The sequence below is a fragment of the Microbacterium sp. Y356 genome, from assembly GCF_059445355.1.
This window is the reverse complement of record NZ_JCAIUE010000003.1, coordinates 1-57,420: the sequence shown is the minus strand read 5'-3', so window position 1 is coordinate 57,420 and position 57,420 is coordinate 1. Positions and strand designations below refer to the sequence as shown.

The 57,420-nt window shown below is 63.5% G+C and carries 51 protein-coding genes, 1 tRNA gene and 2 pseudogenes (1 of these 54 only partly in view); 18 read left to right on the top strand and 36 right to left on the bottom strand.

From position 1 onward, the window contains the following. Window positions 1–373, top strand: the 3' portion of a protein-coding gene (locus AC1C2Q_RS15875; RefSeq protein ID WP_495450910.1) for a nitroreductase/quinone reductase family protein. 56 nt of this gene lie to the left of the window's left edge; only the last 373 of its 429 coding nucleotides appear in the window; the start codon falls outside the window, past its left edge; its stop codon occupies window positions 371–373. Beyond that, window positions 370–1,137, top strand: coding sequence for an SDR family NAD(P)-dependent oxidoreductase (locus tag AC1C2Q_RS15870; protein ID WP_495450907.1), 768 nt, complete (start codon window positions 370–372; stop codon window positions 1,135–1,137). The genes AC1C2Q_RS15875 and AC1C2Q_RS15870 overlap by 4 nt, the downstream gene beginning before the upstream one ends. A gap of 236 nt (window positions 1,138–1,373) precedes the next feature. Here the strand turns inward: AC1C2Q_RS15870 and AC1C2Q_RS15865 are convergent, their stop codons facing one another. After that, entirely contained in the window at window positions 1,374–1,835 is a 462-nt protein-coding gene (locus AC1C2Q_RS15865; RefSeq protein ID WP_495450905.1) for a sigma-70 family RNA polymerase sigma factor family protein, read from the bottom strand. 555 nt (window positions 1,836–2,390) lie between these two features. Between AC1C2Q_RS15865 and AC1C2Q_RS15860 the strand changes: the two genes are divergently transcribed. Further along, complete coding sequence (locus AC1C2Q_RS15860; RefSeq protein ID WP_495450903.1) at window positions 2,391–3,539, top strand: DUF2515 family protein; 1,149 nt, start codon at window positions 2,391–2,393, stop codon at window positions 3,537–3,539. 315 nt (window positions 3,540–3,854) lie between these two features. On the opposite strand, the gene AC1C2Q_RS15855 is transcribed toward AC1C2Q_RS15860, so the two are convergent. After that, window positions 3,855–4,715: an NAD-dependent epimerase/dehydratase family protein gene (locus AC1C2Q_RS15855; protein ID WP_495450901.1), complete on the bottom strand. Its 861-nt coding sequence runs from the start codon at window positions 4,713–4,715 to the stop codon at window positions 3,855–3,857. A 93-nt stretch (window positions 4,716–4,808) separates the two neighbouring features. Beyond that, window positions 4,809–5,003 (bottom strand): hypothetical protein, encoded by a 195-nt coding sequence (locus AC1C2Q_RS15850; protein WP_495450899.1) that lies wholly within the window; start codon window positions 5,001–5,003, stop codon window positions 4,809–4,811. A 197-nt stretch (window positions 5,004–5,200) separates the two neighbouring features. On the opposite strand from AC1C2Q_RS15850, the gene sigJ reads away from it, so the two are divergent. Together sigJ and AC1C2Q_RS15840 are read left to right on the top strand one after the other, a co-directional pair. Then, entirely contained in the window at window positions 5,201–6,103 is a 903-nt protein-coding gene (sigJ, locus tag AC1C2Q_RS15845) for an RNA polymerase sigma factor SigJ (RefSeq protein WP_495450897.1), read from the top strand. 71 nt (window positions 6,104–6,174) lie between these two features. After that, window positions 6,175–7,287, top strand: a complete 1,113-nt coding sequence (locus AC1C2Q_RS15840) for a lipocalin-like domain-containing protein (RefSeq protein WP_495450895.1) — start codon at window positions 6,175–6,177, stop codon at window positions 7,285–7,287. Window positions 7,288–7,470: 183 nt separating this feature from the next. Here AC1C2Q_RS15840 and qcrB read toward each other — a convergent pair whose 3' ends face one another. Both qcrB and AC1C2Q_RS15830 read right to left on the bottom strand, forming a co-directional pair. Next, complete coding sequence (qcrB, locus tag AC1C2Q_RS15835) at window positions 7,471–9,141, bottom strand: cytochrome bc1 complex cytochrome b subunit (protein WP_495450894.1); 1,671 nt, start codon at window positions 9,139–9,141, stop codon at window positions 7,471–7,473. After that, window positions 9,131–10,531 carry an NAD(P)/FAD-dependent oxidoreductase gene (locus tag AC1C2Q_RS15830; RefSeq protein WP_495450892.1) on the bottom strand — a complete coding sequence of 467 codons (1,401 nt, stop codon included), beginning with the start codon at window positions 10,529–10,531 and terminating at the stop codon, window positions 9,131–9,133. Before AC1C2Q_RS15830 ends, qcrB begins: the two co-directional genes overlap by 11 nt. A gap of 512 nt (window positions 10,532–11,043) precedes the next feature. On the opposite strand from AC1C2Q_RS15830, the gene AC1C2Q_RS15825 reads away from it, so the two are divergent. From AC1C2Q_RS15825 to AC1C2Q_RS15805, 5 genes are all read left to right on the top strand, one after another. Continuing rightward, window positions 11,044–12,138, top strand: a complete 1,095-nt coding sequence (locus AC1C2Q_RS15825) for a thiamine pyrophosphate-dependent enzyme (RefSeq protein WP_495450891.1) — start codon at window positions 11,044–11,046, stop codon at window positions 12,136–12,138. Then, complete coding sequence (locus AC1C2Q_RS15820) at window positions 12,135–13,127, top strand: alpha-ketoacid dehydrogenase subunit beta (RefSeq protein ID WP_495450890.1); 993 nt, start codon at window positions 12,135–12,137, stop codon at window positions 13,125–13,127. Before AC1C2Q_RS15825 ends, AC1C2Q_RS15820 begins: the two co-directional genes overlap by 4 nt. A gap of 10 nt (window positions 13,128–13,137) precedes the next feature. After that, window positions 13,138–14,412: a dihydrolipoamide acetyltransferase family protein gene (locus tag AC1C2Q_RS15815; protein ID WP_495450889.1), complete on the top strand. Its 1,275-nt coding sequence runs from the start codon at window positions 13,138–13,140 to the stop codon at window positions 14,410–14,412. Window positions 14,413–14,476: 64 nt separating this feature from the next. Beyond that, window positions 14,477–15,043, top strand: a complete 567-nt coding sequence (locus AC1C2Q_RS15810; RefSeq protein WP_495450888.1) for an NADPH-dependent FMN reductase — start codon at window positions 14,477–14,479, stop codon at window positions 15,041–15,043. A gap of 99 nt (window positions 15,044–15,142) precedes the next feature. Continuing rightward, on the top strand, window positions 15,143–15,514 hold the full coding sequence (locus tag AC1C2Q_RS15805; RefSeq protein WP_495450887.1) for a tyrosine-type recombinase/integrase: 372 nt from the start codon (window positions 15,143–15,145) through the stop codon (window positions 15,512–15,514). A gap of 224 nt (window positions 15,515–15,738) precedes the next feature. Here AC1C2Q_RS15805 and AC1C2Q_RS15800 read toward each other — a convergent pair whose 3' ends face one another. The 3 genes from AC1C2Q_RS15800 to AC1C2Q_RS15790 all read right to left on the bottom strand — a co-directional run bounded on the left by AC1C2Q_RS15800 (window position 15,739) and on the right by AC1C2Q_RS15790 (window position 19,254). Next, window positions 15,739–16,986, bottom strand: coding sequence for a hypothetical protein (locus AC1C2Q_RS15800; RefSeq protein ID WP_495450886.1), 1,248 nt, complete (start codon window positions 16,984–16,986; stop codon window positions 15,739–15,741). 501 nt (window positions 16,987–17,487) lie between these two features. Beyond that, the gene (locus tag AC1C2Q_RS15795) at window positions 17,488–17,808 is read right to left on the bottom strand and encodes a hypothetical protein (RefSeq protein ID WP_495450885.1); all 321 of its coding nucleotides are present in this window, start codon (window positions 17,806–17,808) and stop codon (window positions 17,488–17,490) included. A 192-nt stretch (window positions 17,809–18,000) separates the two neighbouring features. After that, on the bottom strand, window positions 18,001–19,254 hold the full coding sequence (locus tag AC1C2Q_RS15790) for a PIN domain-containing protein (protein ID WP_495450884.1): 1,254 nt from the start codon (window positions 19,252–19,254) through the stop codon (window positions 18,001–18,003). Between AC1C2Q_RS15790 and AC1C2Q_RS15785 the strand changes: the two genes are divergently transcribed. Further along, complete coding sequence (locus AC1C2Q_RS15785; RefSeq protein ID WP_495450883.1) at window positions 19,238–19,672, top strand: tyrosine-type recombinase/integrase; 435 nt, start codon at window positions 19,238–19,240, stop codon at window positions 19,670–19,672. The two genes, AC1C2Q_RS15790 and AC1C2Q_RS15785, sit on opposite strands and share 17 nt — an antisense overlap. A 74-nt stretch (window positions 19,673–19,746) precedes the next feature. Here the strand turns inward: AC1C2Q_RS15785 and AC1C2Q_RS15780 are convergent, their stop codons facing one another. Beyond that, window positions 19,747–20,181: a hypothetical protein gene (locus AC1C2Q_RS15780; protein ID WP_495450882.1), complete on the bottom strand. Its 435-nt coding sequence runs from the start codon at window positions 20,179–20,181 to the stop codon at window positions 19,747–19,749. A gap of 674 nt (window positions 20,182–20,855) precedes the next feature. On the opposite strand from AC1C2Q_RS15780, the gene AC1C2Q_RS15775 reads away from it, so the two are divergent. Genes AC1C2Q_RS15775 through AC1C2Q_RS15765 form a run of 3 tightly spaced genes read left to right on the top strand, consistent with a single transcriptional unit; the run spans window position 20,856 to window position 22,966 of the window. Further along, on the top strand, window positions 20,856–21,377 hold the full coding sequence (locus AC1C2Q_RS15775) for a KwaA family protein (RefSeq protein WP_495450881.1): 522 nt from the start codon (window positions 20,856–20,858) through the stop codon (window positions 21,375–21,377). Then, the gene (locus tag AC1C2Q_RS15770) at window positions 21,374–22,321 is read left to right on the top strand and encodes a hypothetical protein (RefSeq protein WP_495450880.1); all 948 of its coding nucleotides are present in this window, start codon (window positions 21,374–21,376) and stop codon (window positions 22,319–22,321) included. The genes AC1C2Q_RS15775 and AC1C2Q_RS15770 overlap by 4 nt, the downstream gene beginning before the upstream one ends. A 51-nt stretch (window positions 22,322–22,372) precedes the next feature. Next, complete coding sequence (locus AC1C2Q_RS15765; protein WP_495450879.1) at window positions 22,373–22,966, top strand: hypothetical protein; 594 nt, start codon at window positions 22,373–22,375, stop codon at window positions 22,964–22,966. A gap of 431 nt (window positions 22,967–23,397) precedes the next feature. Here the strand turns inward: AC1C2Q_RS15765 and AC1C2Q_RS15760 are convergent, their stop codons facing one another. The 9 genes and pseudogenes from AC1C2Q_RS15760 to AC1C2Q_RS15720 all read right to left on the bottom strand — a co-directional run bounded on the left by AC1C2Q_RS15760 (window position 23,398) and on the right by AC1C2Q_RS15720 (window position 37,065). Next, window positions 23,398–25,485, bottom strand: coding sequence for a KAP family NTPase (locus AC1C2Q_RS15760; RefSeq protein WP_495450878.1), 2,088 nt, complete (start codon window positions 25,483–25,485; stop codon window positions 23,398–23,400). A gap of 72 nt (window positions 25,486–25,557) precedes the next feature. Next, on the bottom strand, window positions 25,558–27,654 hold the full coding sequence (locus tag AC1C2Q_RS15755; protein WP_495450877.1) for an AIPR family protein: 2,097 nt from the start codon (window positions 27,652–27,654) through the stop codon (window positions 25,558–25,560). Then, a complete protein-coding gene (locus AC1C2Q_RS15750; RefSeq protein ID WP_495450875.1) occupies window positions 27,651–28,631 on the bottom strand; it encodes a PD-(D/E)XK motif protein in 981 nt (326 codons plus the stop codon). The genes AC1C2Q_RS15755 and AC1C2Q_RS15750 overlap by 4 nt, the downstream gene beginning before the upstream one ends. Further along, complete coding sequence (locus AC1C2Q_RS15745) at window positions 28,631–31,441, bottom strand: Z1 domain-containing protein (RefSeq protein ID WP_495450874.1); 2,811 nt, start codon at window positions 31,439–31,441, stop codon at window positions 28,631–28,633. Before AC1C2Q_RS15745 ends, AC1C2Q_RS15750 begins: the two co-directional genes overlap by 1 nt. Continuing rightward, window positions 31,428–32,885 (bottom strand): ATP-binding protein, encoded by a 1,458-nt coding sequence (locus AC1C2Q_RS15740; RefSeq protein WP_495450873.1) that lies wholly within the window; start codon window positions 32,883–32,885, stop codon window positions 31,428–31,430. The genes AC1C2Q_RS15745 and AC1C2Q_RS15740 overlap by 14 nt, the downstream gene beginning before the upstream one ends. A gap of 25 nt (window positions 32,886–32,910) precedes the next feature. Next, window positions 32,911–34,080, bottom strand: coding sequence for a DNA (cytosine-5-)-methyltransferase (gene dcm, locus AC1C2Q_RS15735; RefSeq protein WP_495450872.1), 1,170 nt, complete (start codon window positions 34,078–34,080; stop codon window positions 32,911–32,913). Beyond that, on the bottom strand, window positions 34,077–34,616 hold the full coding sequence (locus tag AC1C2Q_RS15730) for a hypothetical protein (protein ID WP_495450871.1): 540 nt from the start codon (window positions 34,614–34,616) through the stop codon (window positions 34,077–34,079). The genes dcm and AC1C2Q_RS15730 overlap by 4 nt, the downstream gene beginning before the upstream one ends. A gap of 183 nt (window positions 34,617–34,799) precedes the next feature. Continuing rightward, a pseudogene (locus AC1C2Q_RS15725) lies at window positions 34,800–36,823 on the bottom strand (ATP-dependent DNA helicase); the annotation flags it as partial. A 168-nt stretch (window positions 36,824–36,991) separates the two neighbouring features. After that, a tRNA-Pro gene (locus tag AC1C2Q_RS15720) sits at window positions 36,992–37,065 on the bottom strand. Window positions 37,066–37,261: 196 nt separating this feature from the next. Here AC1C2Q_RS15720 and AC1C2Q_RS15715 point away from each other — a divergent pair. From AC1C2Q_RS15715 to AC1C2Q_RS15705, 3 genes are read left to right on the top strand one after another with little or no spacing between them, the layout of a single operon-like run. Beyond that, complete coding sequence (locus AC1C2Q_RS15715; protein ID WP_495450870.1) at window positions 37,262–37,846, top strand: GNAT family N-acetyltransferase; 585 nt, start codon at window positions 37,262–37,264, stop codon at window positions 37,844–37,846. A 23-nt stretch (window positions 37,847–37,869) separates the two neighbouring features. Beyond that, a complete protein-coding gene (locus tag AC1C2Q_RS15710; protein ID WP_495450869.1) occupies window positions 37,870–38,541 on the top strand; it encodes a lysoplasmalogenase family protein in 672 nt (223 codons plus the stop codon). Further along, window positions 38,538–38,906, top strand: coding sequence for an RNA-binding S4 domain-containing protein (locus AC1C2Q_RS15705; protein ID WP_439285441.1), 369 nt, complete (start codon window positions 38,538–38,540; stop codon window positions 38,904–38,906). The genes AC1C2Q_RS15710 and AC1C2Q_RS15705 overlap by 4 nt, the downstream gene beginning before the upstream one ends. Window positions 38,907–38,912: 6 nt before the next feature. On the opposite strand, the pseudogene AC1C2Q_RS15700 reads toward AC1C2Q_RS15705, so the two are convergent. Continuing rightward, window positions 38,913–39,404: pseudogene (locus tag AC1C2Q_RS15700) on the bottom strand (NUDIX domain-containing protein); the annotation flags it as partial. 80 nt (window positions 39,405–39,484) lie between these two features. Here AC1C2Q_RS15700 and AC1C2Q_RS15695 point away from each other — a divergent pair. Continuing rightward, a complete protein-coding gene (locus tag AC1C2Q_RS15695) occupies window positions 39,485–40,042 on the top strand; it encodes a nucleosidase (protein WP_495450868.1) in 558 nt (185 codons plus the stop codon). On the opposite strand, the gene AC1C2Q_RS15690 is transcribed toward AC1C2Q_RS15695, so the two are convergent. From AC1C2Q_RS15690 to AC1C2Q_RS15610, 17 genes are all read right to left on the bottom strand, one after another. Next, window positions 40,039–41,112 (bottom strand): Glu/Leu/Phe/Val dehydrogenase family protein, encoded by a 1,074-nt coding sequence (locus AC1C2Q_RS15690; RefSeq protein WP_495450867.1) that lies wholly within the window; start codon window positions 41,110–41,112, stop codon window positions 40,039–40,041. The genes AC1C2Q_RS15695 and AC1C2Q_RS15690 overlap by 4 nt on opposite strands. Window positions 41,113–41,220: 108 nt before the next feature. Further along, window positions 41,221–42,744 carry a ribosome biogenesis GTPase Der gene (gene der / locus AC1C2Q_RS15685; RefSeq protein WP_495432208.1) on the bottom strand — a complete coding sequence of 508 codons (1,524 nt, stop codon included), beginning with the start codon at window positions 42,742–42,744 and terminating at the stop codon, window positions 41,221–41,223. After that, window positions 42,734–43,435 (bottom strand): (d)CMP kinase, encoded by a 702-nt coding sequence (gene cmk / locus AC1C2Q_RS15680; protein ID WP_495450866.1) that lies wholly within the window; start codon window positions 43,433–43,435, stop codon window positions 42,734–42,736. Before cmk ends, der begins: the two co-directional genes overlap by 11 nt. Further along, on the bottom strand, window positions 43,428–44,552 hold the full coding sequence (locus tag AC1C2Q_RS15675) for a prephenate dehydrogenase (protein WP_495450865.1): 1,125 nt from the start codon (window positions 44,550–44,552) through the stop codon (window positions 43,428–43,430). The genes cmk and AC1C2Q_RS15675 overlap by 8 nt, the downstream gene beginning before the upstream one ends. Next, on the bottom strand, window positions 44,549–45,388 hold the full coding sequence (locus tag AC1C2Q_RS15670) for a pseudouridine synthase (RefSeq protein ID WP_495450864.1): 840 nt from the start codon (window positions 45,386–45,388) through the stop codon (window positions 44,549–44,551). Before AC1C2Q_RS15670 ends, AC1C2Q_RS15675 begins: the two co-directional genes overlap by 4 nt. Next, window positions 45,385–45,954 (bottom strand): SMC-Scp complex subunit ScpB, encoded by a 570-nt coding sequence (scpB, locus tag AC1C2Q_RS15665; protein WP_495432213.1) that lies wholly within the window; start codon window positions 45,952–45,954, stop codon window positions 45,385–45,387. The genes AC1C2Q_RS15670 and scpB overlap by 4 nt, the downstream gene beginning before the upstream one ends. Further along, a complete protein-coding gene (locus AC1C2Q_RS15660) occupies window positions 45,944–46,780 on the bottom strand; it encodes a segregation and condensation protein A (protein WP_495450863.1) in 837 nt (278 codons plus the stop codon). Before AC1C2Q_RS15660 ends, scpB begins: the two co-directional genes overlap by 11 nt. After that, on the bottom strand, window positions 46,764–47,597 hold the full coding sequence (locus AC1C2Q_RS15655) for a ParA family protein (protein WP_495451118.1): 834 nt from the start codon (window positions 47,595–47,597) through the stop codon (window positions 46,764–46,766). Before AC1C2Q_RS15655 ends, AC1C2Q_RS15660 begins: the two co-directional genes overlap by 17 nt. 240 nt (window positions 47,598–47,837) lie before the next feature. Beyond that, complete coding sequence (gene xerD / locus AC1C2Q_RS15650; RefSeq protein WP_495432214.1) at window positions 47,838–48,740, bottom strand: site-specific tyrosine recombinase XerD; 903 nt, start codon at window positions 48,738–48,740, stop codon at window positions 47,838–47,840. 2 nt (window positions 48,741–48,742) lie between these two features. After that, window positions 48,743–49,312, bottom strand: coding sequence for an NUDIX domain-containing protein (locus tag AC1C2Q_RS15645; protein ID WP_495450862.1), 570 nt, complete (start codon window positions 49,310–49,312; stop codon window positions 48,743–48,745). After that, window positions 49,305–51,002, bottom strand: a complete 1,698-nt coding sequence (gene pyrG / locus AC1C2Q_RS15640; RefSeq protein WP_495450861.1) for a CTP synthase — start codon at window positions 51,000–51,002, stop codon at window positions 49,305–49,307. The genes AC1C2Q_RS15645 and pyrG overlap by 8 nt, the downstream gene beginning before the upstream one ends. A gap of 26 nt (window positions 51,003–51,028) precedes the next feature. Beyond that, complete coding sequence (gene recN, locus AC1C2Q_RS15635) at window positions 51,029–52,711, bottom strand: DNA repair protein RecN (RefSeq protein WP_495450860.1); 1,683 nt, start codon at window positions 52,709–52,711, stop codon at window positions 51,029–51,031. After that, window positions 52,708–53,631 (bottom strand): NAD kinase, encoded by a 924-nt coding sequence (locus tag AC1C2Q_RS15630; RefSeq protein ID WP_495432217.1) that lies wholly within the window; start codon window positions 53,629–53,631, stop codon window positions 52,708–52,710. Before AC1C2Q_RS15630 ends, recN begins: the two co-directional genes overlap by 4 nt. Continuing rightward, window positions 53,628–54,425 carry a TlyA family RNA methyltransferase gene (locus AC1C2Q_RS15625; protein WP_495450858.1) on the bottom strand — a complete coding sequence of 266 codons (798 nt, stop codon included), beginning with the start codon at window positions 54,423–54,425 and terminating at the stop codon, window positions 53,628–53,630. Before AC1C2Q_RS15625 ends, AC1C2Q_RS15630 begins: the two co-directional genes overlap by 4 nt. Beyond that, complete coding sequence (locus AC1C2Q_RS15620) at window positions 54,422–54,604, bottom strand: hypothetical protein (RefSeq protein WP_495432220.1); 183 nt, start codon at window positions 54,602–54,604, stop codon at window positions 54,422–54,424. The genes AC1C2Q_RS15625 and AC1C2Q_RS15620 overlap by 4 nt, the downstream gene beginning before the upstream one ends. 45 nt (window positions 54,605–54,649) lie before the next feature. Next, window positions 54,650–55,681, bottom strand: coding sequence for an HAD-IIA family hydrolase (locus AC1C2Q_RS15615; RefSeq protein WP_495450857.1), 1,032 nt, complete (start codon window positions 55,679–55,681; stop codon window positions 54,650–54,652). Beyond that, window positions 55,682–57,307: a primosomal protein gene (locus AC1C2Q_RS15610; RefSeq protein ID WP_495450856.1), complete on the bottom strand. Its 1,626-nt coding sequence runs from the start codon at window positions 57,305–57,307 to the stop codon at window positions 55,682–55,684. Window positions 57,308–57,420: the final 113 nt, after the last annotated feature.

The following is a 57,420-nucleotide window of genomic DNA, read 5'->3' as shown; positions in this document are numbered from 1 at the left end:
GGAGCGCACGATCGACATCACCACCACCGGCGCGCGCACTGGCAGGCCGCGTCGCATCGAGGTGTGGTTCTACCGGGTCGACGGGCGCATCTACCTGTCCACCTCGCCGGCTCGCCGCAGCTGGTACGCGAACATCGTCGCGAACCCCGACTTCGTGTTCCATCTCAAGAACGGGGTGCGGGCGGATCTGCAGGCAGTGGGCACCCCGGTGCTCGATCACGCTCAGCGGGAGGCCGTGTTCTCGTCGATCATCGGCGACCTCAATCAGCAGTGGAACCCGGCCGGCATCCGGCAGCCAGTCGAACCCCTCGACGAATGGATGCACGGAAGTCCGCTCATCAGTGTGGACTTCCCGGAAGGGGACACCGAATGACTGAGAACACCCCTCGAATTGCCGTCGTCACCGGGGCCAACCGAGGCCTGGGCCGAGCGACAGCCCGCGCCCTCGCCCAACGGGGCTTCGCAGTCGTGCTCACTTACCGAGGTGGCGCGGATCAGGCCGAGCGCGCCGTTGAAGAGATCCGAACCGCGGGAGGTGATGCACTGGGCGCGCGACTCGATCTCGCGGATGTCGCCTCCTTCGCCGAATTCACAGTCGCGCTCCGGCGCGACATCCACGAGCGGTGGGGTCGTTCCGGCATCGACGTGCTGGTGAACAATGCCGGGATTGGCCTGTTCGGCCGGCTCGAAGACGCCACCGTCGAGGAGTTCGACGCCCTCATCGGCACGAACCTGCGCGGCACGTTCTTCCTCATCCAGGCACTGGCACCCCACATCGGCGACGGCGGTCGCATCATCAACGTATCCACCTCGCTCACTCGCCACGTCAGCCCCGGAACCTCGCTCTACGCAGCGTCAAAGACGGCAGTGGAGGCCATCACCCGCAGCCTTGCCGTGGAGCTCGGGCCCCGCGGTATCCGCATCAACAGCATCGCCCCCGGCCCGACGGCCACCGACTTCAACGGCGGCGCCATGCGCGACGACCCCGAGCTACGCAGCAGCCTGGCCGCCCACACCGCGCTCGGCCGCGTCGGCCAGCCCGACGAGATCGCCGATGCCATCGCAGCCCTCGCGTCGAGCGAGCTGCGCTGGGTGACGGCTGAACGCATCGAGGTCTCGGGCGGCAGCCTGCTCTAGAACCCTGCGAGCAGACCACCGGGTGTCCCCCGTGCTCGCAGTCGACGACCGTCTGTCTCCCGAGGCCGACCCGGAAACACCGGCACTCGACGGGCTGACCGCACTGCGCTGGCTCGTCGAGATCGCACCGCGGCGTATGCCTGCTCGATCGCGACAGCCGGTTCGCCGGGGACGAGACGTGCCAGACGGCGGGGCAGCGGGTTGCGTGGGAGAACAGTGGGCTGGCCTGACACGCATCAATCAGCGAGCCAGTACGCTTTCCCGTGGTGGACGTGGTCCGGGTGTAGTCGTACCCATACGAGGCTGACTAGACGTCCGGTGAAGTCCACGGTGATCATCGCCGTGACCTCATCACCGCTCCTCATGACCAGTCCCGCCTGACCGTCAATTGACCGCTCAGCGACGTTGACGCCGGGGCTACCTCTGAGTCCATGAAGGAGAACCGGCGCGGCATCTCGGGCACCGCGCGCCACAACGGTCTTCTCGTGGCCGCCGCGGGTTGAGGTCACGGCCACTGCGACGTCCGGATGGAGCGTTGCAACGAGGGCGGGGAGATCCTGCTCCTGTGCGATGGTACGGAGCCTGCGAACCGCCACATAGTGAGTCGGTCTGGCCACCCATTCCCACAGGGCGTCGCGCAGCGACGTCGTATGTTCGCTGTGCCTTCGGACGACCGTGCTGGACGTGAGGTCTCTCATGTTTGTCTCCTCCTGACTGCCCTGACCTAGTCGGCACCGGCCGTCGGCCAGATCCAACCCTGTTGCCAGTTAAGACCTGACAGCAGGCAGAATTGTGACCTTCCAGTCATGGCGTTGCCGCTCTGTGAGTGGACGTGCGTCACTTGACAGGTGCCCTGGCCGGACTTGGATGTCAGCCGGTGTGGTCATCCTCAAAGTGGTGGACGGCCTCATCTCCGAGATCCGCACAGTCGTGAATCCGCACACGCTCTCGCTGTGAAATTGATCAACACGGCCGGGATGAGGCTGACAGCCTCACAATCAAGGCCGGACTGCGGTCATAGGTGATGAGGGGGTTCACCCTCATCACCTGCGGGAGACACACATGAAGAATTCGGGTAGAGCGCGGCACGAAACGTGCGGCGGCCGCAGTATGGTCCGAGGAATCAGACGATGACCGGGACCAGCTCGTCTCAATCGGTGAGGGTACGCCGCTCGTCCCGCCTGCGCCGGTCCGAGCCGCCGAGGGTGCCCAAACAGGCGCGCAGCCTCAACCCCACGGGCACCATACCTACGATGAATGTTCGATCGTTGACGGAAGGAGAGTTCGTCAGCGATCGCCTCCTTCTGGCACTTGACCAGATCCAGCAGCAGGGTCCTCCTCGCACGATCGCCGGCTGGAAGGCCTTGGCCGAAGGGCTCTTGGTCGACGAATGCTGTGCTTTCCATCGCAACCGGCAAATCTCGTCGTACTACGCATGGGCCTACATGGCTCTGCCCAGTTCCTTTAAGTGGGCCGGGATGGCGGCGATCGCGTCGCACCACATCCGCGTCGCCCTCCTTCCACTACACATCGAGAACGCCTCCAGGGACACCCCTGGTCACATGCGCAGACTGAAGAGATGTCGAGTGCTCACGGCAGACGTGAACACGCTCCGGGCGACGAACAATGACATTTTCAACGATCTATTCTGGGTCCACCTCGCGTACGTCACCTCGAAAGACGGGATCGGACTACTCCGCGCCCTTCTGCAAAACGAGCGCCACTATGCGCCGATACTGGCCGGATTCGAAGCACTCGACGAGGGCCGCCGGGTACTGGAGGACGCGACGGCGTCGCGCACGGCCCGAGGGAGAGCACGGGATCTTATATGGAAAGGCACTCTTCTCCTTCTCGAGCACGAGCAGCGCTTCGTCGTGCAGCCCAACTACGATCGTCTCTCCGCCAGGTACGCCCGGGTCGTCTCGATCGGGTCGGCAACGACGTTCGATTCGCGCGCACCGCGCCGGGCGATCGAATTCTTCACATCGTTCTTTATCTACACCCTCCTCCGCAAGAATCCGCGTGGCCTCGACGGACGGATGTGTCCGCTCGTCACCAATTTCGATGACCGGTGGCGTTGGCTCGAGTCGAGCGTCGTGCCCCGGTTCCAACGCGTCGATACCGATCCGCGCGTGATCGGGGCCATCCTGCGACGCATCCTCGACCACGACCGCCACCCCGTTCCTTCCCCATGTGGCACCTCGATCAAGCGATCGTCAACTGACTCACGTCCAACGGAGCCATCATCGAAACCGGCACAGGTTGCTACCGCCTCGCCCACACTCTCACCCTCGCCCTCGCCCGCTGAAGGACGAGTTGACCTGCGCGGGTCGGAGACTATCGACTCCGACCTATCAACGTCGGGCGAGGGACTACCGCCCTTTGCCCTGCAAGGGGTCTAGCTGCACACCGGCCCGTTGACGTTCGGGGAGGCGAGAGGCGATCAGTCCACCTAGATGGACACTGGCGGCACTTGTCTCCCACCGGCCTGTCATCCGGCCGGAGACCGCCCACGAGTGTCGTTCATGAGCTGTGGATGAGGGCGCGAATGCCGCGCGCCGTCGCCAACGCTAGACGGGCCCACATGCCTGCCGCGGTATATTCAGTGTCACAAAACCCCTGATTAAGGGGTGAAAATGATGGCTCTCGACTTCCGAGCGCCACCGTTCATCTGCCAGGGTCAGCGGAAGAGCGCGTTCGCTTCTCGGATGCCATCGTCACTCCTGGCTCTCGATTGAACGCCGCGTGATCTCCTCGGCATAGGGGAAGCTGTCCCTCCAGGTCGGATGCAGCGGGATCCAGCCCGCCCGCCGAGCCTTCTCGTTCGATACGGCCCGACCGCGAACCTCGTGTGCGGGTAACGGGACTGCTCGCGGATTCGGCGCACCGATTCCGCGAGCGAAGACCGGCGCCCAGACCGACGCAGGAGCCGGCTCGTCATCGACGATGTTGTACGTGCCGTCTGGCCAGCCGAGGGATTCCACGGTCGCCGCTACGGCGTCGTCGATGTGGAGGAAGGATGCAATCGCCGGCGTCGCCTGGAGAAGACCGGCCGTGGCGGCGTTGGCGATCCGACCGTCTGCTGCGTACCAGGTACCCGGCCCGTAGAACCGCCCGTAGCGAAGAATCGTGGCGCGTGGCATCTGCAGGAGATTGCGTTCCATCACCGCGACCGCCGTGTCCGGGACGATCGGGTCACTCTCCATGGCGACGGTGACACCGGACTCGTAGGCCCAGGAGATGCTCTGCGCGATGATGCGGTCGACTCCGGCGACCCTCGCGGCGGCGACGAGATTCGCCGTGCCAGCACGACGCAGGCGGGCGTTCGCCTCGAGATCGAAGTCGCTGAGGTCGGTCAGCTGATTGATGATCAGGTCGGGCGCAGCGTCGCGGACGACGGCGGTGAGGTGCGGTGAATCGTACGCGTCCACGGCCACGCCGTGGACGCCGAGGCCCTCGAGGAAGCGCACGTTGTCTCGGCGACGAGAGGTCGCGACGATGTCGTGCCCGTGTTCGAGAAGCGCCGGGATGAGCCGGCTGCCGATGACGCCGGACCCGCCGACGAGGAGAATTCTCATTGATGCTCTTTCAGATCGAACGCCCGAGCGGTCCGCCGATTCGGTTCGTGACCGGTTGACCTCGGGTCTGTATGCGACGGCGAGGGCGATGCTTCACGTGGCGTGCGTCGCCAGCCACTCCTCGAACGTCAGCTGGCCCAGTCGAGTTCCCGGATTCGGCGGCAGGGAACCGTCTCTCCGCTCCTCACGAGGACCGGCGAGGTCGCGCTCCACGCCTCGGGGCACTCCGACGGCGATCTCGACGAGCTCGCGCGTGACCTCGGCTGCAGCGATCGGTTGCGAGCGCATGCGGGGAACGACCTGGAACGGCCCACTGTCGCGACCATGGGACCCCTGCTATCTTCGATCTCGCCCGCGCCGATGCGGGCGAGACTCGGCTGAGTGATGCGTTCATACCTATTTGACCGGACACCGAGGAAGATTGTGAGCCGAAACCTCACATTCCGTCTGGCTACCTGGTCATATAGAAGGACGAGAGGCTCGACATGACCATGGACCATGATGACCCGCCCCAGAGTGAAGCCCTGAGCGAGCGCCGCCATCTCGTCTCGATGGCGTTCCGAATGCTGGGAACCGTCGCAGACGCTGAGGATGCCGTTCAGGAGACGTACATCCGGTGGTATCGCATGAGTGAGGAACAGCGCGCGGCGATCGAAGTCCCGCGCGCCTGGCTGACGAGAGCCGCGAGCAGGGTCTGCCTCAACGTTCTCGCCTCCGCTCGCCATCGTCGGGAGATGTACGTGGGACCGTGGCTGCCGGAGCCGGTGCCGGCGTTGGCCTTCGCGACGCCTTCGGAGGGAGCGGCGGATCCTCTGGACCGGGTGACCCTCGACGAGTCCGTGAGCACGGCGCTGCTCGTCGTGCTCGAGTCGATGACGCCGGCGGAGCGGGTCGCGTTCGTACTTCATGACGTGTTCGCGATGCCGTTCGATGAGATCGCCGAGACGGTCGGGCGCTCACCGGCCGCCTGCCGCCAGCTGGCGACTTCGGCGCGACGCCGGGTGCAGCAGAGTCGAAGTCGTCGAGCGACGCACGCCGAACACGAGAAGGTCGTCAAGGCTTTCTCCGCCGCGGCGCGGGCCGGCGACATAGCGGGGCTCATCGCTGTGCTCGATCCGAACGTCGTCCTGCGCTCCGATGGCGGCGGCATAGTGACCGCGGCTCGCAACCCCGTGTTCGGCATCGACAAGGTCGCGCGTTTCATCATGGGTGCGCTGTACAAGCGCCCCAACGCCACCATCGTCGAACAGGACACACCCGACGGCACCGGTTTCGCGCTGTGGGACGACGGGCGCATCTTCGGGATCGTGACCCTCGACGTCATGGAGGGCCTCGTCACCGATGTGCGGATGATGATGAACCCGTACAAGCTCACGCTCTGGAAGTGACCTCACGAAAGCACTGCTTACGCGGTCAGTATTCGTGAACGGCGCCGACAATGCCGTGAACGGAGAAGATCGTGAGCACCAAGCACACCGCGAGTATCGCGAATCTCGATCAGGACTACCTGCGTATCGGGATATCCCGAGACGAGATCGTCCTGGCCGAGGACGGCGCCCGGACTGACGGAGGACGCGGGACCTACGAATGGTGGTACTTCGATGCGCATCTCGACAACGGTGCGACGCTGGTCGCGATCTTCATGACCAAGGACCTCTCCACGCCCGGCAAGCCGCTGGCACCGATGATCCGACTCAACCTGGATCTGCCCGACGGCACTAGCAAGAGCTTCATCCGCACCTACCGCGCCGACATGTTCTCGGCAGCAGGGCACACAGCCGACGTGCGGATCGATGGCAACACGTTCGTGGGCGACCTCTCCCACTACGAGATCGACGTCGAGATCGATGATCTGAAGGTGTCCGTCTCTCTGGACGCCACTATCCGTCCATGGCGTCCAGATACCGGGTATCTGGTCTTCGGGGAAAACCGCGACGCGGCGTTCTCCTGGTTGCCGTCAGTGCCGGAGGGCAAGGTCGCGGGATACTACGAGATCGATGGGGTGCGCACCGAGGTCAGCGGGATCGGCTACCACGATCACAACTGGGGAAACGTCGGGATGACGGCGATCATCAACGACTGGTATTGGGCACGCGGTCAGGCAGGCCCGTACTCGGTGATCGCCTCGTACATCACGTCGCACGAGAAGTATGACTTCGAGGAGATCCCGATCTTCATGCTCGCGCGCGACGGCGAGATCGTCGCCGACCGGGCCGAGTACGTGCGCTTCCGCGCCTCGGACGTCTACGTGGACCCCAAGACCAAGAAGCCGGTCGCCAACGTGACCCAGTACTTCTACGACGATGGCGCAGATCGATACGTGGTGACCTTCAAGAAGCGACGAGAGCTCGTCGCCGCGACGTTCGTCGAGCAGATGAACGGCTGGCGCAAGCTGGCTGCCCAGCTCGTCCGCTTCGACGGCGCCTATCTGCGCTTCGTCGGCGAGATCACCGTCCAGCGCTGGTCCGGCGCGACCCTCGTCGAGACCTTCACGAACGAGGCCATCTGGGAAGTCATGTACTTCGGCCACCCTCGCAAGGACGACAAGTCCCCGGTGCGCATCGGACGCTGATGCGCCTGCGCACAGGGCAACCTGGAGGGTGCGAAGGTGATCGAAGACATCGGTCTCACTTTGCGAACGCGATGGTCTCCCTGATCGGCGTCGGCATCATCCTAGTCACGACGTGCTGGGACCGGAAGGCCGCCGCCGCAGACCCTCGAGAACGAGCGATCTGACGGACGACGGCCTTCTGAGTCAGCGCACGAACGTCGGCTGCGGCCTCGTCCCCGTGTCCACCGCGGCCGCAGGTTCCGGCGCGGGTTCCGGCGCCGGTTCCGGCGCCTCGTGCGCACCCTCCGGGTCTGATTTGTCGATCCGATCGCCATAGAAGACTGACGCGAGCGCGGCGCGCATCCGTTCGAGCAGGGGAAGGCGTCCCGCTTCCGATGGCCGCGCTTCGATCGCGTCGGGATGCGTATGAGCCGCCAGCCGCCATCGTTCCTGCTCGTCGAGAGGCTGATGCACCTCGACGAACTCGCCGCCAGGAAGACGCACGATCCGGCCTGTCTCATATCCGTGCAGGACGAGATCGCGGTCTTTCTTCTGCAATGCGAGGCAGATGCGTCTGGTGAGCATGAAAGCCAGCACGGGGCCTGCGAACAGCGTCACCTGCAGAGTCACGATCACCGATTCGAACGAGAGCTGGAATACGAGCGCCATCACATCGGCACTCGCCGCGAGCCACAGCACCCCGTAGAAGGTCATTCCCGCGACGCCGATACCCGTCCGGGTCGCCGCGTTGCGAGGACGATCGAGGATGTGATGGTCGCTCTTGTCCTTCGACAGCCATCCCTCGAGAAATGGGTAGACGGCGACGATCAGGAGGAAGACGCCGATGACGACCAGTGGCGCCAGCAGCGCGAGCGTGAACGTGCGATCGAAGAGGACCAACTCCCAGCCCGGCGGCACGAGCCGCAGCGCCCCGTCGAGGAAGCCGGTGTACCAGTCGGGCTGGCTACCGGCCGATACCGTCCCCGGATCCGCCGGACCGTACGTCCAGAGCGGACTGACCTGCACGGCGGAGGCCATCAGCACCAGCACACCCACCACGATGGCGAAGAACCCGCCGGACCGGACTGCCGCGTGGGGCAACATCGGCATGCCGACGACGTTGCCCTCCTCGCGCCCCCCTGCGGCGAAATGCGGCGGCTTGTTCTTGTAGGCCGACCGAGCGCGCAGCGCGATCAGCAGCAGGACCGCCACGGGGACGATCGCCACATGGATCAGGTTCAGGCTCTCGATGATCGTGCTCGGAAATTCGCCTCCGAAGAGGAATGAGGCGATCCAGGTGCCGACGAAGGGGATGCTGTGGACGATCCCGTGCACGATTCGCAGCCCGGTGCCGGAGAGCGCGTCGTCGGGGAGCGCGTATCCGCTCCAGCCGCCAGCGAGGACGGCGACAAGGAGGAGGAACAGAGCCACCCAGCTACCTCGCCGCGGTCGGCGGAACGCGCCGGTGAAGAAGCTGACGAGCAACTGCAGCATGATCGACGCCGGTACGAGCAGGGCAGCCCAGTGATGGAGTTGCCGGAGCATCAGCCCGCCGGGCACATCGAAGGACAGTCGCATGACCGAATCGAACGCCCGAGACACCTCGATACCGACCAGCGGTGCGAAGTCGCCCTTGTAGATGACGGTCTCACTCGAGGGCACATAGACGAACATCAACATGATGCCAGTGACGAACAGCACCGCGATGCTCGCAACGGTGATCACTCCGAACAGGTTCGTCCAGTGCACGGGCATGACGCGTGTGCGGAGTTCCGCGCGGAACGCCGTGAATGCGCGTCCGGGCGCGGTCCGCTCCCGCAGATATTCCGACGCGATCTCCGAGAAGGATCGCGTGCGGCGACGATCAGCTCGCACGACGGATCTCCGTCGGCTCATCGTGCAGGCGAGACGGTTCCACGTCGCGGCGCTGGGTCTCGGCCTTCCGTCGTGGCGGTGGCACCGCAGCCAGGAAAGCCGTTCTCGGCGCCTGGACCGACTCGAGTGAGACGATGTCCCGCCCGAAGAGGAAAGCCGACACCCATAGCAGGAGCACCCTCGCCTTCCGACCCCAGGTCGGGACTGCGAGCACGTGATATCCGCGATGCATGAACCAGGCGAGGAGTCCTTTGATCACGAGGCGCTTGTACTGGAAGACTCCATAGCCCATCCCCAAGGTCGCGACCGTACCTTGGGTTTTGTGGAAGTACTCGCGCGGAAGTTCTCCACGAAGCACGGCGGCGAGATTCTTGGCCAGCAGTTTGCCCTGACGAACCGCATGCTGAGCGTTAGGAACAGTGCGCGCCCCAGGCACATCCTTTCGGGCGAGGTCAGGAACGGCCGCGTTATCGCCTGCGGCCCAGGCGTCCTCGATCGGAGCATCTTCGGTCCCGATGCGGAGGTCGGCACGGACCATCAGGAGACCCCGCGCATCCACGGGGAGATCCGTGTGGGTCGCGACGACCGGATTGGAGGCGTTCCCCGCCGCCCAGACGAGCAAATTCGTCTGATACCGCTCGCCCGTCGAGAGCTCGACCTCTCCCCCAGTCGCGGAGACCATCTGCGTACTGAGGTGCACGGTCGCGCCGCGCTGCGTGAGGTGCTCTACGACCCAGCGCCCCGGCTTCTCGGTCACCTCCGGGAGGATCCTGCTGCTGGCCTCGATCAAATGGAAGCTGAGGTCGGAGAAGTTCAGCTCCGCGTAGGACCGCAAAAGCGACGAAGCCAGGGACAGCATCTCGCCGAAGACTTCGACGCCCGAGAAGCCGCCGCCCACGACTGTCACTGTGAGCAGCCGTCGCCGCTCCGGACCGTCGGGCATAGCGGCGGCGCGCTCGAAAGCCACGAGGAGTTGGTCGCGGATGGCCACGGCCTCCTCGACGGTCTTCAGTCCGATCGCATGCTCGGCGATGCCGTCTAAGGGGAAGACACGGGTGACGGCTCCCGCGGTGACGACGATGATGTCGTAATCCACGGTGCGCGAAGACCCGTCCGGCATTCTCACGGCAACCTGCTTATCGGCGTGCCTGATCGACGTAACTTTTCCGGTGATCACGGCCGTGCGCCGGAGATTGCTTCGGAGGGACACGGCGACATGTCGCGCCTCTACCGATCCGGCGACGACTTCCGGGAGAAACGGCTGATACGTCATGTATGGCCGGGGCTCGATGATCGTGATCTGAGCCTCTTTCGCCTTGACCCTCTTCTCGAGGTTCCAGGCGGCGTAGAAACCCGCGTAGCCGCCGCCGATGATGAGGATTCTTCGCATGACTGCCTCCGTGTGCTGTTACAAATAAAGACCAGGCAGACGGTCAGAATGTGATGCCTCAAAGCGAGGTGAATCCGTGTCCGGATCTGCGCGGTTCGACCGCTTGTGCGCGACGAATAATCCCCTCCACCGACCGCGTCATCGGCGAGGGGGCACGCCCAGAGGGCGGGAGATAGTGCGTTGGAGCGTGGTGTCAGCGAGTAGGGCCGACGGGATAGTGGCTGGTGATCGCAACTCGATTCCAGGAGTTGATGGAGATCGCCATCCACGTGATCGCAGAGATCTGATCCGTGAGGGCATCTGTCGCACCTCTTTATGGAAGACCGCGCGGACGACCGGATTGTGAGGTCAGTCGTGCAATCCGCCTCGACCTCACATCCCAGCATGGCGTCCGGTCTTAGTAGATGAAGCGCTAATGCGCTGACGCTTGCAGACGCCGCGACCCGGCATCGGCACCGATCTCTATCGGACCGGCGAGTTCACCTCCGCGACAACATCAGGAAGAGCAGTCCATGCCCGCACGATCGAAGACGCAGCGTCCTGCGAAGACGGAAGCCCCAACCGACGACGGAGTTCTCGCGCTGGACTTTTATCGACAGATGGTGCTGATCAGACGCTTCGAAGAGCGCGCCGCCCGTGGCTACTCCGAAGCCAAGATCGGCGGATATTGCCATTTGAATCTCGGCGAGGAGGCGGCCGTCGTCGGGCTGGTGAGCGCTCTCCATCCGGACGATTACCTCTACACGAACTATCGCGATCACGGGTACGCCCTGGCGCGCAGCATCAGTCCGGAGCGGGTGATGGCGGAGCTCTACGGACGAGCCGACGGCGTCTCCAAGGGCTGGGGCGGATCCATGCACCTCTTCGACGTCGATGTGCGGTTCATGGGCGGCTACGGCATCGTCGGCGGACAGGTGCCCCTCGCCACAGGCACCGCACTGGCGATCTCTCACCGCGGCGGCTCGGAAGCGGTCGTCTGCCAGATGGGTGATGGTACGACCAACATCGGAGCATTCCACGAGTCGCTCAATCTCGCCGCGCTATGGAACCTCCCAATCGTCTACGTCGTGAACAACAACGGCCTGGGCATGGGCACGACGGTGGAGCAGTCGTCCGCTGAGCCCGAACTCTACAAGCGCTCCTCGTCCTATCGGATGGCCTCCGCCCGCGTGGACGGGAACGATCCACTGGCGGTGCATGAGGCGATGCGCCGCGCTCTCACGAGTGCCCGGTCTGGGAAGCCGTTCTTACTGGAGACCATGACCGAACGACTCAAGGGACACTCTGTCGTCGACCCCGCCGGGTACCGCACGCGCGAGGAAAAGGCCCTGCTTCTCTCGACGGATGGGGTCCACGGATATGCCTCCGAACTGCGAGCGCGCAACCTGCTTTCGGACGAGTCGGAGCGCGAGATCGATGCCGCCGCCATGTCGGCGGTCGACGCTGCCGTGCGGTTCGCGGATGCCAGCCCGCATCCTTCGGTCTCCACTCTCTTCGATTACAACTATGCGACCCCCGTGCCGAACGATTCCCGCCGGCTCCCCGGTGAGCCGCTCTTCCCCGCGCCGGCAAGACCGGCCGCAACGATCTCGGAGGTCTCGGCATGAGTGTCATCAGCTATCGGCAGGCACTTCACGACGCGCTGCGCGAAGAGATGCAGCGCGACCCGGATGTCTTCTTGATCGGCGAGGAGATCGGACGGTTCCAAGGTTCCTACAAGATCACCGCCGGGATGTTAGAAGAGTTCGGTCCACAGCGCGTGCGAGATGCCCCGATCGCGGAGGAGGGCTTCACCGGGGCCGCGATCGGTGCCGCAATGGTCGGCCTGCGGCCCGTGGTGGAGATCATGACCATCAACTTTTCCCTCCTCGCACTGGATCAGATCGTGAACCACGCCGCGAAGATATACGGGATGTTCGGCGGGCAGGCCAGAGTGCCGATGGTCATCCGGACCCCCGGAGGGGGCGGACAGCAGCTCGGCGCGACGCATTCTCAGAACATCGAGCTTTACTACGCGTTCGTCCCCGGGATGAAGGTCGTCGCTCCGTCGACACCCGCCGACGCGAAGGCTCTCATGCTCGCCGCGATCCGCGACGACGACCCCGTGCTCGTGCTGGAAAATCTTGCCCTGTACAACACAACCGGCGAAGTGCCCGATGTCGTCGAGACGGTCGAGATTGGCAAGGCTTCGATCGCCCGCCCAGGGAAGAACATCACCGTCATCGCATACTCGCGGATGGCCGTCATCGCTCGGCAGGCCGCGGAACTGCTCGCAGACGAAGGCATCGACGTCGAGGTCATCGACCTGCGGAGCCTGCGTCCGCTGGATCGCGAGACCATCGTCGCCTCCGTGAAGAAGACGAACTGCGCGGTCGTCCTGGAGGACGACTGGCTGACATACGGAATCGGAGCGGAGATCGCGGCGACAATCTCCGACGGCGCCTTCGACTGGCTGGACGCACCCGTGCGGCGCGTCGCCATGGCCGAGGTGCCGATGCCCTACGCGAAATCCCTGGAGTCCGCCGCTCTTCCCTCTCTCGACGACGCGGTCAACGCGATCCGGGAGACCCTCGACGCCGTCGCGCGGCGAGCTTGAAAGGACCATCATGATCGACATCCTCATGCCCCGTCTGTCCGACACGATGACGGAGGGCGCCATTGCGGCATGGCACAAGAAGATCGGCGACGAGGTCAAGCCCGGCGACATCCTCGTCGAGATCGAGACCGACAAGGCACTGATGGAACAGGAGGCCTATGACGCAGGCGTCCTCGTCGAAATCCTGGTCGCCGAAGGCGAGAACGTCGAGATCGGCACCCCGATCGCGCGACTCGACGACGGAACCGGGCCGTCCAGGCCCACGGATGCTCCCGCGGCGGACTCCGCTCCCCCCGCGGACGCGGGAGCCGAGGATGTTGCCGTGGTCGCGCCCCCCGCCGCCACGGCAGCATCCGATTCTTCACCGGCCGAGGCGCCGGAACCTGAACCGATCGGCCAGCCGGAGTATCGCCCCGCCACACCACTCGTCCGGAGACTGGCTCGCGAACAGAGGATCGATCTCGATCTCGTCTCTGGGACGGGGCCGGGCGGACGAATCGTGCGCGCGGACCTCGACGCTGTCGCGATCCCGACACCCGATTTGCCGTCCGAGTCGACGACCCACGCGCCAGATACCCCCATCGAAAAATCATCCGGGCGGATCCCCTTCGACAAGATCCGCCAGGCCGTCGCCACACGTCTGACGGAGAGCGCAACGACCGTCCCGACCTTCACTGCGACCGTGTCAGCGGACGTCGGCGAGCTGCTGATCCTCCGTGGACGCATCAACGAGGCCCACGCCGATACCGGCGTCAAGGTGAGCGTGAACGATCTCCTCGTGCGTGCGGTCGCCCTCGCGCTCCGCGAGCATCCCGTCGTCAATGCGTCGTACGATCCGACGGGCGGCGGAGTCACCGTGCTGCACGCTCACGTGCATATCGGCATCGCGGTCGCGTCTCTGGCAGGGCTCGTCATCCCTGTGATCCGCGATGCGGACCGCGCTTCGGTGACATCAATCGCCGAGATGTCGCGAGCCCTCGTTGGCAAGGCCGCGGAGAGAAGGCTAACGACCGCGGACATGAATGGAGGAACCTTCACCATCAGCAACCTCGGAATGTTCGGGGTCGATCACTTCACCGCGATCATCAATCCCCCGCAGGGTGCGATCCTCGCCGTCGGCGGTACGCGGGACGAACTCTCGCTCGTCGACGAAGAGCTGATCACGCGCCGCATGCTCAGCCTCACGCTGACTTCCGACCATCGGATCATCGACGGAGCCGACGCCGCTCGGTTCCTGGCGACGCTGAAGACCCTGCTCGAGAACCCCCTCCGCGTCGTCAGCTGAGAACCATGAATACCGGCAAATTGCGTTCATCGTCCCGTGCCGTCCCCACCGAAAGGAAAACAGCATGACCACGTACGACATCGGCCTGATCGTCGGAAGCATCTCCTCGACATCCATCAACAGGTGCCTCGCCCGCGCCCTCACCAAGCTCGCACCGCAGGCAGATCTGCACCTCACCGAGATTCCGATCCGGAACCTTCCGTTCTACTCGGCGGACCACGACTCCGCGATCCCCGCCGAAGCTGCGGACTTCAAGCGAGCGATCGAAGCAGCCGACGCTGTGATCCTGGTCTCCCCCGAGTACAACCGCTCGGTGCCCGGCGTTCTCAAGAATGCGGTCGACACGGCCAGCCGTCCATGGGGTGACAACAGCTTCGACGACAAGCCCTCGGCCGTCATTGGCATGTCGATTGGCGCGATCGGCACGGCAGTCGCCCAGCAGCAGTTGCGTACCACCCTGGCGTTCCTCGCGTCACCGACGCTCACTCAGCCCGAGGCCTACCTGCAGTCGCGCGAGGGTCTCATCACGGAAGACGGCGTCGTGACGGACGACAGCACCACGGAGTTCCTGATCAACTGGCTGAAGTCCTTGCACGAGCACGTCGTGCACACCATCCGCGCGTCCGTTTGAGCGTCCGTTTCGCACTCTGTCGACCGCGGCGATCAGTCGCGGTCGACAGATTCGTGTTCCACACCGATCTGAGCGTTGACGCACGGGCCCAAGTTCCTAATGGGTGCTTCGAGGTCGTCGACTACGATCTGGGAGTCGAGGTCAAACTCCCGGAGCCACACCAGCGCCACCTGGATGGCCGACGCTGGCATCCCCCTACACGTGCTCCAAGAGATCCTCGGACACCAGTCCATCGAGACCACCAAGGGCTACCTGCACTCGGACCACGGGCACCTCCCCGCGGCCGCAAAGGTGCATTCATCACAAACCGAGCCGGCTCAGCCGACACTCGAGCGAACAGCGCGCACCCACTTTTGGACCCGATCACGCTGGGCGAAAACCATCTCTAGAAACGACAAGGTCCTGATGAAAATTGCTTCTCATCAGGACTTTTCTGTCGGGCTGACAGGATTTGAACCTGCGACCCCTTGACCCCCAGGCGTCCAAACGGCCCGAATCGGGCCAAGAACCGCGTAGTTCCGCGGATCAGATCATGCAGGACACGTCGTGCAATGCATAGTTTGCATGATTCTGGTCCCCTTCTGGTCCCCCTCCTTAGATCACCAGGGCAGCGGCCCCGGCAGGAACTGGCGTCAGACCGTTCCCCACCCCGCAGTGATGCTCGCACGCCACTGCGGGGTTGGGACCAGAAGTCATCAGGCGGCAGCCGGTGCGAGAACGGGCGCGATCCGCCACCCGCGCACTGAGAGTCCGGAGACGAAGTCCCACTCTTCGCGGCACACGTCGCACATGATCCTCACGTCGTGCTCACGGAATCCCGGAATGTTGTCGTGTTCCTCGAGAATCGACCCTGCCCGACATGGGCAGTGATACTCGTACCGCTCGACGTTACCGGAACCGGCACCCCAGCCGCTGTGGCTGGATCGACTCGAGTCGGTGAGCTCCGTGCGGATGCCCGTCGACTCCGGCGACGTCCGCGCCCAGCCGACGACTGCGCTGCGAGCCATCTCGAAGAAGTCCTCGTCCGCTCCGGAGCCGCGGAGGATATCCATCAGGTCCTCAGGCTGACTGGCAACACCGTGGTCGCCGTCTCTCACGCCCGCTGCGTAGTCGCCGGCCAGCCTCTCCCGCGAGCCCTGCGCCCCGCGCTCGCCCACGCTCGCAGCCTGCGCAACGAGCCACTCGTGGAACGGGCTCGTCAGCAGCTCAGCATGCTCATCGATTCCGTTCCAACGACCGGGCGCCTCGCCAGAGACACGGTAGCGCTGCAGCGCCTCCTGCAGGAACACATACCCCGGCGGACGATGATGATGGGCTCGCATTTCGTCACGGGAGGACCCAGAGTTTCGTCGCATCCGTCGCGCGTACTCGACCTGCTCAGGAACGAGTCCAAAGTCAGTGTTAAGAGAGAACTCGCCAGGGCTGCTCTCCGCGAGCGGGATGCCGACCGCCGCGGCCGCCCATATCGTCTGACCGTTCGTGACGTACGAGAAGTCCCCAAGGTGCTCACCCAGGAACTCCTCCGCAGTGTGCTTGAGGTTGTAGCTGTACGCCTCGCTCAGCGGCTCGCTTGTCATAGTGAACGCCCGAAGCACTTCCGCCGTGAGGATGATCTCGAGGTAGTCCGTCTCTTTGCTCGCCGAGAGCGGTCGTGCCTCAGCAGAGAAGAGACCGCTGTCGCCGAGGTGGCTGACGCGCACATCGGTCTCGAACTCGCCGCCATCGCTGTCGGCATCCCACACCGGTTCTGAAAGCACCGCGTGATCGGTCAGTACTCGGATCACGTCTCGGGCGCAGATTCGGTCCCCCAGGATGCCTTGGGCGAGCGGGTGTTCCATTAGGCGGAGTGCCTGGGTGTACTTCATTCCAGAGAACTTGCTCCAGGCTTTCGCATCGCGCTCAATCTCGCGTGAGCGCGCAACTGTACTGCTGTTGTTGGTCATCTCAATCTCCATCTGTGCCGCTGCTCGCGCCCCACGTCCGCAGAGCCGGCAACTATGAAGAGAGTTCTCAACTAGAAGGACACTGCATCTGGATCCGCCTCGGTTGTCCTTCGAGGCCGAGATCACGTGGGGATCCCGACTCGGAGATAAGCAGTCCAGACTGCTTGGGATCAAGCGTACAGGCGGACTACCGCCATGTCACGCACGGAGGACGCGCCAGCAGACCGGTAGCGCGCTCAGGCGGCGGGTCGACTACCGGGTTTCGGCAACCCAAACGGAGGCTTCCATGCTCCACCCGGACGGCAGTCGCGACCGCCTGGATGAGGCCGGGAGTCCATCCGACAGAATTGTGCCATGGCCGTCGCGGTCGACCTGGCTCCCGTCGAGGGGACTGCCTGCCAAGCTCGTTCGCAGTTCCGACAATGGTTTGTCAGCGCCTTGAGAATGGCCCAAAGCGCCCGCTGACGGATCTCAAGAGGCGTCTCCTCGTAGAACGAAGTATCAGGAGGTTGTCGAGACTACTTGAAACCCTGTGCCGAGACGGTTGGGGATGTCACCGAGAGTGCTTCGGCGCACGATGACCGTCCACGCCCTGTTGCTCTCTTTCGTGTTCCACGTAAACGCCGCATCGAACTCAGAGTCGAGCAACGACTTCTCATAGGTCTCCATCTCGGGCTGGCCGGGGTTCTCGATGTAGGCCTGTGGCAAGCCCGTGAGACTCGAAGGGAAGCTCAGTTCACTGATACCTGCGGAAGCTACTTTGAAAGCGGCCTGGGTTTCGGCACGAGACTGCGCAGCCGCCTTGTTGCCGAGGTGCGTCACCCCAGCGAGACTCTGCGTCTTTCGATTAGGCGCGTAGTCGCTCCTCCCATGCCACCACGTCGCCACGTCCACTGCGGGAGGCGCCGAGCGGTAGCGATGTCTGTTGAAATGACGCCAAAGCGCTATCCCACTGCAGGTAAGGTGAACATGCTCTGACCTTGGCAGAGCCTCGCCGTTCCCAGCAACAAGCGGTCAGTCAGCGAGCGCGAAGTCCAGCACGTCATCGGCAATGCCAACCGCAGGCCGTGGGTCTTCAAGAACCACATCGATCGGGATCCCGGATCCGCCCTCGATGTCGAGCTGGACGACAACCCGAACCTCGACCTCCGCGCTGGCCTCGAGGTAGTGATTGTTAAGTTCCCCGATAATGCTCACCTCGCCGTCGCCAGAGTGCCAGTCCCCTCGGTAGAGCCCCCCTTCGAGGGTCACGACAGCTACTGCGGTTGCGATGATCACGTCAGGCGACGCAGGGTCCTCCTTGAAGGAGAACTCCGTCGTCTGGTCGATGCCCGCGATGGCGGCGTCCTCAATCGCTGGCACAGTGAACTTCACGAACGAGGGGTAGCCGTAGTCGCCGCCGTAGATGAGCTGCTCGGAGACGCTCTCGTTCATGAGGTCATAGAGAGCGTCCGTGGCCGCCTTGACCAGGTCGACCTTTGCCACGGGAGAACGCATCTGCTTCAGCTCGTTCACGGCCACGTCGATGGGATTCTTTGACGGCCTTGATGCTGTGGGTTTCGGTTCTGGAGACTCCTCCACCGGGGGCATGGTCTCCACCGGGGGCGACGCGGGTACCTGCGCTTCCACGATGGCGATCGCCTCAACGATATTTCGGGACCAGGAGATGCGATTCCGCGGGATCACGAGTCGATCGACGTCGTCCATCAAATCCTGATGTAGGGACTTCTTATCCTCGGCGAGGAAGCCGTTGTCGAACGTCACGAACAGCACCTTGTCGTCGAGCTCAGCGCCGACCAGGAGTTCAAGAACGCTCTCCCAAATCAGCACATCGCGGAAGCCGAGGGACTTCTTCGTCTTCCCCTGTTCGATCTCGAGGAACGGCCGGCGTCGGCCCAAATCTCGGCGCAGAAGATCCGACGTCGGCACCTTCGGCACCGGCGCTGCATGGACGCCGTCGCGTGCCAGCACTGCATGGAACGTGCTGTCGATGTCGGCTTCGATGCGGTCGTGGGCTGCGCTGAGATCGTTGGCTGTCTGGGTGACATCACTCCCGGCCGCGCGCATCTGCTGGACACTGGCTGCTGCATCCTCGTGAGCGCCCCTAGCCGACTCCACGCGCTGACGCCGCAACTCGTCGATGACGACCTGCGGATACACGATCTCGCACGCACCGGCGGCGGCTAGGTCGACCAGCTTCGGCGCCGCATCGCGGGTCATCCACGGGTCTCGGAACAACGCATTGGTGTCCATGACGACGAAGAGCATGCCCCCATCATGCCCTAAGCCCATCGACCGTATATCGCCAGGCGACACGCCCCTGCCATGGACGCTACTGGTCTCAGGGCAGGGGTTTCATCGGTACGCGGCCACCGATGACATGTGCTCACCACGGCGACTGTCAGGGATGCCACCAACTGGGACTCGATCGTCGCAGGCCTCGGCCCCCAACCTCGCCCGCCACAGACTCCGCCACACCGGAGCGACGTGGATGGCCGACCCCGGTGTCCCGCTGCACGTGCTTCAAGAGATTCTTGGGCACGCATCCATGAAAACTACTCGCGGATACCTGCATCCCGATGACGGGCGCCTTGCCTCCGCGGCAGAGCAAGCCAGCGTATTCCTCTCCCCCTCCGGACAGAAGCGTCAGGCCGAACGAGGCGGCCCGACCGCGCGAGCCCTCTGACGCCCCACGCAGTGCCTGCCTACTGATCGCTCCAGTGCTGTCAAGGACCGCGTGCGACGCGTCAACGGTCGCGGCTACGTCTTGCTCCCGATGAAATGAAGCATCGAGATGGGGACCGGGGAATCAGGCGTTGCCGGAAGATCGACTACGGGGAAGGCAAAAGACACTTTCGCAACGTCGTCAATTCCGTACTGCAGCCAGTCGGTGCAGTCGACGTGTGGGAGCGCGTCTACCAGACTGCGATCTGCAAGGAGCAGGCTAAACGGCGCAAAGTGGATCACGGCAGATATCGCAGGCCGTGTCTTCTCGGCCCATTCTCCGCTTTCGACGTCTCGCGCCATGTAGATTGCGAGCGCATCATGGCTGCCTTCGACGTGGGCACGGCTTCTATCGGGCGCGATTGCGACGAGGAATCGGATGTCTTCCGACGGCAGAGCCGACACCCCCTCCCGCACGGTCCGGACGAGATCCGGGTGTGAGTCAATGAGTCTCGGAGTCAGGGCGGTCATACCTGCGAGCGCGGCACGGATGAATCTGCCCGGGCGCACACCATCGAGTTCGCCCGCGATCTGAGCCCGTTGCCCGTTCAGCGGCGAGCGGACGAGGTGGCCCGCAAAGCAGTGCGCCCATCGAATGTACTCGTCGTCCCAGGGCGAGGTGATCGCCCTGCAGGAATTGCAATGCGCGTATCGGCTTGCGCCTCCGAGTTGTGCCCTACCGTAGGTGAGGCGGTTGTCCGACGTCGTCCCGCCCAGGCGAAATTGCCCTGGTTGAACGCTGCCTTCGGCGGCACATGCGCTTTGGTGAGCGTGCGGACATTGCCGCACAGAGTGCATCTGCCTCGCTTGCTTTGCCTGCCCGCCGGCCTGAATCCTTCTTGCTGAGTCATCTCGCGGCTCCTTCCTCGACATTATCGGTGGATGCAGAGCTGATGGCGCCGCAATACGCACGACTCCGCGGCGGGTTCGCCGCGGATACGTTGATCGTGGTGCCGAGCGCGAACCAGCGACGCCCACACCCGATTCACGCCCATTCAGCCCACCTCCTAAAGGACTCGTTCGATACCTTCGCGTCAGGCTACGGCGTGCTGACGCCTGGTGGGAACGTTTGGTATGGCCGAGATAGTGGTCGAGTGATGTGGCCGATCCGCTTGGCTGTCTGTCCTTACCTCTACAGTCGAGTCATGAAGGGAATCGTAGGTGCAGGGCTACTCGTATCGGCGTTCGCGCCGTTGCTAGCTTTGATCGCGATCCTGAAGCTACCGACGCTGGGGTGGGTCAGCTGGGCGATACTTGCTGGTTGTCTCCTGTCGCTAGCGCTCCTTTGGCTTGTGCTTGGCAGCGTCGCCCGGCTTCAGGCCCGTCCCGTGGAGTCGGCGGAGGTCAGACGCACGGACGAGAGCGTTCTCGCGTTCACGTCGAGCTATGTCGTCCCGGTCGTGGTCACGTTGTTCAGTGATGACATCGCATCTTTAGTGGCGACGATCGCGCTCGTTCTGCTTCTCGTGATCATCTATGTTCGCGCCGGGCTCTATCACCTGAATCCCACCCTTGCCGTCATTGGCTTCCGGCTCTATGAGGTGACCGCAACCAGCGGCGCGGCAACGATGGTGCTGTCAAGGTCCCGACATCTTCCGCAGCACGGGGTCATCGAATGTCGATACCTTGGTGACGATGTCGCTATCCAATTGAAGGGACGACCGTGACCGAGGAACCGGCGCGCCAAGCGCTCGCTACCGCGCTTGGAGCAGATCCGACTGGGTTGGACAACTTCGTCATCCGCGGAGACGCACTGGCCGATTCGGAGTTGACCCGGTTCGACCTTGTCGATGGGATGGCCTCGGACGTCGTCGGCGACGTCCGTCGGTTCGCGGAATCGCTGACAGATAAGCAGTTCCTCGAGTACGACCCGTCCTATCAGACTAGTAACTCTCAGGTCCTCGTCGAGAAGCTCAGCGAAATCCCAGAGCTTGCAGCCGTCGACGCGGCGATTCGACGCGGCGATGTGCCCAACGACGCTGGTGGACAGGCCGTCGTCGCAATGGCGCACGCGGTGGGCACGGGCGCGAATCGAATCGTTGTCTACCGGCTCAAGGGTCCCGGGATCGCGACGAGACGGTCCCGCGGCATCACGCTCATCCCGCGGGACGGGATCTACCGACCGATCGAGGGCGACGTGCTTTTCTACGAGCCCCGATTCGATGTGCTCACATTTGGCGAGTTCGCGTACTTCACGACGGTCACCCTCATTCAGACGAAGCTCCATGCGCCCGACAAGGCGCGCCAGCTCGCCCGTGACACGCTGACAGCGGTGACAGCCAAGATCCGCATCGACGGGTTCGCAGAACTGGAGCAGGCGGTGATGGACGACCCGGGCATGCGCGCGAAGATGGCATACGTTGCTCGCCTTCTTCAGTCCGACCCGGACTACGCGAAGAACCTGACGACGAAGAAGCTCATCGCTTTCGTCGAGTCCTACCCGGATTATGACATTCCCATCGGCACGGTCGACGGGAAGAAGGCCTTGCGGTTCGACACGTCGCCCCAGCACCGGCACCAGATCCCCCGGCTGCTCGCCGACGACTACCTCCACAGTTACCTCACCGACCGAAACTACGAGGCAGGTTCGAAACAGCGCGTTCGCACCTAGCGGGAGCGGGGAGAGATGTCGGAGGCGATTCGTGCACGGACATTGCAGGCTTTGCGTACCGCGACCCAGTTCGACATCCCACCGGAGTCGCTCGCTAGTGCGATGACAGCGACTCCTGACCTGCTCTCCCGGCCGGAGCAAGTAGCGGAAATCGAAGAGCATATTCGGGCGATTCTCCTGGAGAGAATCACGATTCCCGTACACGCTCGATGGGCGACGCTTCCAGCGCTCGGAAACATCGCTGAGGCGCTCGTTGAGTCGATGCTCGTCGACTTCGGGTGGCAGCCGCTGTATGACGACGACAGCGGGTACTCCGCTGGGCATGGAGTCGATCTGCTGATGCTCGACCCATCACTGTCAGCTATCTTCGCGATAGAGGTCAAGTCGACGATTCAGCGAGGCCGCTGGCCGCGACTGAACCGAACGCCTCGGGCGCAAATGACCCCAGCCTGGCTCGATCGCGCGAGTAACGAAGGGATGCGTGAATGGGGTTTCGAGGCAGACGACGTCTACTCGATGATTGCGCAAGCGCACCTGGGACGGTTGAAGTGGCGCGCGTGTGTTGCGGCTGAGCTAGGCGCGCCCCTACCAATCGCAAGCATCGATCAGTTAATCGACCTTAACTGGCTGATCAAGCACGACTAAACAGATCCGCCATCGCAACGTCTCCTGTCATAGTCGACTGAATTGTCCAGGTCTGCTCGCGAGGAGAGCGACGCCGGCACCTCCGCCCGGCTAGCCGATGCAGCTTGACCCAGGTACCCAGATCGGTCAGCTCGCTTGATTTTCCAGATCTTTATGCGCCTCACGAGGCCCGCTTCAGGTCATGGCTTGCATGATTCAGGAGCCGGCGACGTTACTCAGAGGTCACCGAAACGGGACACCGGGCTACAGAGTCGGGGCACAGTCGGTGGGAGCACCGAGTCGTGGACGAACACGAAGGCCGAAAACTGATGAATGAGACCATCTGTCTCGACCACATGAACGGGGTCTAATGCTGATCTCGCGGTGCCATTGCCAATTCGTCATGTGAAAACGGAACCGATCGAGGTAGCCATGAAGACCGCCGCCTCGGCCTACGTCGTCGGTATCGGCGGCCTGACCCGGCCCGCAGCGAACTTGCGGCGGTTTGCCCAGCTCAGATCCCGAACGTCCACGTCCTGAACGGGTTCTTCATACCAAGGGTCGCCGCCCGGCGGCGCAACCTGGTTGAACGTCTCCTGATCGAAGTCGGCCGACAGCTTCCAATCTGGCTTGATGCCGGTGATCGTTCGAGCCGATACGAGTCTCGAGGCGAGGATCGAGAGGTCCACGTCCTTCGAGTCGAGGAGCTCGCGGATAGCGGCCCGGAGCTGTTCCACGCGGTGCCGCAGAATGAAGTGGACCTGGTATCCGACGCCAGAACCAGTCGCCGCGTCGTCGCCCTGCTTGAGGTGATTCAGAAAGTCCGCGATGGACTCATCGACCAGAGTTGCCGTTGCCTTCTCATACCAGGACGGCTTCTCAGACCGATACGCGTGGTCAATGCTGTTCTCTATCCTCCTCCATGCCCGGATGCGAAGCACTGGACCGCTGATCTTCCAGAGCACGGCCTGCACGGTTTCAGGTGGTGTGTCCTTAGGGAGCGCGACGAGCAACTGACCAGTCCAAGCGAGGAGCTGGTCAAGGTCATTGAACGGCGCGGTGTCGTCTGAAGGGAGGTGGTTGGCGATCTCAGCGAGAACTTGAGCCAACTGAATCCTGTCAGCATCTGTGGCTGGTTGGTTCGACGGGCTGAGACATTTTCCGAGCACCAAACTCCGGAACTCGTCCGATGTCCCGACGAGAAGGTGTACCAACGGTTGCCCATCCCCACCGGTCGCCGCCCTGACTGCAGCATCGACCGTCGCGTCGCTGACGTCGTGGTCGAGGATGCCCATCGCGAAGTAGCGGTCGAAGTACTCTTCGTGCTGGACGCTCTGGCGCCGAGTGCTTGCATGAGCCGAGAGCTGTCCCTTCTTCCGGTTCTTTGGGAATAGGGAGACGAGCAGCTCCCGGGCGGTGCCACGGCGTTCCTCCGGGACGACCTTGAGTAGCGGCTCGATATCGAACGGCTCGTACTCGATTGACTTGGCGCCAAAATTCATCTCCCCGGTGTGTCCGGAGAGCAGTTCGTTGCGGTATCGCGGAATGGAGTTGAAAAGAGACGGGAAGCTGACGCGGATGAGAGTCAGCAGTTGAACGTCCTCGTCGTCGACCTCGTTGGGAGGTAGGAGCGGGATGTGGTGCTGCAGCTGAGCAATGTAGCGATCGATCGCGCGCGGCGTCGTCAATAGATCCGTGAAGCAGTCGACCAGAGCGCCGAGACGTTGGCCAGGCGAACCATCGTCGACAGCTTCTCGCGAGATGCGAGCAAGCCCCGTGTTCAATCGGGCAACCTGCTGGTGCCGTAGTAGTGGGGGCACGAAGAGTGGGTATTGAACGATCTTCTCCATGAATCGTTCGGCCGAACCGTCATGGGGATTTACCGCGATTGATTCGGTCATGCTCCTGTATAGGGTCTCGTCATCGTAGGCGAGCAGGTACTGAACGCCGTCGAACCTGCCGAGCAACCGAACCACCTTCAGCAACGCCAACAGCTCATCACCATGGAGCCGGTCGATGTCGTCGACCACCACGAGTATCGGCTTCTTGAGCTCCTTCAGCTCCTCCGACGCCTTATTGAACGCGACCTGCCACGACGGCGACTTCGCCAATGCCTCACCCATGAGCCGAACCCCTTCGGCGGCAGCGCCACCGGCGATCGGAATCAGGTTCGCAGCGGGTGCAGCGACGGACGCTGTCACGGCAAGAGCCCGCCGCACCTGCTGCCCCTTCTTCCTGGGGAGCACCTCCGCGAGGGACGAATAGAACTCGCCCAAGAGCCCGGAAACATCACTCGTTGCCCAAGGCGTGAACCTTGCCACAGCCCACTTGGGGTGCTCGCTCTGTAGCTCCTCAACGATCATGTTCACCAGCGACGTCTTGCCGCTACCCCATGGGCCGCTGAGCCCGAAAACTGCGCTCGACTCGAACGAGTGGGTCGTGTGGATCAGTTCCGCGGCGCGTTGCGCGTACGACAACCGACCAAGAGTGTCAAGCTTCCTCGAACGGAGCGCTTCGTCTGTCCAAGCATTTTCGCCCATACGCCAATTATCCTCTGAGAGTCGATTGACCCGGGCGTTCTGCTGCAGCGAAATGGTCTAAGCGTCGGCCTGTTAGTAAGCGTCGCGACTGATGATTCCGTGGTCTGCCATACGGTCAAGCAATCGTAAGAGCACAGCAGCCTGCCGATCCGAGGGAACGCGTCCCTGCCGCAAGCCGAACAGCTCCACGAGGTTTTTCTCGGTAGGCGACATCGGAACCTGCGCCGTTGCTCCGTAGACGGTCTCCCAAACCTGTGGACTGAGCCCGAGAACCCTCCTGACGACCTCGAAGCCGGTATCAATCACGCGTTGCTTACGGTCATCGGCAGCTTGCACATGAGCCTGCGCCGCGCTGATCAGATCATCTTCGACAGCGCCATCGAGCCGGATGTGGGCTCTCTTGAGTACTTCCCAGCAGGCTTGCTGCTTGGCCCACTGTGTCACGTTGGCTTGTGGGCGATTCGGATCAGTAAGGTGCTGTTGCGCGAGCCGAGCACTCTGGACGAGACCTTCGAGCGTTGCACTGCTGATTGCCTGAAGTTTCCAGACGCGGTCGAAGTCATACTTGGCCCCGCCGAATTGGGCACTGACCTGGAGCGCGAACCGCGAGATGGCGTATGCCACGATGTTCGCCAGGTAGCCCGGTGCGCTCCTGTACCAATCTTGCTTGAGTACCTCGCTGCGAAGCGTCGCGTACATGATTGCTTTGCCGATGCTGGTGCGGAAGTAACCGTCGCCGTAGGCGTCGGCGCCCTTGCCGTCGTCTTTCGTCCACTGTGCATCGACCTTGTTTGCGTAGTCGGCGAAGACAGACTGCGCTCCTTTGCTCACAAGGTCGGGGTGCTGGTTCCAGCAGTAGTCGTACTTCGCCCAGTCGGTCTTCGTGATCCGTTGGGACTTGGGGTACTCAAGTTCGAACTTCGCCTGTTCACCTGCCGGGCCGCGTGCTGCCCGATCGTTCTCCCACTGCCCTCGGGCACGTTCGTAGTACCAGCCAGTCTGGTACTGCTTGCCTTCTTGCGCCGGCGCCTTGAGACGGCGGCTGATCTGCTCCAAGCGCACGTGAAACTCGTGGGTCGAGAACAAGTCTGCTGCGCTTACTCTGTTCTGACTGTTCGCGTACTTCGCGACTGACTGGACGACGTTCGCGGAGTCCAAATCGTTGACGGTGACGAGCTTCATTTGGATTGAGACGCCGTCCACGTTTCTGCTCTTGTCGCTCCGTAGAAAGTGAGCAAGCGAGGCGGTCGTCTGTCCCCCGTTGACTATCTGCCAACGGTGGAGGCGACGGATGGTGGTCCCCTGTGGCGAGCGTCCGAGTTCCACCTCAGTCGCAGTTGTGGTCAGGCCATTGTTGTAAGCAAGGAAGCGTTCCGGCTCTTGGGCGAGGGTGGCTTGGATACCGCGGTTGACTTGTCCTCGCGCGCTTAGGAACGTTCGGACATTCGATTCCAGGAGGAGGCTGCCGTACTCGTCGAACACGTCTGCGAGGACCTTCGCGGGAATGACTGCGAGGTACGTCCGGGTTGTCTCGTCGTCTCCAGCTGTCACCAAGCACGGCAGACCGTCAGGAATCCACTTCGTAAAGTCGACGTGGATGTCCTCGCTCCCCCGGTCGGGAAGCGCTGCGTCGATGATTCTGCGCTGGTCCCACACCTCGTACGTTGTTCTCAGTCCAGCCACAACGTCGCTCTCGATGGTCCGAATCCGGTCGCTCATTGTGCCGTCGGTGATGAGGATGGTCCGGATCTTCGCGATCCTCCCCTCCGCGATCTGCTTCGAGAAGTAGTCCGCATACTCCCGCTCCCGCGAGGACAGCTCTAGGTTTGTGGTCAACCATCCGTTGGCAGCCGCCTCTACGAAGCCGGTCGCGCGTCCGATCGCGTCCTTCGCTCCTGTCATAGTGAGTGTTTCGTCGCGCCCGAAATACCTCCCGGCGAGGATGACCAGCGATTGTTCGATGGAGTTCTCTGCATAACCGAGAAGTTCGAGGCGCTTGCCTCGCGGGCCGTTGCATCGGAGTGGCTCAATGTTCAGATTGGCGACCGCCTCTGCATCTTCGAGCCTTGCTGCGAAGACTTCCGCAAAGGCCTCAATCTCGAAGGCGCCTTCCCCGGCGATCGCTGCGACCTTGATCTCATTGCGGAGATCATCGACTTCGCTGCTCACGAAAGCCCGAGATCGTCGAGTAGCGCATCGAAGGGTGCTGTGAACGGTGACAGTCTCAGCAGCTCCAGGGAGTAGTGCACATCGATGATTCCGGCAGGCAGCGAGGGGATGTCGAGGTGGGGGAAGCCTTCGTTCACTTGGAACCGTAGCCATTTTCCGGGGAGGAACCGGTACTTGTCGTACCACTCGTCGGAGAGGTCGAGTGTCAGGGCCTCCAGCGCGGCATCCCATGTCTCCGCTGCGCTCGGGCTGGCGGCGAGCGCTTCGCCTATTTGCTGCGCATACTGGCGGAAGGGGACCGCGGCGCTCGAGTTGAGCGGCGCGTCCTCAACCGGAAGCACGAGAAGATCGAGCGCCTGGCCGGTGGGAACCAGTTGGCTTGGGGATGACACGCGGATCATGCCCGGCGGTTGATGCGTGGACTTCACTTCGATGCCGCGGCCATCGGCGAAGGTGAAGTCATGCACGCCCAGTCCTGCCTTAGCCCAGGGACCGCGCCACGCCTTCACCGAGTCGTCTGCACTCATGCCGGATGTGAGGAGCGTGCGCAGGAATACGAGTTCGGCGAATGTGCCCCTGACGAGGGGTTCGGACAGCCGGCCCCGCCGCTGACCGACGAAGCGTCGATACTCCTCAATTGAGCGGATCAGTACGCCAATGCCCTCGTCGGTGGACGTCGCAACCGACACGCGTTCCAGGAGGTACTCCACCAGTTTCAGGAAGAGCGGCGGAAGTCCGCCGTCTGTGGCGGTGATCTGAACGTAGTCGTTGCTGCCGCTCCGAGTCGTTTCCACTGAGAAGCCTTGACCGTCGCTGACAACCTGTGCCGGAGTTAGCGAGACTCTGATGAACAGTGCCGCACGGCTGTTGTCGTTGACCGCGGCGAACATGAACGGTGTCTGACCGAGGACCACCATCCGGCCACTCGTCCCGGAGAGGACTTGTTCGAACCGTGATCGCAGGGATGACACGTCCATCAGATGTCGTCCTCGTCTATTTCATCGTCGCCTTCATCATCGACGAGCCCGTTGTAAGCACGCCAGAAGACTTGGTTGACGCGATAGGTCTTCGAGTCTCGCGTCGCGTCTTCGATCTCGTCTTGCGTCATCTTGGGGAACGCGATCGCCACGGCGAGCCGAGTAAGTCCAGTCTCCACTTGGTCCAGGTCGGAGTCTTCTGGGCTTTTCGGATCATCGGCAGTGACGGTGTAGATCATCAGGATCGGATGGTCGATCCAGGCGAGGGTCCGCGCTTGCGAGGTCATTCGCTTTCCGCTCGCCGTGAAGAGGGGCTCTGTATCCATGGCCTCTCGCTCGGACTTTGTAAGCGATCCAGCGACGTCGGTCCCGGAAGAGACTCGTCGACGGTCGAGGCGGATGTGTCCATCCGAGCGGCTGCGCCCCATCTTGTTTCTCCGGCTCATACCGACGGAGATGGCGCCGAACTGGTGCTGAGCGCCTCCCCCGCTACTGCTCACTAGGACGACGGTCCATCGGTCGCTGCCGGGTGTGACTTTAAAAGCGTCAGTGATGGGGAGGATGCCGTCGCCGCCGGGGCCGAACCACTGGCTGCCGCGGTCGCCTTGGAAAGTCCCGAAAAACTCCTGGACGGCTTCGAGAGGCACGTTGCTCCATGCGTCGAATCCGCCGCTGGTCTTCACCGAAGTGGGGGCTCCCAGGTGAGTGATCAACGCCTCGACCGCTGCCTGGTTCTGCTGCTCGATGTTGTCATCGCCAGTGAGGTCGTACGATTCGGCGAGTCGGTTTTCCCAGACAATCGGTCCAATGTCCACAACTTCCGTGTCGCGTCCCTTGTTGGCGGCGACGATGGCGACGCTGTCCGGATGGACCCGTACCCGTAGTCCGAAGTCTCTCGGGGTTAGACCCCGGGCCTTCATATCGAGGAGGGTCTCTCTCAGTTCCTCTGTGACCTCGGCAGAGTGCTCGAAGTCCGCGCGGGTTGTCTCGGGCATCCAGATGCGTACCAGGTCTTCGAAGCGGGGTCGGTAACCGAACCAGCGTCCCATTTGCATGAGTGTGTCCATCGTGCGTGGTTCTCGGACGAAGTAGCTCACCTGGAGTCCGTCGAGGGTGAGGCCACGTGACAGGATGTCGCCACCGACAACGATTTTTGGAACGAGGTCGTCAGCTTCTCGTTCCGCAACGGTCATCAGCTTCCGGCGCTTCGCGCGCTCTTTGGCTGTGTCACCGTTGATGAGGTCGACGCGGAACTCGTCTGCTACCTCAATGAGCTTCTCGGACATCTGCTCCCAGGTGACGTCCTTCACATTAGCGAATCGAACGTTCCACACATGCTGAATCATCTCTGCGGCGGCACTTCTTGCCGTCGTGTGTCGGGCGAACTCGCTCAGAATGACAGCGACCGTCTGCTTGAGGAACTCGTCGGCGAGATCCGCCACGCGACGCTCCACGCTCTTGAACCGAGAGACGTTGATGAGCATCGACGCTGTCTTGGTCTTCTTATCCCGGATGCGACGGACCGCCGTACCCAGGAAGAACTCGATCATTGCGATCTCCATTGATTCAGGGAGGGCGGGGACCGGATGATGGTTCTTGTGCTTAATCGGGATGAGTCGGAGACAATCGTCGACTTCGGTGGAGATCGCGGTATGGCCACCTTCTGGGAAGTACGTGCCGATCCCGCGGTATGTGCTCGGGGGAAACATGACCCTGATGTAGTCGCTGGGAAATAGGTCGGTAAGAACCGTTCCAGGGCCGTCAGCTGCCGGCTCGCCTCTTCCTGGCTTCTCCACGAACTCGAAGGCCGCCTGGTCGTCGATGAAAATGTTGGCGAACGGAGTGGCAGTGATAGCCAGGTAGGAGCTCCGGGTCGATACGTCGAGGAGCGCGCGAATCGCTCGATTGACGCTAGTCGGGTCTTCCTTGTCGCGCGTGTTCGGGCTGCCCCAGTCCGATTCGTCGTCGATGACGATGAGAGGAATATCCAGCCGCCCGCCAGGAGCCTGGCTCTTAATGTAGGTCCGAATGTTGTTCAGAAGCGATGGCGTCTTCTTTGTGATGAACACCGTGGGAAGTCCCCCGTCGACCCAGGTGATGCTGGACCCGCGCTTCGACTTCGAGAAATCGTGGCGGACCGTCGTCATCAGGTGAGCGCGAAGCCCGGAAATCTCTCCTACACCGACGTACCGGATTGCAGCGTTGCTGATGCCGTCTTCCCAGGTCTCCGAGTCGACCCCGAGAAGATCAGTATCGAACCGGGTCTGTGTTTGCTGCCTCAAGTTCTCCGTGTGGCCGCCGATGACGATGATCACGCGATAGCCGTAGTCAAGCGCCTTATTCAGAATGCCCAGGTAGGTCGCCGTCTTTCCGGACTGAACCTCACCCATAAGCAATCCGCGGCGGGGCCACGTCCCGTCAGTCTGCGTCGGATTCCCCAGCAGTTCGACCACGTCATCGGTCTGCGAGTCCAGCGTGTTGATGACGTTCGCTTCCCAGTCACGGCTGATGAGCAGCTTCTTGTAGGCATCCCACCGAGGGGTCTCAGTCTCGTCACGGCGTTGCGCGATCCACGGCCTGAACGTCGCTTTATCGACGATCGAGCCGCCCAAGACCATCTCGACAGTGTTTTCCAGCGTCAGCTCTTTCAAGATCTCCTCGATCTCGATCGCGCTGAGGTCTTCGAACAGCAAGGATGCAAAACCGGCCGCCTTCGTCTCCAGCTCGTCGAAGGCCAATGGCCGGACCCGGTTGAACAACTGGTCTTTGAGGTACGCCTTGAACTCAGCTTGACGATCATTCAGCGGCATGGGAGCCCTTCCATACGAGATTAACGAGCGCGTGGAGATCATCCACAGTGTTGAACGGCTCAACAGCGACCAGCTGCGTCACAACGACATCGGGGTCGTCGTCAAAGATGCCTGATTGGCGCATGTCGTTGAGCCGAGCGATAAGCGCCTCTCGCGCTGGTCGGGTGCCTAAGGCCGGCACGTTCCCTGCGATCTCAACATATGCGTCCATGACGGGGAACGTGGTCGCAACCGTCTGCAAAAGCCCAACCACGCGTTCGGCATCCTCAGCGTCAAGACGAGACAGAACCGCCCCGACGAGCGGACTTTCGAGGTTCACCTCATAGAGAAACCCGTCGCGAGTCTTGAGCTTCGTCCACACGTGCGCGACATCGGCGCTTTCGCGCCTCCCCCGGAAGGTGTGGACCCGATGACCGCGATCCAGGATCGGATCAATGAGTTGTCTGAGCCTCAACTTGAACGAAGCCGGCGGCTCTGCTCGAGACTTTTTGATGTCCAATTGCCAGAGCGCATCGAGGGTCGTTGGCACATCGACTTTGACTCGGGTTTGCTTCGACAGTTCATTCATTCGCGCGAGACCGTACCAATGGCCGTGTGAAATCAGCCGACGATTGCGGTATACGTAGAACCCCTGCGCCTCGCGCATCCCCTCGCCGAGGTCCGGACGTTGTCGTTCCTGGGGTGTGAGCCCTGAAGGGTGCGGAAGGGTAAAACCCTCAACATGAACCTCAGCGCCGCCGATCTGAAGAGTCTCAAGAGCAGTGCGCTGAGTCTTCGGATTATCGGACAAGAACGGATCGATCGGTCGCAAAGCGATTCCGTTGACCGTAATCGTGAGTCGTTCACGCCGATCCGCGAGAAACCTATGGAAGACGAGTGCGAGATTAGAACGGACACCGCCGAGCCGTTCGGCGAGATGGGTACCTGGTGTGAGAGTGTCTCCTAGGAGAAGGTCCAGCTCGCTCCACACCACAAGGGTGCCACTGGCTTGCCCCTCGAACTCACCCCATAAGGGCAACTCCTGAACCTCAGTCTCGTCGAGCACATTCAGGAGCCATTTGCCCGAGTCACGTACGAAGTCGACGTCCCAACGTAATGCCGTCACTGTGTCGTCTCGCTTCGTGACTACGGTCAGACAGCGTGCTTGAGAAAGCGATGCCGTCTTCAGGCCGAGCCCAAAGCGCCCAAGGTCCGAAGCGTCACGATCACCGACGGAGCCCGCGAAACGCAACGCCTCTCGGGCCACCTCGGAGGTCATGCCGCGACCGTCGTCCAGAACAGCGACATGCTTGCCCTCAATGACGTCTGCATCGATCGAGATGTGGCCTGCTCCTGCGGTGATGCAGTTGTCCAGAAGGTCCGCGACGGCGGCGGCGAACGAGTAGCCCACCGAGCGCATGGATTCGAGCAGATTAACGCTCGGTTGGATGACCTCCGACTCCATCTTGTCTCCTCGATTCGCGCTTCAACTACGCCGCCTGGGTCTGTTCCAGCGCAAAAGCGTTCTCAAACTCGATATTCGGCTCGATGGAAGGGTAGGGAATTCCGGCGAAAGATTTGAACAGTGCAGTAAAGATGGCCGTGGCACCCTGCACCGGAACGGCCATACCGACCTGCTTCCGCACGCTCTCTTTGAGTCCTTCGAACACAAAGTCATCGGGGAAGGCCTGGAGGCGCGCCCTCTCCCGGTTCGTCAGCGCGCGGTCGAGAATCCAGTGATAGATGTACGATCCGCCGCCGCCCCCACCGGTAACGGTGTACGACGGCTTGTCCGCTTCAAGCCGCTTATATGTTGTACTGATCGTCGTGCGGGTATTGATGTGGAGCCGCTTTGGCATCTCTTGAAGCGCTCGTGGTGAGAATGCGTGCTCACCGGGGCGCAGAAAACTGAGACGTTCGACAACTTGAGCCGACAGCCGCGCAATCTCGTGGTTCGAGGCGTTCAGCGCGATCGGCGGAACAGTGAGTGCGGACTTCGCGGTGACGTCCACGTCCGCGTAGATCTCCGGTGACGGAACTCGAAAATCAACGTCAAGATCCTCGCGGATTCCGACGATAACGATTCGTTGCCGACGCTGTGGAACGCCGTACTCGTCGAACGAATAGAGGTGCGGGACGAGTCGGTATCGAAGTCCGTCTTCAGGATTCTGAAGGTGCTCCAAGATTTGCTTGAATGCTTTACCCTCGTTTGCTCCGCGAAGGCCGGACACATTTTCAGCGACGAACCATTTGGGCTTCTTCGACGCGAGAACCTTCACCCCATATGTATAGAGCGGGCCGTATTCTCCGTGTAAGCCCTTCCATTCACCGACGAGGCTGTAGTCATTACAGGGAAAACCGAACGCGAATCCGTCGATTTCGCCGAGTGCATCGATATCGAGATCGTGAACATTTTGGTGGACGACGCCTCCGCCGTCTGCCGGGAGTGCCGTTGCGGACTCGACCAATTTCGCGCCGTCATCGTACTCAGGAACGAGGATATTTCGAAGATAGGTCTTGCACGTGTCTTGGTCGTAGTCATTCGCCCATGCGTTTCGGAGAGTGACGCCGTCGAGGGCTTGTGCAGCGAGCCGTGCCCCTAGAGCCATGCCGCCGGGGCCGCTGAAGAGCTCGCCCATGCGGTAGGTCTGGTCGGTCATTGGCGTGGTTCCTTGGGGTGCTCGATCACATTATGGTCAAGGTCTAGCGTATCGACGACTGTTGGGACGCGCTGCGGGCCACGCCGATTGGCGTCTCGGCCTCCTGGGCCCGGCCCCAAGATAGTCGGAGCGACCGACACCCAGCCCTTGCGAGAGTTTGTCGCCCCGCTCGATCGCGTTCGGCTATATGTCCCATTCTGTGCCCCGGGGGCCACGTCAGCGTGTCGGCGGGCGTTGCACTCCCGCAGCCGTGCCCTCGCGAGCAGGGCGACGCTGACGGCTCCCCCAACAACGAACTTCATCATGTTCCACAGGAAGATGAGTACGAGAAGGTTGAGCCATCCGGGGCCACCGTCAGCGATGAGGTTGGTGCAGATACTCGCGGCCAGGAGGTAGGGCACGGCGAGGAGCATCGCCGGCACACCCCACCTGAGTCCTCGCCTCGTGCGGATCGCATCGAGGAGGATGTTGGTGGGCATGTAACGGCGCAGGAAACCACGGACGTGGATGCTGACTGTCCAGAGTTGGCGGATCATGACGGCAGTCGTCTCCAAAGGGTCTGGCGACAAAGAACCTTGAAGGACTGCCCGAATCGGGCGATCATGCCGTCACGCTCGGGGCGACGGCGACACACATTTTGAAAGCCGCCTTGCTTACACAGTCCACTGTAAATCGGACTCCGGACATTCGGAAGTGCCCGATCCGCATCTCGGTCGAGCTCACAGCACGCGGCCAGTGCCCATGCGCCTCGGTGAGGGTGGCGTTGCCTCCTCGGTCGACTGAGTGTTGATGCTCTTGATCCTCACTAGCGCGGCGCTGGCTCGTGCGGCGGCGATCTTTTGCGCGTCGCCGTCTGGTGCCGCGCCGAGTGGCTCGTTCCCGGTGATGTCGTAGCGGTCGCGGTACGCCGCGATCGTTCGCGCCTGACGCCGCCACGACACGGCGGCATCCATCTCAGCAGGTTCTCCGCCAACCGACAGCACCCAGTCCTGTCTCTCCAAGAGAGCTTGGTCAAGGACTGCATCGGCACGCTGTCGAATCAGTCCTCGTCGCTCGGAGAGCGCCTTGTGCATCTCGACTGTCATCGGACCGGTTGCCTCGGGGATCAGGCCCGCGATCAAACGGGGAGCCTTACGACTACGCCATGCCCCGGCCGGGCGGGTGGTGGTGCGTGGGAGGCGATGGTGAAGGACTGCGGCAATGTCATCCGCGTCGCCGAACCCTCGTGCTGTAGGAAGGCGCGGGAGAAGCGCATCAACGTCATAGTGGTTGGCTTCCGCACGCCGGGGCTCCGCGGCAAGCGCCCCGAAAGTGTCGGATCGGATTGCGTCTTCTGCTTCGTCCGGGGTAAGCCCGGACTCGCGGATGAGGGTTGCCCAGCGGTCGTGTTGGGCGGCTTGCGCGATCGTCTCGTACTCGGCCGCGAGCTGTGCCACCGAGCCCCACGCCTCTTGCTCGGCGGTGATCGTCTCGTATGCGGAGAGTTCCGCGCCGACGTGTTGCAGGACTCCGTAGAGCACGGTCCGTGCTGTTACATCGGGGTTGTCGGTGGGGTGCGGGCCGTTGTGGGAGCCGTCGGGTTGGTCGGTGGCGACGTAGACGAAGTTCGCGTGGCGTCCGCGGGTCATCGCGACGTACAGGTTCTCCCTTGAGGTGGTCACATTGGCGAGTACGTGGGCGGTGTCGGTCGTGATGCCTTGAGCCCGGTATGCGGTGACTGCGTATCCGAGATCGACATGCTCAGCCACATACCCGGCCGGCAACACCACCGCCCCACCACGACGCGTGCCGGCACGGCGAACGGTGAGGGAGCCGTCGTCGTGCACGTCGGTGACCGTCCAGCGGTCGCCGTTACGCACCCACCCCCGACCGGAACGCAGGCGCCGGTCGTTGCGGCGAGTGAGGATCGTGTCGCCGATGGAGGCTCGGGAGGTGTCGTGGAGTTCGACTTCGCGGAGTGCATTCACGGTGCCATCGAGGATCAGGTCTGCGCGGGCGCGCTGGTTCAAGGCATGGACGGATTCGTTCGAGTCGGCGATGAGCAAGGTCGCGATCCCGGCGAGGGCGTCTGTGCGCCAGGCGGTGTAAGCGGTGTCGATCATCGTCTCGGTATCGCCGCCGGTGATGCGGTCGTGGTCGGTGTAGGTGTCGATCGCTTCGGTGCGGCCGTGGCGCAGGTCGAGGGAGGCGGTCTTCTCCCATTCATTACGAACCGGTGCACGTCGACCAGTTCGGGGGCATCTTCGCGGTCGTGGACGCGCAGGGAGAACGCGCCGCCGGCGGCAACGGATTGGAGTTGCGCCCAGTCCCCCACCAGCAGCACCTTCGCTTCGGCTTGCTCGGCCAGGGCCGTGATGCGGTCGAGGGAAAGGGTGCCGGCGAGGGAGGCTTCGTCGATGATGACCAGCTGACCCTTCCGGAAGGTTGTGCCGTCGTCCGCGAGGACCTGCGCCGCGACCGCCGAAGAGGCGAGCCCGACGACGCTACCGCGGCCGTGCTCACGCTCCCACGCGGTGCGGAGTGCTCGCATGGCCGTTGTCTTCGCGGCCCCAGCGGGGCCGACCAGCACATCGATTACTCGACCGGACACGGCCACCCCTGCGAGCGCTGCGGCCTGATCCTCGCCAAGGAGTCGTCCTTCACGGTCGGGGCGGGTGGTCACCTTCTCAACGACGTCGATAGGCACGGTCGGCGCTGCGGTGGTGCGGGTGCGCTCGAGGAGCCGGTCTTCGGCGGCGAGGAGTTCAGCTGGCAGCGGTTCTGGTCCCCTTTTGATCCCCTTATCCACAGGGAGGGCTTCGCGGCGAGTTCCGGTATCCGCAGCGCTACCCCGCCGAGAGCTTGACCAGAAAAACCGACCGCGGAAACAACAAAACCCTGATGAAAATAGCTTCTCATCAGGGTTTTTCTGTCGGGCTGACAGGATTTGAACCTGCGACCCCCTGACCCCCAGTCAGGTGCGCTACCAAGCTGCGCCACAGCCCGTGGCAAAAATATTCAGTTGTTTGGGCCGCCCAGGATGGGCTAACCCATTTAACCCCAGTCAGGTGCGCTACCAAGCTGCGCCACAGCCCGTTGTCTTTCGCTCACGCGGAGGCAACTCCACTATCTTAGCCGCACGGCGACGCCTTCGCGAACCGGCCTATTGCCCGTGTCCCACTCCCGGCGTAGCCTGCCCTGCATGCCACAGATCACAACCGCGCTCGCTAGTCCAGAGACTTGGGACGATATCCAGCACGCATTGACCGGAGGTGGCGACGGTCGCAGCTGCCAGTGCGTCTGGCCGGTGCTCACGAACAAAGACTGGCAAGACACAACGCTCGATCAACGCACGGCGCTGTTCCAGCACGAGATCGCCACAGGCCCTCCTCCCGGGCTTGTCGCATACGTCGACGGCGAGGCGGCCGGGTGGATTCGCATCGGGCCACGCCCCGCGCAGCGGCGCCTCGCCCGCACCCGCAACATCGTCACGACCACGCGCGAACCTCTCGATGACGACACGGTTTGGGCCGTCACCTGCTTCGTCGTCAGAAAAGAACACCGCGGCCAAGGCCTGAACGCCGCACTACTGAAGGCGGGCGTAGAGTTCGCCCGTGCGGCTGGTGCTCGCGTCGTCGAGGGCTATCCGATCGACACCACCACCACCGAGGTCCGCGTCAACGATTTGTACCATGGCGCACTATCAACGTTCCTCACGGCCGGATTCACCGAGGTTCCCAGCACGAAACCGGGTCGCCCACTGGTGACCCTCAGTCTCAAAAGCTGACGACGCCGATCTACGATGGAGGGATGCAGCGCCGCACCTTCCGTCGAACATCCCTGCCGTGGTCGTTCGCTCCATACATCGTCATGTCGATCGTGCATGTCACGGCACTCGCTCTGCAAAGCGACCTCGCCGCCCCGACCAAACTTTGGTTGATGCCGCTACTCACGCTCCCAGTGCTGGTCTCACTGCGACTTCGCCCGTCAAGTGCGATCGCTCTCCTTCTCGTGGCAGTGGCGCTCTCATGGATCGGCGATGGCGCCGGAACATTCTTCCCCGGTGGCCCCGAATTGCCCCTCATGCTGCTGTTCTTCGGCCTCGCGCACATCGCATACATCGTGCTTTTCGCCAGGATGATACGCGTACGACGGATGCCATGGTGGGCGCTCGTCTACGCCGCCTGGTGGATCGCCATGATCGCCGTCCTTGGACCACACACCGGCCCGCTGCTGATCGCTGTCGCCGCCTATGGAGTCGTCCTCGGCGGCACCGCGGCATTTTCCACCCGCTGCCACCCGCTCGTGATCTGGGGCGGAATCTTCTTTCTCACCAGCGACACGATTCTTGCATTTCGCCTCTTTATCCCTGACGCCATGCCTGAGTGGACCAGCCCTCTCGTGATGCTCACCTATACGCTCGGTCAAGGACTCATCGTCGCCGGAGCACTGGTGACGATACGAGCAAGGAGAACGACATGACGGATGCTCCGGTGCGGGTGGATAGCTGGCTCTGGGCCATCCGCGTCTACAAGACCCGCTCCGCCGCCACCACCGCATGTCGCGCTGGGCATGTGCGCGTCAATGGCGACAAGGTCAAGGCCGCGCAGACCGTGAAGCCGGGCGATGAGCTGCGCGTACGCATCAGCGGCTTCGACCGCATCCTCTTCGTGCGCAAGACCCTCGTGAAACGCGTCGGCGCACCGGTCGCCGCACTCGCCTACGACGAACGCACTCCCCCACGCGAACCGCAGGCTGCTCTCGGCCTCCGTGATCGCGGCGCGGGCAGACCGACCAAACGCGAACGCCGAGACATCGACAAGCTACGCGGACGCGACGAAGACTGATCAGCCCAGCTGGTCGCGCAAGCGCGGCCACGCATCAGCGAACCCCGGATGCAGCGGCCGGTCAGCGACCTCGTCTACCGGAACCCACTCCAGCGCCACGCTCTCCGGGTCGCTGATCACCGGTTCGAACGGCGTGACCACGTCAGCGACGACTGTCGTATACGACCAGATCTTCAGATCCAGCACGCTTGTGAACCGCGGCAGCACGGCGCCTTCCGGAACGCCGGCCTCCTCGGTCGCCTCACGCAGCGCTCCATCGATCGCCGACTCACCCTGGTGCAAGGCACCACCCGGCAGGCCCCAAGTTCCTCCGAAATGACTCCAGCTCACGCGGTGCTGCAGCAATATGCCACGATCGGCATCCACCGCCAGCAGACCCGCCGCACCAAAGCGACCCCAGTACCGCTCCCCCGTATCGGCGACAACCCAGGCATCGCCGGGATCGCGCGGGCCCTCGGGGCGTCGCGGTTCACCAGATGCAGGAGGCACTATCGTCACCCCTTCAGCTTTTCACAGCATTCGTCATATCGGCGCACCGTCCGACAAGTGACGTAACGCGGTTCTGAAAGAATGGAACCGTGAAACTTCTCGTCGCCGCTCTCGAATCCGAACTCGTCGCCTTCTCCGACCCTCTGGACGGGTTCGACCGCCTGGTGACGGGGCCCGGAAAGCTCAAAGCCACCTACGGCCTGACTCGCGTGCTCGATGCCGGCGCATACGAGGAAATCCTCGTGGTCGGCACTGCGGGCGCCCTCGATCCTGAATTAAACGCAGGTGTGTACGACATCAACGCGACCTTCCAGCACGACGTCGTCGACGAAGAGGGCGTTCGGGGCCAGCATGTGTCGATGCCCCAACAGATCACCCTCAGCGAAGGCGACGCCGTCATCGCTACCGGCGACAGCTTCATCGACGACGCCGAGACCGCGGCGTTGATCCTCGGCCTCGGCGGCAAGCTCGTCGATATGGAGTCCTACGCATACGCCTGGGTCGCGGCCCAGTTCGGCGTGCCGATCCGCATCTGGAAGGCAGTCTCCGACCGGGCGCAGGACGACGCGAACACCACCTGGAACGACGCGGTCACGGCGTGCAGCCACCAGCTGCGCGACCGATTCCGCGAGGAATACGGCGTCTAGCCTGGCACTGGCGCCGCAGCCCCGGCGCGCAAGCGCGTAGCGGCGAGTTCCTCTGCCGCGGCGAGCGGTGTGATGTCACGCTCAGCAGCATCCGCGAGAATCGTCCGCACCGTATCGCCGATCTGCGCCACGCGATCCATGATCTCCGCGCGGGTGCCGAGTTGCTTCGCCACATGATCGAGATAGATGACCCCGCCGGCGTTGACGACGAAGTCCGGGGCATACAGAATTCCGCGCGATGCCAGCCGATCCGCACCGCTGTGAGAAGCGAGCGGATTGTTTGCGGGCCCGCAGACCGCTGAAGTGTCGAGCGCATCGATGACGCCATCCGTCAGCAGCCCGCCGATTCCGGCAGGCACGAACACGTCAGCCGGCACGAGGTGCTCCGTACCCGGTTCCACCCATCGCGCCCCCAGCTCGGCGGCGAGATGCATACGCGCGGGGTTCACATCCGTGACCGTCAAGACGGCACCTTCGGCGGAGAGCCGAACGGCGAGGCGCCCTCCGACCTGACCGAGACCCGAGATCGTGATCCGGCGGCCCGCGACATCGGCCGTTCCGTTGACACGCTCCAACACGGCGCGCAGCGACTCGTAGACACCAAGGCTCGTGGGCCCAGCCGGCTCACCCGACCCCCCGACGGTGTCCGGAAGACCGACCACGTGTGCGGTGCGCTCGCTGACCACCGCCATGTCTTCGGTCGTCGAACCGACGTCTTCAGCCGTCCGATAAAGACCGCCGAACGATTCGACCGCGTCGCCAAGATCGAGGAACGCATCGCGACGCCGCTCAACATCCAGAACGGTGCCGAGTTCGAGTCCGATGACGGCCTTGCCACCACCGGCATCCAGACCGGCCGTCGCATTCTTCAGCGTCATCGCCGCAGAAAGGCGCAGAGCATCACCCAGCGCATCGCTCCAGTGCGGGTAGGTCCACAGCCGCGCACCGCCGAGCGCAGAGCCGAGCACAGACGAATGCAGGGCGACAGCAATGAAGAGGCCGCTGCGCCGACCGGTGATCACCTCCACACGTTCGTGGGTGAACTCAGGCAGGGGCAGGGTGTGCATCATTGCATCCTCTTTCGGCGGGCCTTGTGGGCACAGAAGGTGGATGCCGCGTTGTCGCAGCATCCACCTTCTATTGCACCACTCAGTCAGCCGTTAGGCAACCGTCAGCCATTAGTGCTGACGCTTCTCCCGCACACGCATGTTGATGACGAGCGGCGTGCCTTCGAACTCGTATACCTCGCGGAGACGGCGCTGGATGAACCGGCGGTAGCCGGGGTCCAGGAAGCCGGTCGTGAACAGCACGAATGTCGGCGGACGCGTCGATGCCTGTGTACCGAACAGGATGCGCGGCTGCTTGCCTCCGCGCAGCGGGTGCGGGTGCTCAGCAATCAGCTCAGCCAGGAACGCGTTGAACTTGCCGGTCGGGATACGGCGATCCCAGTTCTCCAGCGCCGTTTCCAGCGCCGGAACCAGCTTGTCGAAATGACGACCGGTCTTGGCCGAGATGTTTACCCGCGGAGCCCAGGTGACGTGGGCGAGGTCCTGCTCGATCTCACGTTCGAGGTAACGGCGACGATCCTCGTTCTCCATGTCATCGTCGGTCAGGCGATCCCACTTGTTGAACGCCAGAACGAGCGCGCGTCCAGATTCGAGGACGAGGTCGATGATGCGAATGTCCTGCTCGCTGATCGTCTCAGAGACGTCGAGCACGACGACGGCAACTTCTGCCTTCTCCAGCGCAGCGGAGGTGCGCAGCGAGGCGTAGAAGTCCGCGCCCTGCTGCAGGTGCACGCGGCGGCGGATGCCGGCGGTGTCGACGAGACGCCACAGCTTGCCGCCGAGCTCAACGACCTCATCCACCGGGTCACGGGTAGTGCCGGCGAGCTCGTTGACGACGACGCGCTCTTCACCGGCCGCCTTGTTCAGCAGCGAGGACTTACCGACATTCGGACGTCCGAGGATCGCGACGCGACGTGGGCCGCCGATCTCGTACTTCGCGACGGCCGAAATGGTGGGCAGCTTCTCGAGCACGGCGTCAAGCAGGTCGGCAACGCCACGGCCGTGAACGGCCGAGGTCGGGTACGGCTGGCCGAGTCCGAGGCTCCAGAGAGTCGCGATCTCCGGTTCCTGGCGGGCGTCGTCAATCTTGTTGGCTACGAGGAACACCGGCTTGCCGCTCTTGCGAAGCAGCTTGACGACGTGCTCGTCGGTGGAGGTTGCCCCCACCATCGCGTCTACGACGAACAGCACGATGTCGCACAGGTCGATCGCGACCTCTGCCTGCGCAGCGACCGAGAGGTCGATGCCCTTCGCGTCTGGTTCCCACCCGCCGGTGTCTACCAGCGAGAACCGGCGGTCGTTCCACTCCGCCTTGTACGTCACGCGGTCGCGGGTCACACCCGGGGTGTCCTCCACGACGGCCTCACGACGGCCGAGGATGCGGTTCACCAGCGCAGACTTGCCCACGTTCGGGCGGCCGACGATAGCGACGACAGGGAGCGCAGGCAGGAATTCGATCCCACCCTCTCCCTGCGTGATGCCAGCCAGAAGTATGGCATCCTCGTCGTCCAGGTCGTAGTCGGCGAGACCAGCACGCAGGGCCTCCGCGCGCTGTTCGGCGAGTTGCTCGTCGAGCTCCGCCATCTTCTCGGCGAGGCGGTCGGGACCGCCCTCGTATTCTTCGTCAGCGGGCATTTTCCGCTCCTTGCTTTCGTTCGATCACCGAGAGTACGGCGTCGATGGTTTGTGGGAAATCGAGGTCCGTCGAGTCAACGACCTCAACGCCTTCCGCGGCGTTCAGGAAGTCGACGACAGCACTGTCCGAGGCGTCACGCTTGTGCAGCGCTTCTGCCACAGCAGCGGCATTCTCGCTGGCGAGTTCGCCAGCTCGTCTGGCAGCCCGCACCTCAGGGGCAGCTGTGAGTAGAATCCGCACCGGCGCGTCTGGGGCGACCACCGTGGTGATATCGCGTCCTTCAACGACGACCGCGGGGTACGGCGAGGCCGCCACCAGCGAGCGGAAGAAGATGTTCACCTGTTCACGTACGGCAGGAACCCGCGCGACGCCGCTGACGGCGCCGGAGACGCGCGGCTCGCGGATCGCCTCGGTGATGTCGCTGTCGCCGATGGCGACGGTACGGTCGTCTGGGTCGAGACCCAAACGAAGATCGAATTCGGATGCCGCGGCGAGAACCGCCTCGGCATCGTCTGTCCCGGCACCGCGATCGAGCACGTACCAGGCGAGCGCGCGGTAGGCAGCGCCGGTGTCGAGGTAGCCGTAGCCGCGCGAGCGAGCCACAGCCTTGGAAACGCTGGACTTACCAGAGCCAGCCGGGCCATCGATCGCGATGAACTTCGCTGCATCAGTCTGGGCTGCATCAATCATTGGTCGCCCCCGCAATCCGCCATCCGCGCTCCTGTAGTCCCTCGATCGCGCCGAGCAGCGCTGCCGGTACCACGCTGATCTCCGCGAGGCCGAACTGCGCGCCTGGTGAATGCTCAAGGCGCAGATCTTCCACGTTCACACCCAGCTCGCCCAGCTCGCCGAACAGGCGGCCGAGCTGGCCGGCAGTGTCGTCGATCATGACGACCAACTGATCAAACTTTCGGTTCTGCCCGTGCTTGCCCGGCAGCCGCTCGACGCCGTCGTTGCCCTGGCGAATCGTCTCCGCGACAGCACGCCTGGCGCCCGGCGCTCCCGGCTCACGGAGCGCGTCCGATACGGTGCGCAGGTCTGCCGCGAGCGCGTCGAGCACTTCAACCACTGGGCGCGCATTGGCGCTGAGAATCTGAACCCAGAGTTCCGGAGCGGATGCTGCGATCCGCGTGGTGTCGCGCACACCCTGGCCCGCGAGGCGGAGGGCGTCTTCGTCGGCCGTCGCAAGACGCGCCGCCAGCAGACTCGCAACGACCTGCGGCACGTGCGAGGTGAGCGCGACCGAGCGGTCGTGTTCTTCGGGCGTCATCTCCAGCGGCATCGCACCGACGTCAAGCGCCAATGCCTCCACCAGAGCAAGGTCAGCGGTGCGAGTCTCCTCGTCACGGCAGACGACCCACGGGCGACCGATGAACAGGTCTGCGCGTGCGGAGATCGCTCCCCCGCGCTCGCGACCGGCGAGCGGGTGCGAACCGATGTAACGGGTGATGTCGACGCCGCGGTCTTTGAGCGCACGGAACGGCTCGAGCTTCACGCTCGCGACATCGGTGACAACGGAATCCGGGTATTGGGTGAGCTCGGCCTCGATCACAGCGGCAGTGACATCCGGCGGTACGGATACGACGATCAGCGCAGGCGCGTCATCCTCGCGCGCGGCACGTCCGGCGCCATAGTCGATCGCGAGACGCAGCTGCGCAGGCGACGTGTCGGAGAGAACCACGTCGATGCCCTTGGCCGTCAAAGCGTGGCCAATGCTCGCGCCAAGAAGGCCGGCGCCAACTATGCGAACCGTCCCCGAAAGCCGCGGCGCATTGCCGCTGCCATTCGTTCTGGCGGTTTCGCTCACTGGTTCTCCTGGGCGTCTCCCGGCGTGGCGTCCGCGGGGGAATCATGGCGCGAGAGAGTCAAAAGCGCACCACGTTCGATTTTAGTCAGTTCCCGGGTCTTCCCCGCAGGGAGAGTTCCCAGGTGGAGCGGGCCGAACTGTCGGCGGACGAGCTCGGTGACCGGGTGCCCGACTGCGGCGAGCATCCTTCGAACGATGCGGTTGCGGCCGGAGTGCAGCGTGAGCTCTACCAGGCTCGACGCTCCGCGGCCGCTCACTGCGCCTTTCGACGAGTCCAGCAGGCGCGCCTTGTCGGCCTTGATCGGGCCGTCGTCGAGCTCGATTCCCTTGGTGAGCTGCGCGATGACCTGCGCGGTGACCACGCCCTCGACCTTTGCGATGTAGACCTTGGTGACACCGAATGAGGGATGCGCCAGCACATGCGCGAGATCGCCATCGTTCGTCAGAATGAGCAGGCCGCTCGTCTCGGCATCCAGACGACCGACGTTGTACAGCCGCTCTTCCCAGTCGTCTGTGAACTGGCGGAGGTCAGGCCGGCCGTTCTCATCGCTCATCGTGCTGACGACGCCGGTGGGCTTGTTCAGCATGACGTAGCGCTTCGAGACGTCCAGCTGGACCGCGGTGCCATCGACGTCGACCAGGTCGGTCTCAGGGTCGATGCGGCGACCGAGTTCCTCGACGACCTTGCCGTTGACGCGGATGCGCCCCTCGACGATGTACTGCTCGACCACTCGCCGCGATGCCACACCGGCTGCGGCAAGCACCTTCTGCAGGCGTACGCCTTCCGGCGCATCGCCGCTGTCTGGGGTGGGTGTGGGGAACTGAGTGTCATTCATCGGATACTTCCTTCTTCAAATCCGTCGGCACCGTCAGCAAGCAGCGGCGAAATCGGCGGCAACTCGTCAAGCGAGTTGATGCCGAGATTCTGCAGCAGTGCATCGGTCGTACCGTAGTTGATCGCGCCGGTCTCTGAGTCGGCGAAAAGTTCAGTGATCAGGCCTCGTGCCAGCAGCGTCCGCACCACCGAGTCGACATTCACCGCGCGGATGGATGCCACTTGGCTGCGTGTGACCGGCTGCTTGTAGGCGATCACGGCAAGGGTCTCGAGTGCAGCCTGCGACAGCCGCGCCGGCGCCTGCCCACCGACGAAATCGGCGACGAGGGCGTCGTGGTCATCACGAACGTACAGCCGCCAGCCGCCACCGACCTCACGCAGTTCGAAACCCCGACGCGGCCCCTTGCCGTTGCCGTCGTAGTCATTCACAAGCGTCTCGATCGTCTGCCGCACAGCAGGCACTGGCGCACCGACGGCTGCAGCGAGAGCGATGAGGCCGAGCGGTTCGTCGATGATCAGCAGAATCGCCTCGAGCTTCTCGGTCAGCGGGAGAGAGTCATCGGTCATAGTCGGCCCCCAGGCTCGCGAGTGTCTCGTCCGACCAGGAGTCGGCTGCCCAACGAAGCGTCAGCTCGCCGAGCGGTTCCAGTTGTTCGAAGGAGAGTGCTGAGTGTCGATAAAGCTCAAGCACTGAGATGAATCGTGCGACGACGATGCCGGGCTCGTTGGCGCCGGCGACGAGTTCGCGGAAGGTCACTGACTCAGTGCCCCGCAGCAGCGTCACGACGATCGCAGCCTGCTCCCGGATGCTGACCAGTGGCGCATGCAGGTGATCGAGGCCGACGCTGGGGAGCTCCTTGGGCGCGAACGCGAGCATCGCCAGCGCTGCGAAATCATCGACATTGAGCGTCCAGACCAGCTCTGGTGCCTGTTTGCGGTGCTTCTCATCGAGGCGCACGGCACGGACGTGACGGCGGTCTTCGCGCTGTAGGCAACGTGAGAACCACGTCGAGACCTCTTTGAAGGCGCGGTACTGCAGCAGCCGGGCGAACAGCAGATCGCGTGCTTCGAGCAGGGCGACCGCTTCCGCGTCGACGAGCTCGCCCTGAGGAAGGAGACCTGCCACCTTCATATCGAGCAGGGTCACCGCGACGACAAGGAACTCGGATGCCTGATCCAGCTCTTCGTCCGAATCCAGCTCCCGCAGATACGCGATGAACTCGTTCGTGACTGCGCTCAGCGACACCTCGGTGATGTCCATCTCGTGCTTGGAGATGAGGTTCAGCAGCAGATCGAATGGCCCGTCGAAGTTCGACAGCGAAACGCGGAACCCTTCGACCGGGTCAGATGACTCAGATGGCTCAGTTGACTCAGAGCTATGCGACGGCACCACGGGCGACCAGCTCCCGCGCCAGTCGCAGATACGCCTGGGCGGCGGCATGCTCCGGCGCGAACTCGGTGATCGGAACACCCGACACCGACGCATCGGGGAACTTCACAGTGCGTCCGATCACCGTTTCCAACACGTCATCCCCAAATGTCTCCACGACCCGTTCCAGCACTTCGCGGGAGTGCAGCGTGCGGGCGTCGTACATGGTGGCGAGAAGCCCGTCGAGGGTGATCCCGGGGTTCAGTCGGTCGCGTACCTTCTCGATCGTCTCGATGAGGAGTGCCACGCCACGCAGGGCGAAGAACTCGCACTCCAGCGGGATGAGTACGCCGTGGCTCGCCGTCAGCGCGTTCACGGTCAGCAGCCCGAGAGAGGGCTGGCAGTCGATCAGGATGACGTCGTACTCTCCGGCGACCTGACGCAGCACGCGAGCGAGGATGGTTTCACGAGCGACCTCGTTGACCAGGTGCACCTCGGCGGCTGACAGGTCGATGTTCGCGGGAAGGACATCGAGCCCTGGCGTCGCCGAATGGACAATCACGTCATGCGCGTCACGCTTGGTGTCCAGCAGCAGGTCGTAGATCGTCGGCACGTCGTGCGTGGCGATACCGAGCCCGGCGGAGAGTGCACCCTGCGGGTCGAAGTCGACAGCGAGCACCTTGCGCCCGTACTCAGCCAGGGCTGCTGCGAGGTTGATCGTCGTCGTGGTCTTACCGACGCCGCCCTTCTGATTGCACAGCGCGATAATGCGTGCGGGGCCGTGCGATTTCAGCGGCGCGGGGGTATCGAAGCCGTGGTAGGGGCGCCCAGTGGGTCCCATCGGGGTATCGCCGTCGTTAGACGTCTTACCCTTGGACTTCGCCACGTTCTGACCCACCGAATCTCCTGCTTCCCTCGTAATTGCTCAATTCTAGCGACCCGGTGCCCGTTGTCCTCGTTGCCGCCCCGAGTTCCCCCCTTTCCCCCATCTTGCGAGTGGGTAGTTGTGGCTCGGCTTCTCGCGGAAAATGAGCCACAAGCGCCCACGCGCAACGAGGCGAGGGAGGCGAGGATGAGGGCGCTACCGGGCTCGGGGGTGTGACGTCGCGTAGATGTCGCGCAGGGTATCTACCGACACGTGTGTGTAGATCTGGGTCGTCGCCACTGATGCGTGTCCGAGCAGCTCCTGCACGACGCGCACGTCCGCACCACCCTGCAATAGATGCGTCGCGAAAGAGTGTCGCAAGGTGTGCGGCGACACCTCAACAGTGATCTGGGCGCGCTCGGCTGCCGAACGGATGATCAGCCACGCACTCTGCCGCGACAGCGGTGCGCCGCGCGCGCCGAGGAACAGCCTCGCCGAAGCCCTCCCCTTGGCCGCAAGCCCCGGTCGCACCCGCGTCAAGTAGGTATCAACCGCATCCCGCGCGAACGAACCCACCGGCACGATGCGCTCCTTGGATCCTTTGCCTCGAAGACGAACTACATCCCCGTGCGCGAGGTCGTCGACGTCCAGGCCGACAGCCTCCGAGACACGCGCACCGGTCGCGTAGAGCAGCTCGAGCAGTGCCCGGTCACGGATGCCGAGGGGCTCGTCAGCGGACGGCGCAGCAAGAAGCCTCTCCACCTGGTCGATCGTGATCGCCTTCGGGAGCCGCTGCGGAGCCTTCGGTGGACGGAGCCGGCCGCTCGGATCTTCGAGCTCAATCCCCTCCCGCACGAGAAACCTGTGCAGCCCTCGCACCGAGGACTGCAGCCGCGCGAGACTCGTCGCCGCTGGCGCGGGGATGATCGCAGAGCGGTCCGAGATGAAGCGACGGATGATCGCGCCGCTGACTGCCGTGGTGTCATCGACTCCGACATCTGTCAGCCACGACAGATACACGTCCAGATCACGGCGATACGCGCTGACCGTGTGCTCAGAAAGCCCGCGCTCGATCGTGACATGCCGGATGTACGCGTCGATCGCGCGGTCCAGCCGCATGGCTACGCTCCGGATTGCCTGAGCGTCGCAGCGAGCACGCCATTCGCCAGCAACGCGTTACGCATCCGCCCGTCGAGCACTGCGGCGGCGGCATCCGCTAACGGCACCCACTCGACACGGATGTCTGCTTCCTCATCCTCGCGCGCATGCGTTCCCGGCGCTGCGGACAGCCCCGTCGCGAGGAAGAAATGCACGATCTCGTTGCTGCCACCCGGCGTCGTATACGTCGACAGCAGCGGCTGCCAGTCGGCCGCGACGAGGTCAGTTTCCTCCGCCAGCTCGCGCTGCGCGGCGATCACCGGCTCTTCCCCTTCGATGTCGAGAAGGCCGGCCGGCAGCTCCCAGTCGCGAGAGCGAATCGGATGCCGGTACTGCTGGATCAGCAGCACCCGGTCTTCCTCGTCGAGCGCGACGATCGCCACGGCACCGGTGTGATCAACGTAGTGCCGAACGATCTCCGCATCGCCGTAGCTAAACCGGTCGGAGCGGACATCCCAAACGGCGCCCTTGAACGCAACCTCGCTGGAGATGATCTCCGGGTTCAGTGGTTCGTCGCGCAGTTCGTCAGTCATCGGCCGAGACGTCGAACAACTCGCTCGAGCGGTGACGCTCGATCGCGGCACCGATCAGACCACGGAACAGCGGATGCGGGGCAGTCGGACGCGAGCGCAACTCCGGGTGTGCCTGCGTGGCGATGTAGTACGGGTGCACATCACGCGGCAGCTCGACATACTCGACGAGATCGAGCTCGGGGTTGAGACCCGAGAACACAAGACCGGCATCGGTCAGACGCGCACGATAGGCGTTGTTGACCTCGTAGCGGTGACGGTGACGCTCGGAGGCCTCGGTGCTGCCGTATACCTCGGCGGCCAGAGATCCCTCGGCGAGTGTTGCCTGGTAGAGCCCGAGGCGCATGGTGCCGCCCAGGTCGCCGCCGTCGATGATGTCGACCTGCTCTGCCATGGTCGCAATGACCGGCTCGGCCGTCTCCGGGTCGAACTCGGTCGAGGAGGCACCGACGATGTCTGCCATGTTGCGGGCGTACTCGATGACCATGCACTGCAGCCCAAGGCACAGGCCAAGGGTGGGGATGCCCTGTTCGCGAGCGAACTTCAGCGCGCCGAGCTTGCCCTCGATACCGCGGATGCCGAAGCCGCCGGGAATGCAGATGCCATCGACGGTGCTCAACGCCCTCGCGGCACCTTCTGGCGTCTCACAGGAGTCGGAGGGAATCCAGCGAATGTTGACCTTGGTCTCCTGCGCGAAGCCGCCGGCCTTGAGGGCCTCGGTCACCGACAGGTACGCGTCCGGCAGGTCGATGTACTTGCCGACGAGACCGATCGTGACCTCGTGCTTCGGGTTGTGCACGGCGTGCAGAACCTTCTGCCACCGCGACCAGTCAACCTCGGGTGCGGCCTTGGAGTCGAGCCCGAGCCGACGTGCGATGTACGAGTCGAGACCCTGGTCGTTGAGCGTCGACGGGATGTCGTAGATGCTGGGCAGATCGACCGTGTTGATGACGGCTTCGACCTCGACATCGCACATCAGCGCGATCTTGTTGCGGTTGCTCACGCTGACGGGGCGGTCGCTGCGCAGCACGAGGGCGTCCGGCTGGATGCCGACCTGGCGAAGAGCTGCGACGGAGTGCTGCGTCGGCTTGGTCTTCTGCTCGCCGGAGGCCCCCATGAACGGGACCAGCGAGACATGCACGAAGAACACGCTGTCACGGCCGAGTTCGTGGCGCAGCTGACGCGCTGCCTCCAGGAACGGCTGCGATTCGATGTCGCCGACAGTGCCGCCGACCTCAGTGATGATGACATCCGGCTTCGGCGTCTCATCGGCCTGCAGACGCATGCGGCGTTTGATCTCATCGGTGATGTGCGGGATGACCTGCACTGTGTCGCCGAGGTACTCTCCTCGGCGCTCCCTCGCGATGACCTGCGAATAGATCTGACCGGTGGTCACGTTGGCAGCCTCAGACAGGTTGATGTCGAGGAAACGCTCGTAGTGCCCGATGTCGAGGTCTGTCTCTGCACCATCGTCGGTGACGAACACCTCACCGTGCTGGAACGGATTCATGGTGCCTGGATCGACGTTCAGATACGGGTCGAGCTTCTGCATCACGACGCGCAGACCGCGCGCGGTGAGAAGGTTTCCCAGGCTGGCTGCAGTGAGCCCCTTGCCCAAAGACGAAACGACACCGCCAGTCACAAAGATGTGCTTGGTTGTGTCGTTTTTAGGCCCCGCGCCAGAAGAGTTCATCACGGGCTTAAATCCTAACAGTTTGCTCAGGCACTAAGGCTGAGAAGTTCTCGGGCATGGGTGAGGGCGGCATCCGAATCAGTGAGTCCCGACAGCAGTCGCGCCATCTCTGCCTCGCGATCGCTGCCCTCCAGACGCCGGACGCTTGACGCAGTTACCGCGCCATCATTGGATTTCACGACAGAAAGATGGTTCGTGGCGAAGGCGGCAACCTGCGCCAGATGAGTCACAGCAATCACTTGAGATGTCTCGGCAAGTCGGGCGAGTCGTCGTCCGACTTCGATCGCGGCGGCGCCGCCGATTCCGGCATCCACTTCGTCGAACACGAAGGTCGGAACCGGGTCTGTGCCAGCGATCACGACTTCGACTGCGAGCATCACACGCGAGAGCTCGCCGCCGGACGCACTCTTTGCCACTGATCGCGGTTCGGCGCCAGGGTGCGGTGCCAGCAGGATCGCGACATCGTCACGTCCGTGTGCGTTCGCCGCCCCTTCACGTACGGAGACTTCGAGCCTGGCATCCGGCATCGCGAGAGCGTGCAGCTCTTCGGTGACGGCGCTACCCAGCCTGGTGGCGGCTTCGGTACGAGCCGCCGTCAGGATGCCTGCAGCGTCGTCGAGCGTCTGCCTGGCCGCGTCACGCTCTGCGTGCAATCGCTCGAGGCGGTCGCCGTCGTCGTCGAGCTCTGCCAAACGCGTGGATCCGGTCTGCCAGATATTGAGGGCCTCATCCAACGATCCGTGCGCGCGGATCAGCGTGGTGAGAGCCGCGCGGCGTTCTTCAACGGCGGCGAGTTCGTGAGGGCCGGTCTCATCGAGATCGGCGAGATACGCGGAAAGCTGGAGCGCGAGATCCGAGACGCGATAGCCGACATCAGCGATCTGCTCAGCGATCTCGGCGAGAGCCGGATCTGCGACGCGCTCAAGGTTACGCCTGGCCTCCGCCACGAGCGCGGATGCGTCGGCTTCGCCCTCTTCGCTGGAGAGAGAATTACGGGCAAGGGATGCCGCGAGCCGCAGCTCTTCTGAATTGGAGAGCCGCTCGGCGCGCTCCGCGAGCACGGCGTCCTCTCCCGGCTCCGGCGCGGTCGCTTCGATCAGCGTCAGTGCTTCACGGAGTCGATCAGCTTCTTCGGCGCGACGATCGCGATTCTCGGTGATCTCGGCGATCGCTGTGTCCAACTCGCGCCAGAGTGTGAACGCTGCCGAGTATGCGCTCACTGCCGAGGCGATCGGTTCGCCGCCGAAGCGGTCGAGGGCCTCACGTTGAGCGGCTGTGGAGCGCAGGCGCAGTTGCTCAGATTGGCCGTGCACGACGACGAGTTCATCGGCGAGGGCGGCCAACACGCCAGCAGGCGCCGCGCGTCCACCGACGCTGGCTCTGCTGCGACCCTCGGCGTTCAGCGTGCGAGAGACATACAGTTCGCCACGGCCGTTGCCGAGAGGCTCCAATTCTCCGCCGGCATCTGTGACGATGTCGGCTACTCGTCCCTCCGTGGGCACGATCCACACGCCTGCAGCGGATGCCTGGGAGGCGCCCGCGCGCACGGCGCCCGAGTCGGCACGCTGGCCGAGCAGAAGTCCGAGGCCAGTGACGACCATGGTTTTACCCGCACCGGTCTCACCGGTGATCGCCGTGAATCCGGGGCCGAGGGGTAATACAGCGTCTGCGATGACGCCGAGTCCCTGCATCCGCATCTCCTCGATCACGCCGGCGCTCCCCCGGCCTGTCCGCGCCAGCCAGCCACAGGCAGCTGAAATTTGCGCACGAGACGGTCGGTGAAAGCAGCGTGGTGGAGCCTTGCGAGGCGAACCGGACGTGAAGAACGACGCACCACGACACGCGCGCCGGGAGGAAGTTCATGAGAGCGACGGCCGTCGCACCACAGGATGCCGGATCCGTCGGTGCGCTCGAGCATCTCGATCGCGACGGAGGCGTCAGGGCTGACGACGAGCGGACGAGCGAACAGTGCGTGCGCAGACAGCGGGATCACCGAGATGGCTTCAACGCTCGGCCAGATGATGGGGCCGCCGGCGGAGAAGTTGTAGGCCGTCGACCCGGTGGGAGTGGAGATCACCATGCCATCGCAGCCGAAGGTCGACAGTGGTCGGCCGTCGATTTCGACGACGACTTCGATCATGCGTTCGCGACTCGCCTTCTCGATGGTGGCCTCATTAAGTGCCCACGTCTCGAAGACGACCGAGCCTTCGGCATCCTTCACACGCACCGCGAGCGCGAGCCGCTCTTCGACGTCGTAATCGCGGGCGATCACGCGATGCACCGCGTCGTCCATGGCGTCGCGTTCGATCTCGGCGAGAAAGCCGACGTGGCCCATGTTGATGCCCAGCACAGGCGCGCTGTTCGTGCCGCGAACAAGCTCAGCCGCGCGCAGAATAGTTCCGTCACCGCCCAGCACGATAGCCAGCTCTAGGTCATCAACGGTGACGACATCACCCAGCGTGTCGACGTCAGCAAAGAAGCGATCGACTGCTGCGAGCTCTGCTCTATCGTCAGCAGAGAGCACCGGACGGGCACCGGCGCCACGCAGCAAATCGATGACGCGACGGGCAGCGGCGACTGTATCGTCCCGGCCGGCGTGGGCGACGACCAGGATGTTTCGCTCGTTCATCGGCCTCCTGCCAGCTCGTTGATGCGTTCCGTCCATTCTGTCGGATTGCTGCCTCGAGCGGGCGCCATGTGGACGAGGAATTCTGCGTTGCCGTGGGTGCCGAGAATCGGTGATGCGATGATCCCCAGCATGCCGAGTCCGGCATCCCAGCCGTTCCACACCACTCGGGCAACCGCATCTGCGCGTGTGGCGGGGTCGGTGACCAGTCCGCCGCGGACAGCGGTGCGGCCGACCTCGAATTGCGGCTTCACCAGCAACACGACGTCAGCGTTGGATGCAGCGACAGCTGCGACCGCGGGGAGGATCAGCTCGAGCGAGATGAAGGAGAGATCGCCGACGACAAGGTCAGGTGCGTCAGTCTCGCCGGTGGCCTCTGCCAAGTTCTCGCGCGTCATATAGCGCACGTTGAATCCCTCGACGCTCACAACGCCGGGGTCACCCGCGATGGATGCCGCGAGTTGATCGTGCCCGACGTCGACCGCCAGCACCTTGCGAGCGCCACGTTCTCGGAGAACCTGCGTGAACCCGCCAGTGGACGCGCCCATATCGAGGGCCAGTCGACGCTCGACTTTCACGTCGAAACCGTCAAGGGCGGCAACGAGTTTGTGCGCGCCGCGGCTGACGTAGTGGTCGGTCTCGACCACAGTGATCACGGCGTCATCGCTGACGGCCGCCGATGCCTTGATGATCTGTCGGCCGTCGACCCTCACCAGCCCGGCCGCGATCATTGTGGCAGCGTGCGTGCGTGAGCGTGACAGTCCTCGTGAGGCGAGGGCAGCGTCGAGGCGAGTCACCGGTCTCCCGACGCGATCTTCTCTCGGGAGTCGGGCTTCGTGCCGCTCTCGAGTCGGCGGAAGAGCTCGTCGTGGACCGTCGAGTACGCATCCGCGCGCGCAGCCAGCGGCTGCCCCTCGATCAGACGCAGTCGACTCCACAGGCCATCGGTCGGCGCTGCCGTGTTGTCATCGCTCACGATTCCACTTTACGGGTCGCTAACGACATGACTGGCGAGGCGCACTCACGGACGATGGAACGGATCTTCGTAGAGCTTCTCCGGAACGTTGAGCACGAACACCGGAGTGCCCGATTCCCAGATCGCGATCGCCCCGGCACGGACGAGATCGATCTGGCGCGTACCTTCAGCGAGAATCTCGACGTCTCCACCAACGACCCGAACGGATGCGCCGTTGACAGTGACCGCGCCATCCTTGCGCTGCGTCTGCGGGTAGGGCTGATGCAGTTCGCGGAGGTCGCTCAGGATGAAGGTCGGACGGGATCCCTCAGGAGCCGCGAGTACATGCTTCGGCCGGTCAATACCAGTGAACACGAGCACCGAATCGATGCCGACGCGTGCCGCACCCAAGATGTCGGTATCGAGCCTGTCGCCGATGAAAAGAGTCTTGGTCGCTCCGAACCGCGCGATCGCCTCTTCGAAGATGGGGATCTCAGGCTTCCCGGCAACGGTCGCGAGACGACCCACAGCGGTGTGAACCGCGGAGACGAGCGTGCCATTGCCTGGCGCGACACCGCGCTCACGCGGAATCGTCCAGTCGCTGTTGGTGGCGATCCAGGGGATGCCGCCTTCTTCTTCCGGAATTTGGAGCGCGAAAGCGGCCTCTGCCAGGTCGGTCCAGGCCACCTCAGGCGCGAAGCCCTGCACGACAGCATCCGGGGCATCCTCGGCACTGCGTGTGACGGTGTAGCCAGCCTTCTCTGCCTCGACCACAAGGCCTTCTCCCCCGACGATCAGCAGGGTTGCCGGCGCAGGGAGTATGGACGCGAGCAAACGCATCGCAGCCTGGGGGCTGGTCACGACATCATTCGCCACGACCGTCAGACCAAGGGACGTGAGGTGCTCAGCAACCGACGCGTCGGTGCGAGAAGCGTTGTTCGTGATGTAGCCAACCCGACGACTGTCTGCGACCTGGTTCAGGCTTTCAACGGCGTGCGGAAGTGCGCCTGGGCCGGCGTAGACGACTCCATCAAGATCAGCGAGGACAACGTCGACACCATCAAGCGGAGTCGGGCGCGATTTGGAGAAGAGACCCACTCAGGAATCCGCCTTCGGCGCCTCGACGGATTCGTCTTCAACAGACTCGTCTTCAACAGACTCGTCTTCAACAGACTCGTCTTCAACAGACTCGTCTTCAACAGACTCGTCTTCAACAGATTCGTCTTCAACGGGGGGAGCCGGAGCGTCGACGATCTCATCGTCAGGGAACTCCCCTTCGATCAGGCCATCCTCAACGATCATCTCGTCGTCGTCACCCAGGCCGAGAGCATCTGCCGCGACGTCTGCGCGCTCGATCCAGAAAGCCGCCTCATCGTCTCGTCCGAGGTCTTCCAGAACAGCAGCGTGCGCGCCGAACAGAGCCGGGCTCCATTCGAAGGCGCGGTCAGGATTGAGCTCGGGGATCTGAAGCTCGCCGAGTGCGAGCTCGGTCTCTCCCTGATCAAGACGAGCACCGGACATCGCGATCGCAAGCGCGACGCGGACGGGAGTGGCAAGCTTTGAACGATCAGCAGCGCGACCGGTCTCAAGCGCGCGATCGGGGCGGCCGATGCCGCGCTCACTGTCGACCATGAGCGCGATCTGATCGTCCTTGCCGGAGATGCGACGGTACGTACGCAGCTCACGAAGCGCCAGGGCAAAATCGCCAGTCGCATAGGCAGTGATGCCGAGCGACTCGCGCACGATCGCGATGCGACCGGCTCGACGGGATGCAGCCAAGGCATGCTCATGAGCAAGCGCTGGGTCCTCTTCGATCAGGCGCGCGGCCATTGCAAGGTGACGCGCGACCTGCTCAGCGTTCTCTTTGCTCAGCGTCTTCAGCTCGTTGCGTGCCGAAGTGTGCAGATCATCTGGGGTGACCTCGTCTGGCACCAGCGGGTCGTTGAAGCGAGGACGGTCATCGGCCTGACGGTCGGGACGCTCGCGTCCGGCACCAGCACGTTGCGGGAATCCACGCCCGGCACTGCTGCTGCCGCTGCGGTCATCGCGGCGCGGAGCGCCGTCACGGCCCTGGTATCCACCCCCACTACGCGGAGCAGCACCATCACGGTTACCTTGGTATCCGCCTTCGCGGCGCGGAGCGCCGCCATCACGGTTGCCCTGGTATCCGCCCTCGCGGCGCGGAGCGCCACCGTCACGGTTGCCCTGGTATCCGCCCTCGCGGCGCGGAGCGCCACCGTCACGGTTGCCCTGGTATCCGCCCTCGCGGCGCGGAGCGCCACCGTCACGGTTACCTTGGTATCCGCCCTCGCGACGCGGAGCGCCACCGTCACGGTTACCTTGGTATCCGCCCTCGCGACGCGGAGCGCCACCGTCACGGTTGCCCTGGTATCCGCCCTCGCGACGCGGAGCAGCACCGTCACGGTTGCCCTGGTATCCGCCCTCGCGACGCGGAGCGCCACCGTCACGGTTACCTTGGTATCCGCCCTCGCGACGCGGAGCGCCGCCATCGCGGTTGCCCTGATAGCCGCCCTCACGGCGAGGCGCAGCACCATCACGACGCGGGGCGCCGTCACGGTTCTGGCTTCCCCCGTCACGACGCGGGGCGCCGTCACGGGAAGAAGAAGCTGGGCGATCAGTGCGCGGAGGACGGCCCTGACGGTCGTCGCGTCGGGCATTGGAGCTGTCGTCGCGTCGTGGTCGACGCTCATCCTCGTTCGGCATGGTCCTGATTCTCTCAACTTCCTGTAAAACGCAAAATGGCCACCCAGCGTTGGGTGGCCATTTTGTCTAAAAGAAGTCCGGCGGTGTCCTACTCTCCCACAGGGTCCCCCCTG

Bases quoted from the DNA above. Each gene is read 5' to 3' on its own strand.
- xerD (WP_495432214.1), bottom strand. From the start codon at position 48,740: ATGCGGCTGGACCGCGCGATCGACGCGTACATCCGGCATGTCACGATC.
- AC1C2Q_RS15820 (WP_495450890.1), top strand. From the start codon at position 12,135: ATGAGTGTCATCAGCTATCGGCAGGCACTTCACGACGCGCTGCGCGAA.
- AC1C2Q_RS15750 (WP_495450875.1), bottom strand. From the start codon at position 28,631: ATGGACGTGTCATCCCTGCGATCACGGTTCGAACAAGTCCTCTCCGGG.
- AC1C2Q_RS15800 (WP_495450886.1), bottom strand. From the start codon at position 16,986: ATGACCAACAACAGCAGTACAGTTGCGCGCTCACGCGAGATTGAGCGC.
- AC1C2Q_RS15790 (WP_495450884.1), bottom strand. From the start codon at position 19,254: ATGCTCTTCGTCGTCATGGACACCAATGCGTTGTTCCGAGACCCGTGG.
- AC1C2Q_RS15760 (WP_495450878.1), bottom strand. From the start codon at position 25,485: ATGGGCGAAAATGCTTGGACAGACGAAGCGCTCCGTTCGAGGAAGCTT.
- AC1C2Q_RS15670 (WP_495450864.1), bottom strand. From the start codon at position 45,388: ATGAATGACACTCAGTTCCCCACACCCACCCCAGACAGCGGCGATGCG.
- AC1C2Q_RS15610 (WP_495450856.1), bottom strand. From the start codon at position 57,307: ATGCCGAACGAGGATGAGCGTCGACCACGACGCGACGACAGCTCCAAT.
- AC1C2Q_RS15745 (WP_495450874.1), bottom strand. From the start codon at position 31,441: ATGCCGCTGAATGATCGTCAAGCTGAGTTCAAGGCGTACCTCAAAGAC.
- AC1C2Q_RS15810 (WP_495450888.1), top strand. From the start codon at position 14,477: ATGACCACGTACGACATCGGCCTGATCGTCGGAAGCATCTCCTCGACA.
- AC1C2Q_RS15785 (WP_495450883.1), top strand. From the start codon at position 19,238: ATGACGACGAAGAGCATGCCCCCATCATGCCCTAAGCCCATCGACCGT.
- AC1C2Q_RS15850 (WP_495450899.1), bottom strand. From the start codon at position 5,003: ATGCGCTCGCAACCGATCGCTGCAGCCGAGGTCACGCGCGAGCTCGTC.
- AC1C2Q_RS15825 (WP_495450891.1), top strand. From the start codon at position 11,044: ATGCCCGCACGATCGAAGACGCAGCGTCCTGCGAAGACGGAAGCCCCA.
- AC1C2Q_RS15715 (WP_495450870.1), top strand. From the start codon at position 37,262: ATGCCACAGATCACAACCGCGCTCGCTAGTCCAGAGACTTGGGACGAT.
- AC1C2Q_RS15740 (WP_495450873.1), bottom strand. From the start codon at position 32,885: ATGGAGTCGGAGGTCATCCAACCGAGCGTTAATCTGCTCGAATCCATG.
- AC1C2Q_RS15645 (WP_495450862.1), bottom strand. From the start codon at position 49,312: ATGACTGACGAACTGCGCGACGAACCACTGAACCCGGAGATCATCTCC.
- AC1C2Q_RS15860 (WP_495450903.1), top strand. From the start codon at position 2,391: ATGAATGTTCGATCGTTGACGGAAGGAGAGTTCGTCAGCGATCGCCTC.
- AC1C2Q_RS15805 (WP_495450887.1), top strand. From the start codon at position 15,143: ATGGGTGCTTCGAGGTCGTCGACTACGATCTGGGAGTCGAGGTCAAAC.
- AC1C2Q_RS15655 (WP_495451118.1), bottom strand. From the start codon at position 47,597: ATGGGACCCACTGGGCGCCCCTACCACGGCTTCGATACCCCCGCGCCG.
- AC1C2Q_RS15775 (WP_495450881.1), top strand. From the start codon at position 20,856: ATGAAGGGAATCGTAGGTGCAGGGCTACTCGTATCGGCGTTCGCGCCG.
- AC1C2Q_RS15815 (WP_495450889.1), top strand. From the start codon at position 13,138: ATGATCGACATCCTCATGCCCCGTCTGTCCGACACGATGACGGAGGGC.
- pyrG (WP_495450861.1), bottom strand. From the start codon at position 51,002: ATGAACTCTTCTGGCGCGGGGCCTAAAAACGACACAACCAAGCACATC.
- AC1C2Q_RS15830 (WP_495450892.1), bottom strand. From the start codon at position 10,531: ATGCGAAGAATCCTCATCATCGGCGGCGGCTACGCGGGTTTCTACGCC.
- der (WP_495432208.1), bottom strand. From the start codon at position 42,744: ATGCCCGCTGACGAAGAATACGAGGGCGGTCCCGACCGCCTCGCCGAG.
- scpB (WP_495432213.1), bottom strand. From the start codon at position 45,954: ATGACCGATGACTCTCTCCCGCTGACCGAGAAGCTCGAGGCGATTCTG.
- dcm (WP_495450872.1), bottom strand. From the start codon at position 34,080: ATGACCGACCAGACCTACCGCATGGGCGAGCTCTTCAGCGGCCCCGGC.
- AC1C2Q_RS15705 (WP_439285441.1), top strand. From the start codon at position 38,538: ATGACGGATGCTCCGGTGCGGGTGGATAGCTGGCTCTGGGCCATCCGC.
- AC1C2Q_RS15865 (WP_495450905.1), bottom strand. From the start codon at position 1,835: ATGAGAGACCTCACGTCCAGCACGGTCGTCCGAAGGCACAGCGAACAT.
- AC1C2Q_RS15780 (WP_495450882.1), bottom strand. From the start codon at position 20,181: ATGACCGCCCTGACTCCGAGACTCATTGACTCACACCCGGATCTCGTC.
- AC1C2Q_RS15710 (WP_495450869.1), top strand. From the start codon at position 37,870: ATGCAGCGCCGCACCTTCCGTCGAACATCCCTGCCGTGGTCGTTCGCT.
- AC1C2Q_RS15855 (WP_495450901.1), bottom strand. From the start codon at position 4,715: ATGAGAATTCTCCTCGTCGGCGGGTCCGGCGTCATCGGCAGCCGGCTC.
- AC1C2Q_RS15630 (WP_495432217.1), bottom strand. From the start codon at position 53,631: ATGAACGAGCGAAACATCCTGGTCGTCGCCCACGCCGGCCGGGACGAT.
- AC1C2Q_RS15870 (WP_495450907.1), top strand. From the start codon at position 370: ATGACTGAGAACACCCCTCGAATTGCCGTCGTCACCGGGGCCAACCGA.
- cmk (WP_495450866.1), bottom strand. From the start codon at position 43,435: ATGATTGATGCAGCCCAGACTGATGCAGCGAAGTTCATCGCGATCGAT.
- AC1C2Q_RS15690 (WP_495450867.1), bottom strand. From the start codon at position 41,112: ATGATGCACACCCTGCCCCTGCCTGAGTTCACCCACGAACGTGTGGAG.
- sigJ (WP_495450897.1), top strand. From the start codon at position 5,201: ATGACCATGGACCATGATGACCCGCCCCAGAGTGAAGCCCTGAGCGAG.
- AC1C2Q_RS15730 (WP_495450871.1), bottom strand. From the start codon at position 34,616: ATGATCCGCCAACTCTGGACAGTCAGCATCCACGTCCGTGGTTTCCTG.